The organism is Arachidicoccus sp. (genome assembly GCF_050436765.1).
GTDB lineage: Bacteria > Bacteroidota > Bacteroidia > Chitinophagales > Chitinophagaceae > Arachidicoccus.
Map to the genome: position 1 here is coordinate 1 of NZ_JBNQGD010000002.1, position 40478 is coordinate 40478.

A 40478-nucleotide genomic window follows, 5' to 3' on the forward strand; every position below is an offset into this window, starting at 1 on the left:
ATGCTTAGAAAAAGGAAGATTAGTGTTACTAATAATGCAATAATTATTATGCTGATAAGCTGCCCCATCAAGTTGGATATTTTCTTAACGGTGCGCAAACGAATCAATAAGATTCTGTCTTCAATATATTCTTGAATTTTCTCGCCATAGTCCGTAAAGAAGTTATTCGTATTTTCTTCCATTTCGATTAAATTAGGTTTTTCTGTTAGGAAAATATTTCTTCTAAATCATACATATCATCTTTACCTTTCCCTTTTAATTCATTGATAATACTGCGACCTCTATTTACCCATTTTTCTAATGTATCGTCCATATTCTCGATGCCGGTCTTTAAGTCGGCAGAAACATCCTTAATGCCGGCCTTTGCTTTACGAATAATTGATTGCCCTTTTTCTCCTTGCAGAAAAACAGTGACAATGGCCCCGGCTGTTACACCCAGTAAAAAACTAGGCAAAAAGTTTTGATTCTTTTTCATAAAAATTATATTTCTAATAAGTTTAAAATTTTATAGAGCAAGGTTCATACCAATTATAGATTTAAGCATATAATGTCGCATTCCCCAAACACAACTTAAAAATAGCACAATAAAGAACAGGGGATGCCTAATGGTATTTTATATTTTAATAATGTTAGGTTCTTTTAAGAATATTTTAAACTTTACTATCCATCAATAATCGCTCGCAGACAACTTTGCTCAAAATTTCAGATTCCTTTTTGCCATAACTCACCTCCATTGACCCATCGAATTGCTCAATAGATTTAACAGTTATTTTTATGCCCAATTTCAGGCAACGGCTGTTCAAAAATTTTAAAAATTCGGAGTTCGTATTTAATAATGCTGCCAGTTTTACTTTTTCGCCTACCTTACAGCTACTCAGTTTTCGATACGTCTTTTTTGCTATATTCCCGTTACTGTCAGGAATGGGGGATCCATGTGGGTCGATGGTTGGGCGGCCTAATAATTCATCCATCTTTTCAAAGAAAATAGAAGATTGAATATGCTCAATCTGTTCTGCAATATCATGAACCTGCTCCCAGCCAAACTGCATTTTATTAACCAAAAACATCTCGGTTAATCTGTGTTTACGAATAATTAGTCCAGCTTCTTTTTTGCCTCTTTCTGTTAGTTTTAGTGGTTTATATTTTTCATAATGCACGAGTCCCTTTTCTGCCAACTTTTTCATCATACTGGTGACAGTTGGCATTTTTATATGGAGGTTTTTGGAAAGCTCATTTACATTTACTTCTCCCGATTTATTTCTTAGATGAAACAATGCCTTCAAGTAATTTTCTTCCGCAAGAGAATTATTCATAATCTGCCTTTTTTATTTTCCGCATTATTATCAAAATTAATAAAATTAAAGGAGTTGGGGGCATTTTTGAGTATTATTTAAAACAATTTTGTTTTATTGATCTAACATTCTAATTTTGCCAGTATAAATTATTGCATTTATAAAATGAGTAATTCATCACGTTCATTAAGCGAAGTTCATTCCTCCATAGACACGGGAAAAAAAGGCTGGCGACAAATATTGGCTTTTTTGGGACCTGCCTATTTAGTAAGTGTAGGTTATATGGATCCGGGCAATTGGGCTACAGATATTGCCGGCGGCTCCGAATTTGGGTATCAATTAATTTGGATATTGCTTATGTCCAATTTGATTGCCATGCTTTTACAATCTTTAAGTGCGAGATTGGGTATTGTAAGGGGCTTGGATCTTGCACAGGCATCTAAAAATGCCTATCCCCGCTGGGCAAATATTCCGCTTTATATTTTGGCGGAAATAGCTATTGCTGCTTGTGATCTGGCGGAGATTGTAGGTATGTCCATTGGATTAAATCTGCTGTTTGGTCTGCCCTTGATTTGGGGAATTTGTTTAACGGCTTTAGATACTTTGTTGCTGCTTCTTTTGTTGCATAAAGGAATGCGTAAATTGGAGGCATTTATAATTGCTCTGGTGGCTATAATCGGGATTTCTTTTTTGGTAGAAATGTTTATAGTGGCACCGGTTTATACAGATGTACTAAAAGGATTTATTCCGACAAAGCTAAGTGGCGACGCATTGTACATATCTATGGGTATTATTGGGGCTACGGTAATGCCCCATAACTTATATCTGCATTCTTCTTTAGTACAAACGCGCAAAATTGATCGCAGTTCCAAAGGATTAAAAAAAGCTATTCGATTTAATTTTTTTGATACAGTAATAGCGCTTAACCTGGCCTTCCTTGTAAATCTGGCTATCCTAATTTTAGCTGCTGCGGCATTTTATGTAAATGGTTATTTTCATATTGCTGAAATACAGGATGCCTCTTTTTTATTAGAAAAACTGTTTGGTAAAACGGCGCCTGTTTTCTTTGGTATTGCACTTATAGCTGCCGGCCAGAGTTCAACGATCACAGGCACTTTAGCTGGACAAATAGTAATGGAGGGTCATTTGAATATAAGAATTCAGCCTTGGTTGAGAAGATTGATTACACGACTTTTGGCGATTATTCCCGCGCTGTTTACTATTTTATATTTTGGGAGTGGGGCGTTGGGGAAGTTGTTAGTGCTTAGCCAAGTAGTTTTAAGCCTGCAATTGGGCTTCGCTGTAATTCCGTTAATTCATTTCAATTCTGACAAGAAATTGATGAGGGAATTTTCTATTAAATTATGGGTGAGAATCCTTGCATGGGCGAGTGCGGCCGTTATTGTTTACTTGAATATACAGTTGGTTGTTCAGCAAATTCAAGAGTGGCTAAAGGATGCCGGAGACAATAAATTATTGATTCAGGTCACTGTTATTCCAATAGCGCTTGCTAGTTTGGGCTTGTTATTGTATATCTTTGTTCACCCTTTTATATCTTCCGCCAGTAAGGAAAGAAAACAATTGCCTCATGGTCATGCTGAATTGATTACTGAAGATTTCAGTATAGGGTATCATCATATTGGCATCGCGATAGATTTTTCCGGCAAGGATAAAAAGATTATACAAAGCGCCCTGAAGCAAGGCGGGAAAGAAGCGACGTATACATTTATTCATATTGTGGAGAGCGCTGCTGCTCGCTATTTAGGACAAAACGCATTAGATCATGAAACCCAACTTGATAGAAGCAACCTGATGCAATATCAGCAAAAGTTACAGGCTTTGGGTTATAAGGCGGACATGCAAATTGGATTTGGGAAACCGCCGGTGGAGATGGCTAAGATTATTATTGCGCAGCAAATCGACTTATTGGTGATGGGTGCACACGGTCATAAGGGGCTAAAAGACTTAATTTTTGGTAGTACCGTAGAATCTTTGCGACACAAAATAAAAACGCCTATTTTAATAATTAACTAGTATCTGGTTTTAGATTCGGCGCGTCAATCGCATAGGTCTTGTTTATTGACTTCCTTTTGAACTAATATTAAGCAAAAAAGAAGATTGATAGACCATGTCTATCAATCTTCCCAAGCAAGAACACAATTATTTGCCTACGCCCCATTGTTTATTGGGCTTGGCCCCCATTATGAAATCCAATGTACCGCCATTATCAATCTCGGTTTGGGTAATAAATGTTTTGTTGTAAGTTCTGCCATTTAATTTTACCGATTGAATATATACATTTTCCCCACCGGCATTTTTAGTATTTACCGTAAAGGTTTTTCCGTTTGCTAATTGAATACTGGCTTTTTTCAAAATAGGAGAGCCAATTTGATAAATGCCACTGGCAGGATTTACCGGATAAAATCCCATTGAACTGAAAATATACCAGGCAGACATTTGACCGCAATCCTCGTTTCCTGAGTAACCTGAAGAGGAATTATTATATAAAGTATTTAGGACTTTGGCCACATAAAATTGCGTTTTCCATGGCTGGCCCGCATAATTATATAAATAAGTGATGTGATGGCTAGGCTCATTGCCGTGTGCATATTGTCCTATAAACCCGGAGGCGTTGCCGTTGACATCTTTCGGTAAATTTTTGAGGGTGAAGAAGGTATCTAATTTATTAATAAATGCTTCTTTCCCGCCCATTAAATTGATAAGTTCAGATACGTTTTGTGGTACATACCAAAGGTACTGCCAAGCATTTCCTTCGGTATAAGGATTACCTCCATTGCCACCATAATCTAACGGATCAAATGGTGAGATCCATTGACCGTTTGAATCTTTTGCCCTGAAAAAACCGGTACTTTTATCAAACAAATTTTTGTAATTGTTAGACCTTTGCATAAACTCATTGTAGTCCGCCGTCTTTCCTAGTTTTTTGGCTAATTGTGCTACACACCAATCGTCAAAACTCATTTCTAAAGTGATGGAAACAGACTGTGATTGTAAGTTTTCCGGCATATAATGATACTTATTCCACAAGTCAAATGGAGAGCCTTGGTGGCTAACTGTTGAAGAAGCTTTGATAGCATTGTACGCTTCATTTATATCAAATCCTTTAATGCCTTTCAATGCTGCATCAACAATAACGGGAATAGCATGGTTGCCAATCATACAGTAATTTTCTTCACCCCACAATTGCCAGATAGGTAAATAGCCATATGTTTCGTATTGGCGCATCATACTGCGAATGAAACCTGCCGTTCTCTGTGGTTGAATGATGGTATAAAGAGGATTGGCTGCACGATAAGTGTCCCACAAAGAGAAAGTAGAGTAGTCGGTTTTGTCTGCTGCTTTGTGAAGTGAATAGTCTGCACCCATATAATCGCCATTGTCATCAGCTAAATTATTGGGCTGCGTGAAAGCGTGGTAAAGTCCTGTATAAAAAATTTGCTTTTGTTCTTGGGTTCCTTCTATTTTTATTTTGTCTAATTCTTTTTCCCATTTCGCCTGCGCCTGTTTTACCACCCCATCAAAATCCCAACCGGAGATTTCGGCGTTTAAATTTGCTTTTGCATTAGCAATACTGTTTTCAGATAGGCCCACTTTAATAAGTAAAGGAGTTGCGTCTTTGGTGTCAAAATTCAGGGCAGCACGCACATTAGTGCCGTTTATAATAGCATTGTTGTCATAGACATGGTTGCCACTAACCATTTCGTTAGAAATAATGGGTTTAGAAAACTCTGCGTAGAAGTATACTTTTCTTAATTGAGCCCAACCGGTAATAATACGAAAACCTTCGATAGTCCTATCGTTAAGCTGTCTTATCTGCGCGTCAATAATCCTACAAGCCCAGTAAGTTCTCTTTTTATTAAGGGAATGATTTAAATCGATGATGACATGCGCATCAGTTCCCTGTGGGAAAGTATAACGATGAAAACCTGCATGTTCCGTTGCTGTGAGTTCCGCATTAATATTATAGTCCGATAATTTTACCTGATAATAACCGGCCTTGGCTGATTCCTCGCTATGCGAAAATCTAGACCTGTAGCCAGTTCCCGGGTTCTTCGCATCGCCCGGTGTCGTATATATTTTACCGGTTGTTGGCATAAATAAAACATCAAATAAGTCTGAAACGCCTGTTCCACTTAGATGTGTGTGGCTAAATCCGACAATCGTTTTATCGTTATAATCATAGCCCGATGCTGGGTTGTCAGGATTCTCTTGGGTATCCGGGCTTAGCTGTACAAAACCAAAAGGCGTGGTAGCTCCGGGAAAATTGCTTCCAGAAAGGCTCGACGCATCTACTGCGCCGGTACCGATAAAAGGATTGATATACTGAATTAAATTCGGAGACGATTGTGCGTTTGCCCCCAAACAAAGTGCTAGTAAGCCGGCTACTAAGGGAGCTGCTTTCTTTGTCATAAATTATTATTTGCTTTGAAAAATAAGGTACAATTCTATTTAATTTATACTAATGATACTATTAATGAATGTTAAACAAATCGTTAATGGTAAAGCTATATAAAGTTGCGTTGCAGATTTTGCAAATAGTTACTCCTTTTTCACATTGAAAATGAAGCCTATGCCGTATACGTTGTCAATACTTACCAATTTTGACGTATGTAATAATTTCCTTAATCTCGAAATAAAAACATCTAAACTTCGACCCAGGAAGTAGTCATTTTCTCCCCAGAGCTGCACTAAAATTTCTTCACGTTTTAAAACGCGGTTTTGATTTTTACAAAGAAATTCTAACAGCTCGGCTTCTCTTAGGGTGAGTGAAATGGGGACTGCATTATTAATTGATAGTTTAAGTAATTCGTTGTGTAGCGTTATATCTCCTGCCTGAATATTTATTACAGATGATTCTCTGTCGGGTGCCATATGATAGCTGTTTCTTTTGATGATGTTTTTAATGCGTAATACTAGCTCATCAATGTCAAAGGGCTTAGTTATATAATCGTCTGCACCAATTTTTAGTCCGTGGAGCCGATCTTTTTTTTCATTTCTGGCGGTAAGGAAAAGAAAGGGGACTTCATCGTTTTCTTTGGCAATAAGTTCTGCTACTTCAAAACCATTCATTCCGGGTAATTGTATATCTATTATCAGCAAATCAAAACCGTCGGAATTCGCTGCAAACATTTTAAATGCTTTGGAGCCGTTGGTACACCAAGTTACATCGAAGCCGGAAATTTCTAAGTATTGTTTTACTACATTTCCAAGATCTTCTTGATCTTCAATAAATAATATTTTATTCTTCATGTTAGTTACCTATTTTTATTCAATTGTTCTTTCGGAATAATAATGATAAATGTTGAACCCTCTTTATCTTTACTTTCGACCTTTAGTTTCCAGCCGTGTGCCTGGATGCCCTGCCTGGTATAAAAAAGGCCAAGACCTAAACCATTAGCATCTTTCACTTGGTTTTTCGTGTCTCGGTAAAATTTGTCAAAAATATGTTTAATGACGCCGCTAGACATCCCAACACCGTTGTCTTGTATTTTAATTTCGAGCGTATCTTTGTTGTCTGATAAAGTAACCTCTATTTTCTTTACGGTGCTGTTATTATATTTAATGGCATTTTCAAAAATATTGAATAGCATGGTGGTAAACCAAAATCGGTCTAGCAGAAGTTTCTGGTTGTCATCCTTCTTATTAAATACAAATTCAATATTCGTGTCGGAAACCATCAGTCTATAATCCAATAAAATTTCCTCGAGTAAATCACCTAACACAAACACTTTTTTGTTTAGGGTAAATTTATTCATGGTCGTAATATCTAATACTCGGGCAAACAAAGTTTTTAATCTCAATGATTGCCTTTCAATAATTTTTGTAAGCGGTAGAATGCTTTCTTTGTGTGCATTTATTTTGTCGTTTTGCAAATTTTTATTGGCGATAATGATGGTAGCCAGCGGCGTATGAAACTCATGAGTGATACTATTGACGAAGTCTGAATGCATTTCGGTCAGCTTCTTTTGTTTAAGCCAGTTTCTAAAGGTGAAAAAGTAAATCAATACAACTAAAAGTATGGAGAATGTTGCCAACACAAGTACCGGCGTCATTTGCTTAAAAACTGCAATATACCTGCTGGGTGTATCCACAAAGAGCGCAAAACCAATTCTATAACTATGATCTCTTGGGGAACTTATAAACAAGGAAGTGACTAAATTTTGATTATCTCTATGAGTTAATTTTCCGTCAATGATAATTCCCGAAGAAGTTTCAATAGTTTTATTTAGATAGGGGTTTATGTCTCCTATTTTATAAATAGGGATGTAGTGATTAATGGTAAATGTTACACTTATATCTGTGACTACAAGGGAATATTTTAAATCCCGTTCCAATTTGTTTGCAGCAATGATTTTTGCAAACAAGCTATCCATATTACTTTTGTTGCGCAATTCCGTAAAAATGCTGTCGCATACTTTATTGCCCAAATCATTAAAAGCAGTGGATGATTTATTGTACAGGGTTTCAAGCGCTGACATATTATTGTAAATGAATGTGTCAATAATCTTTTGTCCACCTGGATAGACTTTATCATTACTTACACTGCGCGTGTAGGCGTCATTGATAATATCTCTTGCGGAAAAGAAATAGCGCTGGTCTTTTAGTTTATAAGTGTTATAGACTAAAAAAATTTGTACAAAAAGCAGTATTAAAAAGGTAATAATCGCTATTACTCTATAAACCACTATGGACTTCCAGTGTTTCAAAAGCATTGAATTTTGCATTGAAAGATACTTATCAATTTTAATCTATCACCAACCATTAAATATGTATTAACAACTTAATTGAGTTGAATTCTTAAAGTTTGATTTAGTTAAATTAATATTTCGACGAATCTAGTCTAAAAAAAATCCTGTAGTTTGTTTTAAGCGGCTGACATCCAAAGACGTTTAATAAATTATCTTATTGCCTGACTGGGCGGAAATATCCCCTCTGTTGAAGTAAATGATGGCGTGGACCTTATAGGATTGTTTGGTAACGCAGCATAGCAATACCTCATAAGGTTATACTCAAAGCGGCAATCATAGATTAAAATTACCCGGTTTCCTTTCCCCGTCATTATATTTCTTTTTTTTAAGAGATTTTTATGAGTCTTATTAAAGATTTCTAAACAGGCTTTGCACATCAAAAAAGCTGATTATAGATTTTAAATGAAATGTTAATATAATTAGGTCTAGAATTCCATTGAATTGATGAAGGGGTTTGCAGATTATTGATAATTTTCGCCTGTTTTTCTTTTAGTTATGTGCGATTGCATTTAATTTTAGCCCGCTGTATATTGATTAACAATAATATTAAATTTTAAATCATTTATTAAATATGTATTAACATTTCATTTTGTTTTCATTGACAAAAGATTGTTTAAAAGTTAAATAGTTTAGCATCCTGTTAAACATTTATAAATTAATTTTTAAAAAATTAACCAAATTTTTGAATAATCTAAAAATCTACAAACAATAATTAAATGGAAAATAAGACTCTTTTTGCGGTAGTGAAGCCACACATCGCTTTTCTGTTAGTATTGATGATGTTTTTTAATATTCCTCAATCCGACGCTCAAATTAAAGACTCCAGTGCAAAAACGATTTTTCAACAGATTAACATTACAGGTACCGTACATGATAACCTAAATGCTATTCTTTCTGGAGCCAGCGTAACAAACGTACGTACGGGCAAATCTACTCTTACAAATGGTTCTGGAAGATTTACAATTGAAGCGGCGAAAGGAGATTCTCTGAAGGCCTCATATATTGGCTACCAGGATTATTTATGGCAATTTAACAATAGCCTTAACTACGATATCGTTTTAAGCGCTACTGCGGGCAGTCTAAACGACGTGGTGGTTACGAGCTTTGGCCAAAGGCAAAAGCGTATGAGTATTGTAGGAGCTGTATCTACGGTGGATGTGCAGGAATTACAGCATCCTGTTGCTAACCTGTCAACGATGTTGGCGGGCCGTATTCCGGGTGTAATCGGGGTGCAGCGTTCCGGTTTGCCTGGTAGCAATTCTGCTGATATTTGGATACGTGGTATACAAAGTTTCGGAAACAGCCCGAGCGGTCCGTTAATTCTTGTAGATGGTGTACAAGGCAGGGATATTGACAGCTATGACCCGGAAGACATAGAATCTTTTACCGTTTTAAAAGATGCGGCGGCTACGGCCATGTATGGTTCTTTGGGCGCAAACGGTGTGATACTAATTACGACAAAAAAAGGTGCTGTAGGGAAAATCAATTTAATGGCTCAATATTTACAGGGTTTTACTCAGTTTACCAAGACGCCCAAAATGGCTGATGCTGGAGAGTATATGAACCTGAAAAATGAAGCACTGATCGCCTCTGGCCTGTTGCCCAGTTATACGCAGGATTATATTGATAGTACGCTTTCGCCTACTGCTAACCATTTTGTTTATCCCAATGTGGACTGGATTAAACAGGTTTTTAACAATCATTCTTATAACAGAAAATTCACCATAAGTGCCCGAGGAGGCTCTGAAAGTGTGAGATATTATGCAGCTTTGGATTACTATGATGAAAGTTCAATGATTAAAACAGACCCATCAGAAAAACTATATAACCCATCCACCCTTTACAAGAAATATAATTTTACTTCCAATGTAGATATGAATTGGACAAAAACAACGAAATTTTCTTTATACATTTCCGGGTACGTCAGCGACCTGAACCAACCAGATGGCACTGGCAGTAGAGCAGGGGTTGCCTTTGGCGAGACAATGGCTGCTAGTCCGGTACGTATTCCGCCATTTTATCCGGGTAATTTACAGTCTGGTTCACCAACAAATTGGCAAAGATATAATCCTTGGGGTCAGGCTACCCAAACCGGTTTTGCAGACAATTATACAGCACAGATTTCTAGTACTTTACATTTGAACCAAGACTTGAGTTTTTGGTTGAAAGGTTTGTCGTTCAATGCCCTTTATTCTTTTGATACACATAATATCAATTACCATTGGCGAAACAGAACAAGAAGTGTCTGGTACCTAAATCAGGCGCAACCATACAATCCTGATGGCTCCTTGAACCTGACTCAGATTTTCCAAGGAAGTGATAATATGTCCTTTGGTATTAGTAATGACGGCAATAGGCAAACCACTTTACAAGGCATTCTTAATTACAGCAGAACATTCGGCGACCATCAAGTTGCGGCTATGCTGGCATATAATCAATTGAGTGCAATGAGCCCCTTCGATGGCAATTATCTTAATAATTTTCCAAACCGTACACAAAACTACGCCGGGAAAGTGGACTACATTTATAAAGATAAATACATGCTGGAGTTCAATGTTGGTTACAATGGCTCCAAAGACTATGCCCCTGACAAGCGGTACGGATGGTTTCCTGTACCGGCTGTAGGTTGGATCGTTTCCGACGAAAAATTCTTCAAGCCATTGTCAGGTGTTTTTCAATATTTCAAAATTCGCTATTCTAACGGTATTACCGGTGCTCCAGGGACTGGCTCCGCATTTGGATATCTAACGTTTGTGACAACGGGTGGACGTGGATATACATTCGGCAAAACTGGCGCTGATAGAGGTTATTCTGGCGTTAATATTTCCCAATACGGTGCCAATGTACAATGGGCGGTAGCGCATACCCAAGATTTAGGAATAGATTTTCATACGGCAAATGATCATTTGCAGGTAGTATTTGATTACTGGTATTCTTATCGCACAAAAGTATTTCTAAACAGACAGGACTTTCCCGATTATGCCGGCTTGCAATACCAGCCAAATGGGAACTATGGCACAGTAAAAGCATCTGGTTTTGACGGCCAGATAACGCTTACCCCTCTGCAATTAGGTCATAATATGACCTTGGGTTTCAACGGAACAGTTACCTGTACGGCAGATAGGTTGATTAACGATGATGCACCGCAATATCCATTTCCTTATTACAATCACCGAGGACAGGAACTACTTGCGAATTTTGGTTATGTAGCCGAAGGGTTATTCCAAAGCCAGGCGGAAATAAATAACAGTGCAGACCAAAGCGCGTTAGGCAACCCTCGTCCGGGCGATATAAAATACAAGGATCTAAACGGCGACGGCGTTATCAATCAATTCGACCAAACCGTTATTTCCAAAAGAGGGGATGTGCCTGACTGGATATTGGGCTTTGGCCTTAATTATACCTGGGGAAACTTTTATGTCAGCGCTTTCTTTCAAGGCAATGAAGGCTCTTACAGAGAGCTGAGTGGGATTGCACAATTGCCCTTTAATAATGCAGATGATGGAAACTTATATGCAATTGCTTCCGACCATTGGACACCAGAAAATCCAAACTCCCATGCATTCTACCCACGCTTAGGTTATGGAGCTACTGCCAACCTGAACAATTCTGTACCGAGTACTTGGTGGGTAAAGAATATCGGCTTTATCCGATTCAAAACACTGGATATAGGGTATAATATTAAGAATACAAAATGGATGCAGAAGATGAGCATGAAGAATTTGCAAATATATTTTGACGGCATGAACTTGTGTTACTGGAGCCCATTTAAAATGTGGGATCCGGAAATGAACACTGGCGATGGGAGTACCTACCCGAATACAAGAGATCTTTCACTAGGAATCAGGATCAACTTCTGATGGACAGTTTTAAAGAAATTATTTATAATGATTAAAGATAAACAGATGAAAACGAGATATTATATTTTTTTTACGGTGGCATGCTTAGTTACTTTCGTGGGCATCAGCTCCTGCAACAAGTTTCTGGATGCTGTTCCTACCGGTGTGTTGAACAAAGACAGTATCTTCAGTTCTTTAGTAAATACGCAGGGATACTTGGCGCAAGTATATGCCAATCTTCCACAGGAATTTGACAATGAAAATATTAATGGAACTAACTATTCCTATTCGGGCTCATGGACAGGATCTTCCGACGAGGCCAATAATATCAATTATTCAAATGTCTTGTCAAACCTGCTTAACCAGAGCACCTGGAATATCAATATCGGTGGTACTATCTGGACCAATTTTTACAAACCCGTGCGTACTGCGACAGATTTTATCGCCAATGTAGACCGCGCTAACCCGGCTGAAGTTCCTGCTTATTTAAAAGTGCATTTTAAAGGAGAAGCTAGGGCATTGCGGGCTATATTTTATTATTTGATGTTGAGGATGTATGGTTCTATTGTGATTTTGCCGAATCAAATAGACGCCAACGCTTCTGGTAACGACATATACTATCCACGTACGCCGTTTGATAGTTGTATCAGTTATATTACCGGGCAGCTCGATTCGGCTTATAACGAAATACAATCTACAGACGATCCTACCCATCCGGCGGACCAGCCATTGTTGTGGGATGGTGTAGTACAATACGGCCGTGTTACTACCGGCGTATGTAAAGCCTACAAAGAACAGGCGCTCCTGTTAGCGGCAAGCCCTCTATTCAACGGTAATACTGATTATGCCGGGCTAAAAAATAAAGATGGCTCGACACTCATACCGCAGACTTATGACCCCAACAAATGGAAGCTGGCAGCGCAGGCGGCGAAAGATTTTATTGATGAATTTGTACCTGGTACCTACGACCTTTATACGGAAACAGGTTCTGACCCGTTTACCAACGCTTATAATTCCTGTAGGGACGTATTATTAAACGACTGGAATAAAGAATGGATATTTGGTCGTGCAGAAGACGGGTTTACCGGTACGTTCCAGAGCGATATTTCACCCTCTTTGATAGGATTCAGCAATGTTGGCGGTGGCAAGGGTATTCTCTCGGTAAATCAGTCTATGGTAGATGCTTATTTTATGAACAACGGAAGAACGATAAATGACCCACAATCGGGTTATCAGGGATCTGGGTTCTCTGATTTTAAATCCCCTTATGATGTGAAAGCAAGAAATACCTTCAACCAATGGGTAAATCGTGAGCCGAGGTTTTATGTAGGTGTTACCTATAATGGTAGCTATTGGATCAATCAAGGCAGTAGTAACACCGAAGTAATAGTAGATTATACTTATAGTGGAAATTCTGGGCGGCAGCAAAGCACTGTCGATGTATCTTCTACAGGCTATAATGTGCGAAAATTTTTGCGGAACGGAAGTGGTAACCTCGGTTATCCCTATATACGCCTTGCAATGATATATCTTGATTATGCCGAAGCGTTGAATGAATCCGATCCGGGCAACCCAGATATTTTAAAATACCTGAACTTGATTAGACAAAGAGCAGGTATTGCGACTTATGGCAGCGGAAGCAATCAGATTCCTGCTCCAGACAATCAATCCGATATGCGCCAGGTAATTCGACAAGAAAGGCAGGTGGAACTTGCTTTTGAAGGCGTACGGTATTTTGATATCCGCCGTTGGAAAATTGCGCCACAAACCATAGGACAAAACGTATATGGGATGAATATGATGGCAAACGGGAACGAGTTTTACCAAAAAACACTGGACGAAACACGACGTTTTCTGCAAAGAGATTACCTATGGCCGATTCCTTATAATGAAATTTTAAAAGATAATTTGTTAGTTCAAAATCCAGGATGGTAATAAACTTGTTTAAACCTTTTTAAGAAGAATAAAATATGATACCTCTTCCGATGAAATAGCCGTGTGGGCGTTCTTTTTATCAAAAAAATGATGAACAAAGGAATAAAGAACCTTAATCATCATTTCGACTGAGGGAAGAATGAGAAATATCAAAAGCCACTTTTTTAAAAGGTTGACAACTTTAATGTAAAAACAAAAAAATAAACATATGAAATATATAATCAAGCGTGCCGGAACATTGGCCGGTAAAAATAGGCTTTCGATATGGATAATTTTTGTAGGGTGTTGTCTTTATTTTTCTGCTTGTGTAAAAGATGCAAAGTTATATTCTAACGCGGAAGGCAGTATCTATATGACACAGGCATATTCAGATAGAGGTGCATTGACGGTGTACGTGATAGATTCGCCACAGACGTATAATTTCGGTATTGCCTATAGTGGTTTTAAAAGTGCACCATCCGACATCACAGGGACTTTCGAAGTGGACACCAGCCTGATTGCACAATACAATGTTGCAAATGCTTATCTCGGCAAGCAGTATGTTTCATTGCCGGATGCTGCTTATTCGATATCGAGCCTCTCCTCGGTACTTAAAGCGGGGACTACTAGCTCCATACCCTCAACCCTTTCGATAGATGCAAAAAGATTACAAAAAGGAGTCTATTACTTACTACCTATTAAACTTTCTGGATTATCAAGTGGGACGTTGGACACCGCTTTAAGCGTAACTTATTTCAGGATAGATTCTTTATATATCCGCACTAGGGATATAACATCTCATGGAACATTAACTGTAAGCAACGAAAACGGAGGCGGGTCAGACGCTAACGAAGGCTCTTCAAGGTTAGTAGATAATGATTACACAACTAAATTTTACACAGGTTGGGTATCCAATATGTGGATGATGTTGCATCTGGATTCGGCTTATGTATTAAATGCTTATACCTTAACCTCCGGAAACGACTCTCCCGACAGGGATCCTAGAGATTGGGACTTCCAGGGGTCAAACGACGGTATGAATTGGACAACACTGGATGCAAGAACTGGCAATCAGTTTGCAAAGCGGTTAACTACTTATACATTTGAGTTAAATCAACCCGATGGTAAAAGCTATTCCTATTACCGGTTGCTCGTCCATAACAATAATGGCAGTGGTGGTTTCCAATTATCGGAATGGCGGCTACAGCAGTATTATTAGTAAATAGTTTAGGATTGGGACAACTCAAAGCAAGCATAATGGTTCGCAAATGTAAATTGCGAACCATTACAGCATTGTATGAACTGGAGAACTTCATTCCTTGTTCTGTGGCCTTACCCTACATAGGCATGGATAAAAAAATAGGAAAATGCAGCGAAGAAATAGTGCATAAATTTATTTTAAATTAGTTTGTTACGGCTAATCTAGTACGGGTACATCGCAATTTCAAGATCAATTTTATTCACTTTCAAAAATTAAACAGACTAAGACAATATAGTTCGTTTACAAAGTAGTTTTAGGTGTTTTTCTTGTTTCGGATGAAATGAAAATTCGATAAAAAGTATACAGATGAAAAGCAAACTTATTATAAAGGCCCTTTTGCTAGGAAGCATTTGGGGTAGTTGTAGCAAAAGCAGTAATACTATGCCCAGTAGGAGTGCTACAATAAATCCTGTATCAGATTTACAAGTGGCTTATGACAGTGTGAAAAATGAAATAGATATAAACTGGACAAACCCGATTAATTCTTCTTTAGCAAAAGTAAAAATATCCTATTCGCCTGACGACCCCAATCCACAGGCGTCGGATAGCATATTGATTTTGGCGGCACAAAGTGGCACTAAAGCATCGGCAACATTGCATGTTTTTTCTCTCAAACAATATACCATCAACATTGTTGCCATTAATAGCGCAGGCGTCTTATCACAACCAATAAGTACGAAAATAAAAATAGGGTCAACACCCCTGTTCTTAAAACGTGCAGATACCCTAATGTCCTCTCTTTTCCGGTTGTATTTTAACGATGTGCAAAATGGTGTTGATATTTGGACAGACCAATACCCCAAAGGTAGCGGCTACTGGAACGACGCTGCTGTCATATGGGGGCAAGGCGCGGCATTCTCGGGATTCGCAGCTTTGAAAGAAGCATCGGAAAGTTTTGCTTCTTATAAGGCGAAGTATGCGAGCTATGACAATACACTGGCTAATTCTATCAACACGTTTCTTACAACGCAAGGACAAAAGCCTCAAAATACGGTAAGTGCTTATGCAGTTTATCCTCAAAATGGAAACGAACGGTTTTACGATGACAATATATGGATTGGTACAGATATGATTGATTTGTATATGCTCACAAAAAGTCCATTCTATCTTACGCATGCAAAGCTCGTGTGGAATTTTGTATTAAGTGGTACAGATGCCATGTTCGGCGGAGGTGTTCACTGGCAGGAGAATACAACAAGTAAAAACACCTGTTCCAATATGCCCGCTGTTGTTTTGGCTGCAAAACTTTACCAGGCTACAGGCCAAGAATCATACTTAGACAGTGCAAAAAGAATATACAGCTGGTGCAAAACCAATTTGCAAGATCCATCCGACTATTTGTATTGGGATAATGTCAATTATAACAATAACAACATTATTGTAGTGGATAAATCAAAATACACTTATAATTCCGGTCAGGCTATTGAAGCAGGTGCATTGCTATATAATATTACCAAAGACGGTAGCTATCTTAAAGATGCGCAAAACGTTGCCAGTTCTATATTTAAGCAATGGGGAACTCAATTTAACTCGGCTATTTTGAACAAAACCTTTACCGCAATTGATCCCGCGGGGCATGTGTGGTTCAGGGCAGTGATGCTGCGGGGTTTGATAGAATTATATAAAATAGATAAAAACAGGGAATATATTAATGCATATGAAGATTTACTAGATAATGCGTGGCTGTCCAATTGCCGACAACCCAACACTTATCTGCTGAATTACGATTTCCGTGGAGGAACAACTCAAAATAGTTGGGGGATATTGTATGAGGGTGCCTGCGTGGAAATGTTGGCGCGACTGGGGGCGCTGGAAAGTGAAGGCCTATAATCATTAGAATTGATCTTAGCATATTTTTTACAAGGCTGCTTAATTCTTCTGTTTTATATGCGGAAACAAAAAGGTTCCCTACTAACGGATATTGTGTTACCGGAGATTTTAAGGTTGCGTTGACTATCGGGCGCTTATCAAATCATTACAGTATATGCATACACGATCATGATCGCTGAACATTGCCAAGGTCACCCAACCGTATAAAATTCGTTCTTTTGCGAGTAGTCCGGAAAATATGCGTGTAGATAGAGTATTAATGAAATCTAGATTCTAAAAATGATCTAATAGAGGATTAGTGTCTTTTAGGTGACTTAAGGTAAAAAATTAACTTGAATATAATAATACGTATGCGAAGGAGTTATAAGCAAATTTTTATACTGAGTATATTATTTGGTTGTAGCTTCTCTGTTTTTGCGCAAAAAAAACTAAAAGATAAAACCTCTTTTCAAATTTCAGACTCCTGGAATGCCGCTTATGATATTCGCTCTGATATTGCTATGGTGTATGGTGTTAACGACGCAGGTGGTCATTTTAAACAGCGCGTGAAAGGTTGGCGAGATAAGGGTTACAACGTTCAGTTTATGACTGGCTCAGCTTGGGGACAATATAAAGATTATTTTCTGAGGAAATTTGATGGGAAAACGCATTTCGACGAAGGTCAACAAATGAAGAATGGCGAAACTATTTGGCATGGGGAAAATGTGCCTTATGTAGTACCGACAGAAAATTATTTAAAATATCTTAAGACACATATAAAAAGAGCAATTGATGCGGGGGGTACGGCTATTTATTTGGAAGAGCCGGAGTTTTGGGCTAGAAGTGGTTATAGCCCTGCATTTAAAAAAGAATGGAGAAGTTATTATGGTACCAATTGGCAACCGGAAGATGAGTCCGCTGAAGCAACTTATTTAGCTTCAAAGTTAAAATACCATTTGTATTATCATGCATTAAATGAGCTTTTTGCCTATGCTAAATCATATAGTAAGAGCAAAGGACACGAGGTAAAATGTTTTGTGCCTACACATTCACTCATTAATTATTCTTCCTGGCAAATAGTGAGCCCGGAAGCGAGTTTAGCTAGTCTAAAAGATATGGATGGTTACATTGCCCAAGTATGGACAGGTACAGCAAGAGAGCCGATATATTATAATGGTCTGAAGAAAGAACGTGTTTTTGAAAATGCTTTTCTGGAGTATGGTTCTATGGTTTCTATGACCGCCCCTACAAAAAGGAAATTATATTTTTTAACGGACCCGGTTGAAGACAGGGCGAGATCTTGGAACGATTATAAGCGCAATTATCAAGCTACATTTATTGCCGAATTAATGTACCCCTCTGTAGATAATTATGAAGTAATGCCCTGGCCTCAGCGCATTTATTTAGGTAGATTCAAAATGGATAATAATCCCGTGAAGCAACCTATTTCACCGGCTTATGCGACACAAATGCAGGTGATGATCAATGCTTTAAATTTTATGCCCTTGTCAGAAAATGAATTAAATGGCAGTCATGGTATTGGTGTGCTTATTGGTAATTCTATGATGTTTCAGCGCTTCCCGATACATGCTGGTTACAATGATCCCCAGCTGTCTAATTTTTATGGGATGGTAATGCCTTTGTTAAAAAGAGGGATTCCCCTAGAAACAGTGCATATGGAAAACCTGCGCTATGCCAATACGCTGAAGAATATAAAAGTGTTGGTCATGAGTTATGCCAATATGAAACCTATGTCAGAAGAGGTGCATATCGCACTGACGAAATGGGTGAATAGAGGAGGTGTGCTTATGTATTATGGACGCGATAAGGATCCTTTCCAAAATGTAAAAGAGTGGTGGAATACTGACGGGAAAAGCTATACCACCGCGTCACAAGATTTGTTTGCTAAGCTGCGCATTATTTATAATGCCGATAAAGAGCAATATAAGGTTGGCCGTGGAACTGTATTCATCATCCGGGAAGACCCTAAAGAAATAGCAATGAATAAGGCAGGGGATACGAGTTATTTTAAAACGGTTAAATACGGCTATGAGGGTGCTGCGAAAGCAGGAAGTCTGATGACAAAGAATAATCTCCTGATCCAAAGAGGGCCGTACATTATTGCTTCGGTTTTGGATGAATCTGTCAGTAAGACACCTTTGGTAATCCATAAAAATGTAATTGACCTATTTGACCCGGAATTACCTATTTTGCATAAAAAAATAATTCAGCCGGGTAATCAGGCTTTTTTATATGACTTGGAAAATATACAACATGGACAACCACAAGTTTTGGCAGCCGCATCAAGAGTTTATCGGGCGGAGATAAATAATAAGACACATTCTTATTCATTTATTACTAAAAGCCCTTCCAATACAATTGATGTAATGCGCATTGTGCTTCCATCGGAGCCTACCGAGGTTTCCACGAGTTTAAGTAATGGTGCTAAAATAACATTGGTAGAGAATGTATGGGATGAAACCTCACATACCGTTTTACTTAAATTTGAAAATTATAGTGAAGGCGTCAATGTAAATATTCGATGGTAATTGGGCCTTTTTGAATACTTGTTTGATATTTATTAACTATTAGAATATTTTCCATCATTTATCTTTATTCGTTCAAAAATGAAAATCTTTGGGGCTTTAAACAATTAACATAGTCAAATGAAAAGAATATTACTTTCTATTTTCTCAATGGTGTCTCTAAGCGTTTCGGCGCAAATTGTCAATGATGCTACTTCTCCGGTCGATTATGTAAACCCTTTAATGGGAACAATGTCGAAACCCGATATGTCCAACGGAAATACTTATCCCGCTATCGGCCTGCCTTGGGGCATGAATTTGTGGACGCCGCAAACCGGCAAGAATGGGGATGGATGGCAATATACATATACGGCCGATAAAATTAGGGGCTTTAAGCAAACGCATCAGCCCTCGCCTTGGATGAATGATTATGGAGAATTTTCTATTATGCCGGTTACCGGAACTGCTGTTTTTGATCAAGATAAAAGAGCCAGCTGGTTTTCACATAAATCGGAAATTTCCAAGCCCTATTATTACAGTGTTTATCTAGCAGATCAAGACGTAACTACTGAGATTACACCCACAGAAAGGGCCGCTATGTTTCGCTTTACCTTTCCAAAATCGGATAGTGATTTTGTCGTGGTTGATGCCTTTGATAAAGGGTCTTATGTGAAAATAATTCCGGAAAAAAATGAGATTATTGGTTACTCTACGCAATATAGCAGGGGCCATTTAATCAATTTTAAAAACTACTTTGTTATCCAGTTCAGCCGTCCGTTTAAAAGCGTTGCCACTTGTAGCGACAACGACATGCAAAGAGGTAGTTTGTCGGTAAAAGATAAACATGTAGGGGCCATCGTAGGTTTCGTAACTTCCGAAAGAGGCGAACAAATTACGGCAAGAGTGGCGTCTTCGTTTATTAGCCCGGAGCAGGCATTACTGAATTTAAAAGAATTAGGTAATGATAATTTTAATACGGTAGAAGCAAAAGGGAAGGCGATCTGGAATAAGACTTTGAGTCGTGTCCAGGTTTCCGGTGGTACGATTGATCAAATGCGTACTTTTTATTCTTGTTTGTACAGAATGGTTTTCTTTCCCAATAAATTATACGAAATAAATGCAGAAGGTAAACCCGTCCATTACAGCCCATATAATGGAAAGATAGAATCGGGTTATATGTTTGGAGGTACAGGTTTTTGGGATACTTTTAGAGCCTTATACCCATTTCTGAACTTGATGTATCCACATATTGTAAAAGAAATGCAAGAAGGTTTGGTAAATGATTACAAAGAAGGTGGCTGGCTGCCTGAGTGGAGTAGCCCGGGATATGCAGATATAATGGTGGGTAATAATTCTGCTTCTGTTGTTGCGGAAGCTTACATAAAAGGTTTACGAGGTTATGATATTGAAACGTTATTTAAGGCATTGGTACATGATGCCAATAACGAAGGTCCTATAAGTGCAGTTGGTCGCAAAGGTGTGAAATATTATAACAAATTGGGTTATGTACCCTACAATGTAGGAATTAATGAAAATGCTGCGCGCACATTGGAATATGCCTATGACGATTATTGTATTTACACTTTGGGTAAAGCCCTTGGAAAGCCAGAATCGGAAATAGCCATTTATAAGCAACGTGCGATGAATTATAAAAATCTTTTTGATAAATCGCGCTTGCTAATGCGTGGCAAAAATGAAGATGGAAGTTTTGAATCACCTTTCAATCCTTTTAAATGGGGTGACGCATTTACGGAAGGCAATAGCTGGCATTATACTTGGAGCGTGTTTCAAGATGTCAATGGTCTGAAGAAATTAATGGGCGGCGATAAACCGTTTATAAATATGTTAGACTCTATTTTTAAAATGCCGCCCATTTTTGATGATAGTTATTATGGGGGTGTTATTCATGAAATTCGTGAAATGCAAGTTGCTGATATGGGGCAATATGCCCATGGAAACCAGCCTATTCAGCACATGATTTATTTATATGATTATGCCGGAGCTCCTTGGAAAACACAGTATTGGGCGAGAGAAACTATGAACAGAATGTATCGTGCGACACCTGATGGTTACTGCGGTGATGAAGATAATGGACAAACTTCCGCCTGGTATGTTTTCTCGGCATTAGGATTTTATTCTGTTACACCGACGAGTACACAGTATGCAGCAGGTGCACCTTTGTTTAAACACACAGAATTGCATTTCGAAAATGGCAATACCTTACATATAGATGCACCAAATAACAGTGCCGATAATCGTTTTGTGCAATCAGAAACTTTTAATGGGAAAGAATATGAAAAAAACTATTTTGATCATTTTCAGTTGCATAAAGGGGGCTATTTGAATATCATAATGTCTGATAAGCCCAATAAAAACAGGGGAACAGCAGCTAAAGATTTTCCTTTCTCTATGTCTAATTAATAGTTAATGAGAAAATCTTTGTTCTTATCTGCTTTTTCACTTTTTTTGCTTTTTAGTTATGACAAGACAATTTAATACCGATAAGTCTGGAGGATTTTTTAAGGTATTTCGATGACCGTGGTCAGTTGTCGCCTGCGGACTCTGCGTCATTTAGCGTGTCGAGTATCGTTGCACAAATATATCAATATATGTAAAGGAGTCTTTGGGTTTTGCTCATAATTGTTTTGAAGATATACTAGAATAGCAAGAAGTGGGGATATTTTAGGAAACCTTTTATCGAAAACCAACCCTGCTGATTGCCATTTAATGACTACTTGTAAAATTAAATATAGACGAATGAAAAAAGGAGCTCTTTTAACGACAGTTGTTTCAATGATTACCATATTTAGCGTAACCGGACAGACAACAAAAAGCGATTTATTGCAATATGTGGATCCTTATATTGGTTCGGCAGCACACGGTCACGTATTTGTGGGTGCAAATGTGCCTTGGGGTGCAGTCCAGGTTGGCCCCACCAATATTACCGAGGGCTGGGATTGGTGTTCGGGCTATAATTATTCAGATAGTATAGTTCGGGGTTTTTCTATGTTGCATTTAAGTGGTACAGGTATTGGTGACTTAGGCGATGTATTAATGATGCCATATACGGGGAAGATCAGGACTAGTGAAGGTACGCAGCAAGATCCGGCTTCTGGCTATAGTTCCCATTACACCCACGCTAACGAGAAAGTCTCACCTGGTTTTTACAGTGTGAAATTAACTGATTATAATATTGGAGTCTCCCTTACAGCATCAGAAAGAGTAGGTTTTCAGCGATACATTTTCCCTCATACTGATTCCGCTAGGGTTATTATCGATTTATCTCAAGGGATTGGTTGGGATTCACCCGCGAAGACATTTATAGCCAAGCTAGATGACTCAACTTTAGTAGGTTACCGTTTTTCCCAAGGTTGGGCAAACGACCAACGTTTATGGTTTGCTATCAGAAGCTCGAAGCCTATGAACCAGTTCCGTGTCTATGATACCACTACACTCAAATCCTTTGATTCACTTACCGCCCAAAAAGTGAAGGGGGTGATCTCTTTTGGGAAAGATATCGGTACGGTAGCATTTAAAGTAGGTATCTCCCCCATCAGTAGTGAAAATGCATTAGCTAATATTGCAGCGGAAATACCCAACTGGAATTTTGATGCCATCGTTACCCAAGCACAAAACAAATGGCGTACAGCTATCTCCCGAATAAAAGTACAAAGTGATGACCTCGCCAAGAAGCGTGTGTTTTATACGGCCATGTATCATTCAATGATAGACCCTGTTTTGTTTAACGATCACGATAGTTCTTATAGAGGAACAGATAAGAAAATATATCCCCACGCCAAATTCAATAATTATTCAGTTTTCTCTTTATGGGATACTTATCGTGCCTTAAATCCTTTGATGACTGTGATGCATCCGGAACTGGTCAACGATTTTGTCAACAGTATGTTGGCTATTTACCAACAGCAGGGTAAATTACCTGTCTGGCATTTAATGGGCAATGAAACCAATTGTATGGTGGGTTATAGCGCGGTTCCTGTAATAGCCGATGCGATTATGAAAGGTTTTGACGGTTTTGATCAAAACCTTGCATTAGAAGCAATGAAAGCTAGCGCCAATACGGGGGAATATGGTTTAAAATATTTAACTAGCTTGGGCTATATCCCTGCGGACAAAGAAGTAGAATCTGTGTCCAAAGCATTGGAATATGCCGTAGATGACGGTTGTATCGCATTAGTGGCCAAAAAGCTACATAAACAGGCAGACTACCAGTTGTATAAAAAGCGTTCTGAATATTATAAAAAATACTTCGATTCGACGACACAATTTATGCGCGGCATTATGTCCGATGGCAAGTTTCGAGAACCCTTTAATCCATTTCAGTCTGTCCATCGTGAGAATGATTATACCGAGGGCAATGCATGGCAATATATTTGGCTGGTACCTCAAGATGTACCCGGGCTTATCGCTTTATTTGGCAGTGATCAATCCTTCACGAAGAAGCTGGATAGCTTGTTCGTTGTTACCGGCAACATGGGGGCACAGGCATCTCCGGATATCTCTGGGTTAATTGGCATGTATGCACAGGGTAACGAACCGGAACACCATGTAGCTTATATGTATCCTTATGCAGGTGAGGGATGGAAGACTGCCCAGAAAGTTCATCGCATAGAGACAGAATTTTATACCGATAGTACCAATGGCCTTTGTGGTAACGATGATTGCGGAGAAATGAGCGCTTGGTATGTCTTGTCCTCTTTGGGTTTTTATCAGGTAAATCCTGCAGGTGGTATCTTTGTTTTTGGAACACCCACTTTTGACAAAGCCAAGATAAAAGTGAATAACAACAAAGATTTTGTCATAACTGCGAAGAACTTATCAGACAAAAATATCTACATCCAATCCGTAAAACTAAACGGAGTGCCTTATTCTAAATCATTCATTACTTATAGAGATATTATGGATGGCGGCAAACTTGAATTTAAGATGGGGGGAGTACCTAATAAGGAGTTTGGCAAGGCATCAAAGGACAGGCCAAGGAATTAAAGCAACCCAGACCTATACCAAAAGCAAGAGGCAATCTACATGAAGGTTGCCTCTTGCTTTTGGTATTTAATACCTAAAAACTAATTCATCATCCCAGATATTCTAAATCCACAACCGCGTATTGTTCGCCCGAAACAAGGCTTTCCGATGCAGTAAGATGCGCCTTAAAACTATAAATCTTATCGTTTAAGAAAATGGACAGATTTTCACCGTCTTCAATATCATGTATGGTTTCATTTTCTATTCGCTCTATTATGGATTTTTTTACCAGATCGAATTGCTCAGGGTATAAATCCCAATAAGCATGTTGGTTAAACTGTACTAAGTATTTCATTGCTTAATTATTTTTGTGAATAGAAAATTACACTCCGATATCTGTTTAACTTAAACAATAATTATTCCACAAAAGTAGCTTTGCTAAAATGGATATCCAATAGCTATATTTAGGATGAGATTACTCTTGCGCCATTGGCTACTGCCAAAATCTATTTGATTAAAAACCCACCGTTGGCCTTCGGGTAGCCAGGGCTTACGGATAGGCATACCAAGATCTATTCTTAAAACTAAAACAGTTGCATCAATCCTAAGTCCCGCACCCATATCGGCTGCCAACTGATGGATAAAATGACTGCTAAACTGTGCTCCCGGTTGATCAGGATTACTATGGTATAACCATATATTGCCCGCATCGGCGAAGAGTGCACCTTGTACAATACTGAATAAATGTGGCCGATATTCTAAGTTGGCTTCCATTTTGATATCGCCGGATTCATCGGGGTAAAAATTGCCGTTCTCATTGGGGTCGCCCGCATAATAAATTCCGGGCCCAAGGGCCCTCGCACGGAAACCTCTTAAACTATTAGATCCTCCTATGAAAAATTGATCACTATAAGGTAATATGGTGGAATTACCATAAGGCAGACCTACCCCCAAAAATACTCTTCCTGCTAGTGAACTTTTGGGACCGATCTTATGATAGTACCTATATTCTGTTTGCAATTTTACGAATTGGTCAAAGGGTTGCCCAAATAGTTTTTTTATATTGCCCTGGTCTATATTAGCACCCGAAACAATACCATAAATATTAGCAGATAAATCTACTTTTCCATTAAAATAATATGTATTGCGCTTGTAACTTTTTGCCGTGTTGGTAACTGTATAACTATAACTTGGCCCAAAGGTAAATTGTTTGTCTATTACGTGGGCAAGTGTAGGGTTATCACTGGAGGCAATGCTATCTTTATAGAGTTGTGAGACATTTGCAGCGTCTACATAAGTAATATTTAATAAATTCAATTCGTGCGTTCTTTCTGCATTTTCGCGCCACTGATAACCAAAAGAGCCCGTGAAGGAATTTAGGGTATATAATTTTATTCTTTTATTGAATGAATACCCCAGTGTGAGATTGGTATGCGGAATGTAAGCATTATCGGCTTTAAATTTAAAAGGGCTGATAAACCTTGGCCATGAAATAGATGTTTGAATTCCTGCCTGATAAACATTGTAACCATTGTTTTGACCGCCAAACTGCACATCAGTGCTACCAAATAAAGTAACGGATAATGCTTCCGCTCCTTTGAATGCATTGCGATTGCGCCAATTAATATTTACTTGTGAGCCGGCATAATTGGCAGAAGTCGTTCTGCCCAAAACATCTAACTGCAATGACTTTGTTTTGTAGGGTGTAAGGAAATAATAGGCATCCAATTTTGCAGAATCTTTGTTTACTTCTTGGAAGGTATTTTTTACAAATTTATAAGGGCCTAAGTTGACAAATCGATTTAAAGAATTATTGTGTTTGATACGGCTATAGACATCGCCGGGATGCAATTGCACCGTATTTTCAAAAGCAATAGGTCGTATGCTTTTGGAAGAATCGACGACATAATACCATTTATAAAATTTGGCATCTTCCAGGTTTTTGGAAGTGTCCCTGAGTGAATAACGCGGATATACGTATATATTATTGATGTGATAAACCTTGGTTGCTTTTTCCGGTGTTGTGTTTTTTAAGGTAACATACATAGCCACTTGATGATTCCCCTTTGAACTATCAACACGCATTAAAATGTCGTCGGGGGAAAAATAGTAAAAGCCTTGATTTTTTAAACGAGCATCGATTCTGGTGCGTTCGTTTTTTATGATATCGAGATTGTATTTATTCCCTTTCTTTAAAAGTGTTCTTCTGGATGTTCTAGCGATCGCTGACAGCAAACTATCATTTCCTGGTCTTGGAAAAATTACACTATCAATGGTGTAACTATCCCCCGTTTGGATAGTATAGATGGCAGAACCGGTCTTCTTTTTTTGTATTGTGTCACTCACAATATTTGCATTGAAATAGCCTTCATTTTGTAACCTGTTTTGTAAAATCTCACTGTTTTTATTTACGTCCACTGAACTCAATAAAACGGGAGGTTCGCCGAACTTGTTGTTCAACCAATGTTGGATGCCTTTGGTTTTAGTCGTTTGGGTTTTGTTATAAATAAATAATTTTATTCTTAGCCCTAAAAAGGATGCATTGGGTTTAGGAAGCAGCAAGGCATTCATTTCTTCTTTTATAGATTTCTTTTCGTAAGAGGAAAGTGATTTGTTCTTTTCGATTTTTACCACGGCGCCGGTATACAATTTTTCCCCATCATGCAGGTATTTAGTATTACTACAAGCTGCAAAAAATATTGCCAATATTAAGATGTAAATAATCTTTTTATTCATTTAATGATTGAATTTTTTTTGATCTTTTGTTTCCCTTTTATATGCTTTCGTTCTTTTTGAAGAATTTCTTTAAATTTATTGTAGTCTACAGTCAAGGTAAAGCCCAATCCGGTTTCTATAATTTGCCCTTGTATAACAATAAATCTATCTCTGCGATACGCGCGTAACATATATCTTCCATCGCGACTAAGTTTGTAATTGACTGATACGTTGCCGGCGATATTAGTCGCTTTCTCTCCGGCTTGTGCCCCTTCCAAATTGAAATTATTTCCTATACTTACCGTTAATCTGTCGTTGAGGAATTTTTTTGAAACGCCTACGTTTAAATCTGTTCTGTTGGTTGCTGTGCCCGAAGTATAATCTTCACCCGAGGTTAAGCCAAAATCCAGGTCGACTCCTGTGACTAAATTATCGGCCAAACGATTTAGCTGATCGCTCAGTAAACTGCTTACACTATTTCTTATAGCGCCTTCTAACCCGCCGTTGCCGCCACTGCTTTGCAAAGGATTGTCGCCGATAAAATGTCCCAGAACCAATAAGCCCAAAACTTGTTTGTTCATTTCGTTGGGGTCCCTTCGTACTTGCACCAACCGGTTGTTTATTACGCCAATAGCGCTGGAAGCAAGTGTGTAAGTGCTATCGGGTAAAATAATATCAAAACTAATATCTGGTTTAAGTAATTCATTTTTCAACTTTAATTCTACATGAAAAGGTAATTTTTCTTTGTATTGGGTAGCATTTTCATTTGGACCTAATTGATTCTCCACCAGATCAATAGGTGGAACTTTCGCTATATATACGGCCGTAAAATTCAAATTAGCGGTAGTAGGGTCGCCTGTCCAGACAATGGTACTTCCTTTTTCAAAATTGAATTTTCTTTTTACCGTTGCATAGGACAGATCGTAAGACCCTTCATTTACTTCGTAAGTGCCCGTCAGGTTAGTTTTACCGCTTGCATCAATTCCGCCATTCAAATGGCCTTCACCTTTTAAATGGACGATATCACCATTACGTGGATCTACCACTATGGTGAATGCCGCATTTTTATTGATATTGATGGTTGCATTAATATCTAGACCTTTTACTTCCGAATTTTTTAAAGAATCTAATTGATGTTGCAAGAAAATAGAATCAAGCGGTGGTTTACTGTTTTTGTCAACAAACTCTACAACGCCTTTGCGGTCTTCTATTGAGGGATCGTTGGAGGGCAATACTACCGTTAAATCGGTTTTGTCATTAACCCCTAAAGTGCCGTTGATTTTCGGTTGATTTAGATCACCATTAATAGTCAAGTTGGCGTCGACAAATAATTTGCCATAATACAATGGGTTATCCGCGGCAGTAGAATTGATGACCCTGAAATCTCGGGCACGTAATCCTAAATCAAAGCCATATGTAGCATAATCCGTTGTTTTGATAATGCCATTGATAGTGGCTTTGTTGCCGGTAGAGTCGAGCAACTTTACCTTGTTGAAAATAACCCCCCGATTAGTAAAACCAATTGTTTCATCCGGCATACTGTAATAAGAATTGAGCATGGCTACATTGAATCCAACTTTGTTGAAATGTAGATTCCCAACGATAGAAGGTTGAGCGGTTGTTCCGGAAATTTTCAAATCACCGTTGATGTCACCGGAACTACGCCTAATATTGCCAAAAGTAAATCCTTCGATGCTCTTTACATTGAGTTTGGCGACGTTTAAGTCTAGATCAAATTTGCTTTCAGGAGCTAAATAATACAATCCTTTTAAATTGATCTGATTGCCGTTACCGGAAATATTTACATTGGTATTTAAGGCGTCCTTTGCGTCATTATTTACTTTAATGGCAATGTTGCCAATGGTGTCGGTTCGGAAATTGAAATTTGTTATTTTTAAATCGGTATTAAATTTATAATTCCCTGCAAGACTGTCGGCAACGATATTGCCGTTGATAGTGCCGCCTACCAGCAAAGAGTCTTGCTTCAACATTTTGGTCAATGTTTCGATTCTAAAATTGGATAAATTAACTGTAATGGGTGCGTTGATCTGCTGTGGTTCACTATTAATTGCCAAGCTTTGATTGCCATTAGAGATATTGAAATTATGTATCAAGATGCCATTTTTACCATACTGAATACGGTTGTCCTTTGCAACTTCCCAGCGTGCATAATCTAGCATTAAACTATCGGGTATCAAACTAAATTGGTACTTGCCGGAATCGATTTTGGTAAGTAAACCTATATGATAATATTTCTTTTTGTCCGCATCTCTTAGAATCAAACTGGTCCTTAAATTATTATTAAGCGCACTACCTGCAATGGCAGGATACAGCAACCGCAACGAAGACCCGATCTTGATTGCATCTGCATTTAACTGATAATAAAGAGCATCGCTGGTATATATATTTAATAATAGATGACGGATGGTATCCGTTCCATAAATAGCATGGGGCAACGATGCGTCAAGGCTGATGTTTTTGTTGGTAAGATTTCCTTTTAATTCCAGGGTATCCAGGCGCTTTAATTCCGGCAGTAGAGCACTAAGCAAAGGTGTTTTTGTGACCACTGCATAGAAATGCGCATCTACCAGATCTGTTGCAGAATCTTTGATAGCTTTTAAAGAATCGTCTGCTACCGGCCTTTTGCTAGAATCTACTAAGTCGGTATTGAAATATTTTTTGAGGCGCGTTGAAAGCAGTTCTGGGATTTTCGATAGTTTATATCTACCTGAAAACGTCGCATTTGCAATGGGACTATTCAATTGAATGAGCCCGGTATCTTTGACGTAATCAGACTTTAGCTGAATTGAATCTATAACAAAACGTTTGCTTTTATCCACAAAAAGTAAATGAGATGCCAATAGTGCTCCATTTAAAGAATCAACTGCGGCAACGGGAAAATTAGCTTCGATTTTTCCATGAAAGTATCTTGGGGCCTTTGATAGATGTAATGCCTGGAAATTGATGCTATCGATTACTATAGTCGTTTTTACGGATGGGTATTGTTTGCTTAAATCTGCATCACCATTGATTTGAAAATGCAGATTGCTATCTTCCATATTCGCATTTAATGTATAAGCTCCATTGGCTGCTGCTGCTGCTATATTTAAGTCGTGATAATTGTATCCATATATGTTTGCTTGCGCTACTTTTCCTTCTAATTTAAGGCTTGCTTTTTTGGGATTGAAAGAATTACCTTTTACATTCATGTGGAAGGAAACTTTGCCGAAGCTCTTCGGCTGTTGTAGGAGGTTCCCGACGTTTACATTGTGTGCCACTATATGGCCAGTGTATCTTTCTTTATCTTTTTGTTTTCGATCAATGGTTGCATTAACCGTCAAATTACCCTCGGTTGTTTTTAAAGAAAGCGCCGTGACAAACTGCGCTATAGTTCCCTTAAAGTTGCCGTTTGCGTGTATTGATTTTGGTATGGAAATATTGGAAGGAACCGATCCTCTTGGCGCCAATACTAGTAAGTCTTGTCTGGTGGTATTGAAATCTTTCAAATTAATATTTAAGTAGGCTTTGCTCGTATTGGGTAGCCCTTTTAGATACGCATCACCAGAAAAATTGGTATTACCGATACCGCTTATTTCGGTCGGTTGAATATGCAAATCGTTTACCTGACCATTGATCTTACTATTGATTTTGACGATGCTATTGGCGTAATAATTTATAGCCGGATATTTCGATAAAAACGGCGCAAATAGTAGTATATCTTTTACTGATAACTGGCAATCTTTTAAATTGACGTGTAAGCCCAGCAAGCCTATGTTTTTTGAAACTGCGTCTAAAGAGGGGTACGTAATTTCGAGAGATTGTTGGATGGTGCTATTGGGAGTTTTGAGACGTAGGTTTTTAAGAAAAGCACCATTTGGACCATAAAAAAAACTAGTTTTTAGCTCTTTTAAGGTTAAACCACTTTTCTCGGCAAAACTGAGTTGATCGATGTTCCCGGAAGTGGAATCAGTTTCGTAAACGAGATTATCCATGGCTAAATTAAAGTCGTTAATATTGATATGGTTATAATCGACTGCTTTTTCGATCGCTATGGCAGCTTTATTGTCAAATTGAAGCCTATTGTGGCTTATAGCAACTTTTTTAACTTTGATCGTCCAGGGCTTGCTTTGGGAAACTGAAACTAAAGTATCTATTTTCTTCGCATCTTTTATAATGATTTCTTTTGTTTTTTCAGGCTTTGCCAATACAATTTTTGCATCGGTACTATCTAAAGAAAAATTATTAATGGCGATTTTTTGATTGATAAAATCCAATTTGTCAAATGCCAGACGCAATTGGGTGAATCGTACGTTTGCCTTTATTTCAGGACTTGCATAAAGAACATATATTTTTGATAAGTCAATATTATCCAAACTTAGATGTAGGTTTAAGGGCTGACTAACCACTGTATCGGTTTTTATCGATCGATTCGCCGCTGTATTAAATTGAAGTAATTGCATATTGACATCAGACAGATTAATTTTTGGAACTGAAAAACGCATGGCATCTAAATCGAACTCTTTTACGCGGGTATCAAAATGACCGAGAAATAATTTTGCGTCAGTACCTGAAATAGAATCATTAAAACGGACTGATATTGTGTCAAGATTAATTTTATCTAAAGAGATTTTGAAGGAAGGGGAGCTGTGTTTAGATTGTTGAGGCTCATCGTTGTTCGCAAAAGCGTCAATGATATAATCAAAATTAAAAACACTATCACTGCCGCGGGAAATATGTGCGGTAATACCCTGCAGGTTGATGGCATTAATGTTCAGTTGCTTTTTGAAGAGTTTAAAAAAACTAAACCCGATTTTTAATTTTTCCCCATACAATAATGTGTCTTTTGACTGGTCCGCAAAAAAGACCTGATCAATTTCCAATGATTTAGGCAAATCCAGACTGATATGTCCAATGGAAACTCGCGTATGTATTTTTCTTTCTATATAAATGACGACTTTGTTCTTTGCAAAGTTTTGAACAGCAGGAATTTGAATCAAAACAGTAAGTAGTGCCACGAGCAAAATGATGCTCGCGATGATCCATAGTATTAGCTTAAATATTATACGTAGTGTTTTTTTCAAATATTTGTTTAAAGATAAATTTTTGTATTTGCTTCTACAAATCTTATGCTAATATAACATAAAGTTGTTTCAAGCTTTAGGAACCAGTTGACACTTTTGATAATTGTAAAGACTTTATTTCGCCTATAAGAAGAAGAAGAAGTGGGGGATAAATTTTAAAATCTATAAAGGCATATAAGCAAATTATTAACATTTTGCAAAAAGTATTACATAATATGATGCTGATATGTTAAACTCTTTTACCTTTATTCCTCATTCTTTTCAAAAAGCACGTGTTAGAGTATATCAAAAATAGTAATAGTGTGGTGTTTCAAGATTTTTTTAGTCTTTGGAATGAGCGGCTATATTTCTATTTTTTGAAAAAGACGAAAGACGGAGAAAATGCCCGGGAGCTCACGCAGCTTACTTTCATAAAATTTTGGGAATATCGCAGTTCATTATCTGATGAATACTCGTTGGAGACCCAACTATTCAGAAAAGCGAAGTTTGTTTTTATTGATTGGTTGAGAAAAGAAGCTATATTAAGAAAGAGAAAAGAAGCAGAAGCTGAATTTTATAATACTTCGCCCGAGGATACCATCCATTATTTTGAAGCGGAAAAATTACATAATGCTTTGGAGCAACTCCCCCCTATGCGCCGTAGAGTGATTGAACTCTCCCATCTTCGTGGTTATGCCTACAAAGAAATAGCAGAGAAATTAAACATCTCTGTAAAGACTGTGGATAACCATATTTACCAGGCTTTGAAGCAACTTAGAAAAATTATGTCCATATTTTTTCTCTAAAAAAAAATTGCCATAGGGAATTTTTATTTTTCAAACGTACTACTTAACAGATGGATAACAATATCACGCCCGAGATGATTGAACGGTTCCTCAACAATCAAAGTGATGAAGCGGAAGCAGAGCGAGTAGCAGCCTTTTTAAACAATGCCTCGCAAGACATTTTGAACCGCTATTTGCCTGATGATGAGTGGCAGGATGAGCCAGTAAGCCGGCACATGCCAGATGGCTTGCCTGAAGAGATGTGGCAATCTGTAGAGAAGGTGTCTTTGTTTAAGAATTATAGGGTAATTTATTTGAAACGGTTATTGGTTGCGGCCTGTAGTCTGGGAGTTCTTTTTATTGGCTACTATATTTATTCATCCAAAAATGACGTAACAGCAAGTAGTTCTAAACAACAGGTGGTGGCTGCGTCTATCAAAACTATCGTAAACAGGACCAATGCTGCTTTAAATACCGTTTTACCGGATGGCTCGAAACTGGTATTGGAGCCCCGCGCTTCTGTTCATTATTCCAGTTCTTTTAAAAGTAAGCGCGACATTTATTTATCCGGGACAGCATTTTTTAGTGTGACACATGACAGCGCACATCCGTTTGTGGTGCGTACCAATGGGATTGCCACTACCGATTTGGGAACGGAATTCTGGGTGGTAAATGGGGAAGCGGAGCACACCATAACCGTAAAGTTGATAGAAGGGAGCGTGATGGTAAGTTCTTTTGAAAAGTCTTTCGGGATGGATAATGTATACTTAAAGCCAGGCCAGAAAGTAGTCATCAATAAAGTAACGGGTACTGCTTATGTGAGTGAAAATGAAATAAAAAAAACGGTGACAAAACCACTTGCAATGCCTGAGAAACGAGTGGCTACGGGCAGTGCGGTATGGACCAATGCTGCTTATACATTTTCAAAATCGTCACTGGAAGATGTATTTAAGAAGTTGGAAATGCGTTATAACGTTATTATAAATGTAAAGCCAACAGATATTTCCGGATGTCAGTTTACTGGAAAAATCATGTACTCGGATTCGTTGGAGACATTGATACAGGCAATATGCGACATGAATAATCTTAAATATAGCAGACAAGGCAACACGATCGATATAAAAAAATAATTCATCAATAAAAGGTTTTAATTATTAATGACATCTCGCACTAAAGCAGGTGGTGTCTTTCTATTGTCAAAAAGCAACAAACTATGCAATCAAAAATTAGATTCTGTTTACTGGCATTTTTAATGCTGTGCGCACTCAGATCCGTTGCGCAAAATACGACTGAAATCAAGGGTTCTGTCCTTGCCGAAAATGGAACGCTGCTCAAAGGGGTTTCCATCAGAGTTGTAAACGCGCAAAACGATAAAGCTGTGTATACCGTTACCGATTCGTTGGGTGTATTTGCAGCCGATCTGCTGTATGGACAACCCTACAATTTTTATTTCTACTATGTAGGTTATTCTTCTGATTCTTTAATGAATTTTTCTATCAATAAAGGAGAACATAATTCTATTTTATTTCGTTTGAAAGAAGCAAAAACAACATTGGAAGATGTGGTGTTGATTGGTTATGGAACGGCTCGCCGGGGCGATGTTACCGGCTCCATTTCTTCTTACAAGCCGGGGGAAAATGAGGCTGCGACAAGTGTTTCTGTTGATCAGATGCTACAAGGAAAAGTTCCGGGATTACAAGTTACTAATTCTTACGCTGGGCCGGGTGCTGCTTCTTCTGTAGTTATCCGGGGTGCCAACTCTTTACGTGGAGACAACCAGCCATTGTATATAATTGATAATGTACCTCAACCTTCTACAGGTCAGTTTGGAGATAACGAATTAGGCGATAATCAAATTCCTGAAAATCCTTTAACAACGTTAAATCCTAGTGATATTGAAAGCGTGCAAGTTTTAAAAGACGCTTCGGCTACGGCTATTTATGGTTCACGTGGTGCGAATGGCGTTATTATCATTACCACAAAAAAAGGAGTCGTAGGCCGTGCTAAAATAAATTTCAACAGCAACGTCTCCAGTGCGTCGGCGGTGAGATTGCCAAAGATGCTGAATCTGGATGAATACGGTCAATTTTTGTTTGACAGAAGTGGTGTGCAAAGTTTTTACAATGTGGATGGGCAAACGCGTTATGTGTTTTCTGGTGGCTCTTACGATCCAAATAATGATAGCTCATATAATATTATTCAGGAAAAAGATTGGCAGAACGCAACATATAGAAACGCTGTTTCGCAGAATTATAATTTGTCCATTAACGGAGGAGCAGGGAAAACCACTTATTATTTATCTGGAAACTATAAGAATATTCAAGGCATTGTGAGAGGAACCTCTATGAAGATTGGCAACTTTCGCCTGAATCTGAATACTGATTTATCCAAGAAGTTGAAGCTGGCTACATCATTGAGTGGTGGTATCAGAGGAAATAATATGATGAATGGTGGAGATACGCGCGGTGGTGCCACTGGCTCCATCGTTAATGCAGCTTTGTATGCGGCTCCATTTGAATATCCTGCAGATGATCCTACATTAACCAGTAACCTGGATGCCCGTACGAATGCACTTTCCTGGATCAACGACTACGAAGATGTTACAAATGAAAAAACATTTAGAGCTTCTACGGAGTTAAATTGGAAGATTTCGAAGTTATTTTCTTATAGCTTGAGGTCAGGTATTAATGAAACGATACAAGACCGTTCAAGGTGGTTTGGGTTGCAATTGTTTCAAGGATATAATAATAATGGATATTTAAGCACGTCAACGCTTAATAGAAATAATTACACAGTAGAAAATCTTTTGCACTTTGATAAAAAAATTCAGGGTATTGTAAATATATCTGCCTTAGCCGGCGTAACCTATGATAAATACACTATGTTGAATAAGATAACTGTGGGTTCTAATTTTCAAAATTACCTGTTGACGGTAAATGGCATGAACTATGCGTCAGACGTAACTGTTTATCAGCCCGATCAGCAAGATTACCAATTATTATCATACCTGGGCCGTTTAAATCTTTCTTTTTTGAATGACAAGGTAATTGCTACTGCTAGTTTCCGTGCAGACGGATCGAGCAAGTTTACACCCGGAAATCGCTGGGGTTATTTCCCGTCAACGGCTATTGCATGGAGAATGGAAAAAGAAAGATTTATTCAAAATTTGAAATGGATCAACCAACTTAAATTACGTGTGGGGTACGGAAAAACCGGTAGCCAGTCTATAAGCCCCTACCAAACACTTTCGTTTTATTCTCAAAACTCCTATTACGCCGACAACAGTGGCGGTGTAGCACTGGGTATTAATGTAGGTGGTTTACCCAATAGAAGCCTTACCTGGGAAACTACTTCTTCTTATGATGCAGGCTTAGATTTCGCTGTCTTAAATTCAAGACTATCGGGCACGGTCGACGTTTATTCAAAAGAAACAAACAACTTGTTGATTAACAAAAATATTCCGCTATCTGTCGGCTTTGCTAGCGTTATTCTCAATCAAGGTTCATTAAGCAACAAGGGGGTTGAACTAAGCTTGAATGGAGACGTAATAAAAACCGAGAACTTTAGATTTTCACTTGGTGGAAATATAAGCTTTAATACATCCAAAATTCAAAAACTTGGATTGCCCGAAGGGCAATTTGGCGATACTTCTTATGTAGGTTATTTGGGTAATACGCTGGGCGATCATTATGGTGCTGCCAACATCTTTATTCAGTGAAAAGCGCCAGGATTATTTTGGGGCTATAAGACCAATGGCATTTATCAAACAGGGGATAATATTACCGTCACTAAAGATTTAAACAACTCCGTACCTACACCTGGTTCAATAAAATTTGTCGATCAAAATGGGGATAATATTATTGACAGTAAGGATTTGACCATCATCGGAAATCCAAATCCTAAATTTACTTATGGTTTCAATACTTCTTTTGAATATAAAAATTTCACATTAGATGCCAGTTTTAATGGTGTCTATGGCAACCAGATTTTAAATGCAAATCTCAGAGATCAGGCAACGCCCTCCATGCAGTCTGCCAATTTAAGAGAAAATGTATTTGAAAATATGTGGTCGTCCACTAACGCCAGTAACAAGTATCCCTCACCCTCAAAAAATATTCCTAACGTAGTAACGGATAGGTATATTGAAAACGGAAGCTTTCTGCGGTTGTCTAATTTGACGTTGGGCTATAAATTACCGGCAAGTGTTGTAAAGCGTCTGGGATTAAGCAGTATTAATATCTATGCTACAGGGCAGAATCTATTGCTAATTACCAAGTATTCTGGCTTTGATCCGGAAGTCAACTCCTTTGCATTTGATGGTTTAAGGCCGGGTATTGATCTCAATTCTTTTCCCAATGCACGTGTATATGTGTTAGGGTTAAATGTCAATTTTTAATTATTCTGTTTCATCCATAATATTTTATTTATGAAAAAATTACTCATAATATTGATTGTAGTTGTTGCGCTTGCCACATCCTGCAATAAACTTTTGAACGAATCACCGAAATATTCTGTCAATAATACCAATGTTTTCAATAGTGCAACTACTACGCAAACAGCGTTAAATGCATGTTATGGCTGGTTGATTAGTTGGAATGCTTATGGACAAGCTTATTTTGAATTGACGGTAGGGGCCTCAGGATTGTCTTGGGCGCAAACCAACGGAGGTGATCAGGACCAGCTGGCTTCGTTTAATACTTTAAATACCAACGGCACTCTGGGACAAGTATGGGCAGGGATGTATAAAACTATTGGCGAGTGTAATTCGTTTATAGAAAATGTTTATGGGGGATCGCTGAGCAATGCGCAAAAGAATTATTATGCTGCTCAGGCACGCTTTATTAGGGGATTGTGTTATTTCAATTTGGCCGGCATTTATGGTGATGTGCCTTTGCGTATTTCGGCTTCCAATGTAGATAGCGTAAATATGTCCCGCACACCTAAGGCCGAGGTATATAAACAGGTGGCTGCCGACTGGCAATTTGCCGCTCAATATTTGCCGACTTCCGATAATTCGACTGAAACTGCTGCTGCTGTACCTACACGCTATGCCGCCTATGCCTATTTGGCCAAATTATATTGGTTTTTAGGCAGCAATGATAATACACCAATGTCGCCCAATTGGGCGATTGCGAAAACTTATGGCGACTCCGTTTTGAGTGCAGGATCTTATGCTTTAGAGTCGAAATTTTCCAATTTGTTTATCGATGGAACTAACAATTCCAAAGAAATAATATTTAAACTCAATGTATCGACTGCATTGAATGGGCTGGGAAGTCGCATTAGCTGGGTATTTGCCCCATCTAAATCTACAACAGGTATTTCATGGGGAAGGTTTAAATTCTCAAAAGGTTTTTACGATTTATTCAAAGGTACTTATAATGATGACCCCCGATTGACAGCCTCTTGCGCGACTACATTTAAAAATGTAAGCAATGGAAGCATCAGTTACACCTATCCTTATATATCGTATAAAGTGGCAGGCCAAACGGTAGTAGACTCTCTGCACTATTCCCTATTGCAAACCCCTACCCCTCCTACAGTAGCCGAATTAAACAGTCAAAACCCTAAGCTGGTAAGCACGTTTACTGCTGCAACAGGTGCAAATGAAGGTTGGCCTTACTATAACAAATATACCGACCCTACTGCAACAGCGCAATTGGGTAAAAAACAGATTTTAGTTTACAGGTATGCCGATTTCCTTTTATTAATGGCTGATGTGAATAATGAATTGGGCAATTCTGCCACTGCAGTTTCATTATTAAACCAAGTGCTTACAAGAGCCAGAACATCGGTAACACCTGCAGCTACCTATCCGCAAAATGTGAATAATTCTTTATCGCAGGCTCAGCTAAGGGATAAAATCTTTTATGAAAGGTTATTTGAGCTCGCCGGTGAGCCGGATATGTTTTTCGATACCAGAAGGCGCGGTACCGAGTACTTAAAAAAAGTATTGAGTATATATAATAATGATTCTATCTCTTATGCTTTTGCGACCAATCCGGCTGTGAGCGGAAATAATTTTAAAGACCGTTTAGTCAATGGCGGTAATTTGTCAAGCGATTTTTTAAAGAAGAATCTACTACTTCCTATTCCCCAGTCAGAATTGAATACCAACACTTCAATAACACCCGCGGACCAGAATTTTGGATATTAGAGTTGGAGACAGCTGTCATTTTTAATAACAAATACTTTTTATGAAAAGAACAAGTACTTTGCTGCTAATACTATTTCTCTTCGGCTTTCTTCCAAGGTCGCATGCCAAGGGGCCTGAAGCAACTGGGGATAATGACATCGTATTGAGCAGAGAGGGTAATAAAACAGACAATACTTATCGAATAATTTATTTTCTTACCGAATCGAACAAGATATCCGTTGCTCAATTTTTAAAGGAAAGAGAACAACAGGCAAAAAAATTGACACACGTCATTTATTTTCCTTCGTCGATAGATATAGATATTGATGAAAATGAAGATATCGCATTATCATCTGCTGAAATGGCCGACTGGCAGGCTTTGAAGGATGCTGCTACAATAGATGGGTTTAAACCAATGTTTGGTTTTCATAAAAATATGGATATCATTCGTAGAACACTTCAGCATGAAAATTCGCGGACGCTACTAATTCAGCATATTATAGAGTTACAGCAAATGCTTAAGGGCGCCGGAATCGATTTTGATATAGAGTATCCGTCTTCAGCGAGTGATACAAAATTGCTTGGCGTTTTTTTCAATCAGTTAAGAAAAGCAATGAGTACTAATGTATTGCTGTCGGCAGATGTTGGCCCCAAAAGTTTTACGCTCAGCCCATTGGGTCATTTGGAAGGAAATGTAATAAACAATTCTTTGGACTGGATAAACTTAATGTCTTATGGAAAAGGCCAAAACAACGGTTTGCAGATGATGTATTCGATTGTAGCAGAATATGCCCGCAAGCATGTAGATGCCCGTAAAATGGTGATTGGGCTTCCTTTTTATGCAAAAGCATATTATACGGATGAGGCTGGTGAAAAAAAAGCATTTATACCCTCCTATGAATATCTGGTCCAACATATTGGCGCTGACGACATGTATTCTGATTCCCTAGCATTTGACAAGCCAGGTGCCGATCCAAATTATTTATTATTCAATAGCCCATCGATAATTGAAGAAAAAGCAAAGTTTGCTAGATCTTATGGCGGTGTGATGGCCTGGCATTGGCGAGATGATGTTGTCGGTGAGCACTCTTTAACCGGCGCAATAATAAGAGGTAAAAGGTGAATAGTTTTTTCGGAATTCAATCCCACAATGGAAACTTTGCGGATAGATTATTAAATTCTATTTTATTTTTTGCATTATTCTGCTTTTCTTTGTTTTTATGTATTACATATTTAAAAATAGGTTATCTATTGATTACTATTTTAAATAAATTATAATTGTTTTTTCGATATTTTATAATCCTAATGTTTTTTAAATGAAGAAAATTATTTTATGCGCTTTGATGGTTGTCACGGGTTTTATGGTCCGTGCGCAAAAACTCAGCATTA

General features: G+C 38.2%; 23 protein-coding genes. 14 read left to right on the top strand and 9 right to left on the bottom strand.

Annotated elements, in window-relative coordinates:
* From ACQR30_RS00055 to ACQR30_RS00065, 3 genes are all read right to left on the bottom strand, one after another.
* Nucleotides 1-182 (bottom strand): hypothetical protein (locus ACQR30_RS00055; RefSeq protein WP_429729476.1); only part of this gene is annotated, 182 nt, incomplete at its 3' end.
* 23 nt (nucleotides 183-205) lie between these two features.
* A complete protein-coding gene (locus tag ACQR30_RS00060) occupies nucleotides 206-475 on the bottom strand; it encodes a hypothetical protein (RefSeq protein ID WP_429729479.1) in 270 nt (89 codons plus the stop codon).
* A 175-nt stretch (nucleotides 476-650) separates the two neighbouring features.
* A complete protein-coding gene (locus ACQR30_RS00065; RefSeq protein WP_429729483.1) occupies nucleotides 651-1313 on the bottom strand; it encodes a metal-dependent transcriptional regulator in 663 nt (220 codons plus the stop codon).
* A 144-nt stretch (nucleotides 1314-1457) separates the two neighbouring features.
* Here ACQR30_RS00065 and ACQR30_RS00070 point away from each other — a divergent pair, with 144 nt between their 5' ends.
* On the top strand, nucleotides 1458-3326 hold the full coding sequence (locus ACQR30_RS00070; protein WP_429729486.1) for an Nramp family divalent metal transporter: 1869 nt from the start codon (nucleotides 1458-1460) through the stop codon (nucleotides 3324-3326).
* Nucleotides 3327-3452: 126 nt separating this feature from the next.
* Here ACQR30_RS00070 and ACQR30_RS00075 read toward each other — a convergent pair whose 3' ends face one another.
* The 3 genes from ACQR30_RS00075 to ACQR30_RS00085 all read right to left on the bottom strand — a co-directional run bounded on the left by ACQR30_RS00075 (nucleotide 3453) and on the right by ACQR30_RS00085 (nucleotide 8020).
* Nucleotides 3453-5723 carry a GH92 family glycosyl hydrolase gene (locus ACQR30_RS00075; RefSeq protein WP_429729489.1) on the bottom strand — a complete coding sequence of 757 codons (2271 nt, stop codon included), beginning with the start codon at nucleotides 5721-5723 and terminating at the stop codon, nucleotides 3453-3455.
* 129 nt (nucleotides 5724-5852) lie between these two features.
* Complete coding sequence (locus ACQR30_RS00080; RefSeq protein WP_429729492.1) at nucleotides 5853-6563, bottom strand: response regulator transcription factor; 711 nt, start codon at nucleotides 6561-6563, stop codon at nucleotides 5853-5855.
* A gap of 5 nt (nucleotides 6564-6568) precedes the next feature.
* Nucleotides 6569-8020, bottom strand: a complete 1452-nt coding sequence (locus ACQR30_RS00085; RefSeq protein ID WP_429729495.1) for a sensor histidine kinase — start codon at nucleotides 8018-8020, stop codon at nucleotides 6569-6571.
* 758 nt (nucleotides 8021-8778) lie between these two features.
* Between ACQR30_RS00085 and ACQR30_RS00090 the strand changes: the two genes are divergently transcribed.
* The 7 genes from ACQR30_RS00090 (at nucleotide 8779) to ACQR30_RS00120 (ending at nucleotide 24414) form a co-directional block, all read left to right on the top strand.
* Nucleotides 8779-11922, top strand: a complete 3144-nt coding sequence (locus ACQR30_RS00090; protein WP_429729498.1) for a SusC/RagA family TonB-linked outer membrane protein — start codon at nucleotides 8779-8781, stop codon at nucleotides 11920-11922.
* Nucleotides 11923-11967: 45 nt separating this feature from the next.
* A complete protein-coding gene (locus ACQR30_RS00095) occupies nucleotides 11968-13836 on the top strand; it encodes a RagB/SusD family nutrient uptake outer membrane protein (protein WP_429729501.1) in 1869 nt (622 codons plus the stop codon).
* 208 nt (nucleotides 13837-14044) lie between these two features.
* A complete protein-coding gene (locus tag ACQR30_RS00100) occupies nucleotides 14045-15034 on the top strand; it encodes a BT_3987 domain-containing protein (RefSeq protein ID WP_429729504.1) in 990 nt (329 codons plus the stop codon).
* 348 nt (nucleotides 15035-15382) lie between these two features.
* A complete protein-coding gene (locus ACQR30_RS00105) occupies nucleotides 15383-16906 on the top strand; it encodes a glycoside hydrolase family 76 protein (protein ID WP_429729507.1) in 1524 nt (507 codons plus the stop codon).
* Nucleotides 16907-17238: 332 nt separating this feature from the next.
* Nucleotides 17239-19434 carry a hypothetical protein gene (locus ACQR30_RS00110; protein WP_429729510.1) on the top strand — a complete coding sequence of 732 codons (2196 nt, stop codon included), beginning with the start codon at nucleotides 17239-17241 and terminating at the stop codon, nucleotides 19432-19434.
* A gap of 117 nt (nucleotides 19435-19551) precedes the next feature.
* Entirely contained in the window at nucleotides 19552-21831 is a 2280-nt protein-coding gene (locus ACQR30_RS00115; RefSeq protein WP_429729512.1) for a GH92 family glycosyl hydrolase, read from the top strand.
* Nucleotides 21832-22167: 336 nt separating this feature from the next.
* Nucleotides 22168-24414, top strand: a complete 2247-nt coding sequence (locus ACQR30_RS00120; RefSeq protein WP_429729515.1) for a GH92 family glycosyl hydrolase — start codon at nucleotides 22168-22170, stop codon at nucleotides 24412-24414.
* 88 nt (nucleotides 24415-24502) lie between these two features.
* Here ACQR30_RS00120 and ACQR30_RS00125 read toward each other — a convergent pair whose 3' ends face one another.
* From ACQR30_RS00125 to ACQR30_RS00135, 3 genes are all read right to left on the bottom strand, one after another.
* Entirely contained in the window at nucleotides 24503-24748 is a 246-nt protein-coding gene (locus ACQR30_RS00125; protein WP_429729518.1) for a hypothetical protein, read from the bottom strand.
* Nucleotides 24749-24831: 83 nt separating this feature from the next.
* Complete coding sequence (locus ACQR30_RS00130) at nucleotides 24832-27129, bottom strand: BamA/TamA family outer membrane protein (RefSeq protein ID WP_429729521.1); 2298 nt, start codon at nucleotides 27127-27129, stop codon at nucleotides 24832-24834.
* Entirely contained in the window at nucleotides 27126-32189 is a 5064-nt protein-coding gene (locus ACQR30_RS00135) for a translocation/assembly module TamB domain-containing protein (RefSeq protein WP_429729524.1), read from the bottom strand. The genes ACQR30_RS00130 and ACQR30_RS00135 overlap by 4 nt, the downstream gene beginning before the upstream one ends.
* A 305-nt stretch (nucleotides 32190-32494) precedes the next feature.
* Here ACQR30_RS00135 and ACQR30_RS00140 point away from each other — a divergent pair, with 305 nt between their 5' ends.
* From ACQR30_RS00140 to ACQR30_RS00165, 6 genes are all read left to right on the top strand, one after another.
* The gene (locus ACQR30_RS00140) at nucleotides 32495-32974 is read left to right on the top strand and encodes an RNA polymerase sigma factor (RefSeq protein WP_429729543.1); all 480 of its coding nucleotides are present in this window, start codon (nucleotides 32495-32497) and stop codon (nucleotides 32972-32974) included.
* Nucleotides 32975-33024: 50 nt separating this feature from the next.
* Nucleotides 33025-34083 (top strand): FecR family protein, encoded by a 1059-nt coding sequence (locus ACQR30_RS00145; protein WP_429729527.1) that lies wholly within the window; start codon nucleotides 33025-33027, stop codon nucleotides 34081-34083.
* Nucleotides 34084-34166: 83 nt separating this feature from the next.
* Entirely contained in the window at nucleotides 34167-36671 is a 2505-nt protein-coding gene (locus ACQR30_RS00150; RefSeq protein WP_429729530.1) for a SusC/RagA family TonB-linked outer membrane protein, read from the top strand.
* A 156-nt stretch (nucleotides 36672-36827) separates the two neighbouring features.
* Nucleotides 36828-37349 (top strand): hypothetical protein, encoded by a 522-nt coding sequence (locus ACQR30_RS00155; protein WP_429729533.1) that lies wholly within the window; start codon nucleotides 36828-36830, stop codon nucleotides 37347-37349.
* Nucleotides 37350-37379: 30 nt separating this feature from the next.
* Nucleotides 37380-39110, top strand: a complete 1731-nt coding sequence (locus tag ACQR30_RS00160) for a RagB/SusD family nutrient uptake outer membrane protein (RefSeq protein WP_429729536.1) — start codon at nucleotides 37380-37382, stop codon at nucleotides 39108-39110.
* Between the two features lie 40 nt (nucleotides 39111-39150).
* Entirely contained in the window at nucleotides 39151-40212 is a 1062-nt protein-coding gene (locus ACQR30_RS00165; protein ID WP_429729540.1) for a glycoside hydrolase family 18 protein, read from the top strand.
* Nucleotides 40213-40478 lie beyond the last annotated feature (266 nt).

Excerpts from the sequence above, each read along its gene's own strand:
- ACQR30_RS00060 (WP_429729479.1), bottom strand. The coding sequence starts at position 475 with ATGAAAAAGAATCAAAACTTTTTGCCTAGTTTTTTACTGGGTGTAACA.
- ACQR30_RS00065 (WP_429729483.1), bottom strand. The coding sequence starts at position 1,313 with ATGAATAATTCTCTTGCGGAAGAAAATTACTTGAAGGCATTGTTTCAT.
- ACQR30_RS00070 (WP_429729486.1), top strand. The coding sequence starts at position 1,458 with ATGAGTAATTCATCACGTTCATTAAGCGAAGTTCATTCCTCCATAGAC.
- ACQR30_RS00075 (WP_429729489.1), bottom strand. The coding sequence starts at position 5,723 with ATGACAAAGAAAGCAGCTCCCTTAGTAGCCGGCTTACTAGCACTTTGT.
- ACQR30_RS00080 (WP_429729492.1), bottom strand. The coding sequence starts at position 6,563 with ATGAAGAATAAAATATTATTTATTGAAGATCAAGAAGATCTTGGAAAT.
- ACQR30_RS00090 (WP_429729498.1), top strand. The coding sequence starts at position 8,779 with ATGGAAAATAAGACTCTTTTTGCGGTAGTGAAGCCACACATCGCTTTT.
- ACQR30_RS00095 (WP_429729501.1), top strand. The coding sequence starts at position 11,968 with ATGAAAACGAGATATTATATTTTTTTTACGGTGGCATGCTTAGTTACT.
- ACQR30_RS00100 (WP_429729504.1), top strand. The coding sequence starts at position 14,045 with ATGAAATATATAATCAAGCGTGCCGGAACATTGGCCGGTAAAAATAGG.
- ACQR30_RS00105 (WP_429729507.1), top strand. The coding sequence starts at position 15,383 with ATGAAAAGCAAACTTATTATAAAGGCCCTTTTGCTAGGAAGCATTTGG.
- ACQR30_RS00115 (WP_429729512.1), top strand. The coding sequence starts at position 19,552 with ATGAAAAGAATATTACTTTCTATTTTCTCAATGGTGTCTCTAAGCGTT.
- ACQR30_RS00120 (WP_429729515.1), top strand. The coding sequence starts at position 22,168 with ATGAAAAAAGGAGCTCTTTTAACGACAGTTGTTTCAATGATTACCATA.
- ACQR30_RS00125 (WP_429729518.1), bottom strand. The coding sequence starts at position 24,748 with ATGAAATACTTAGTACAGTTTAACCAACATGCTTATTGGGATTTATAC.
- ACQR30_RS00130 (WP_429729521.1), bottom strand. The coding sequence starts at position 27,129 with ATGAATAAAAAGATTATTTACATCTTAATATTGGCAATATTTTTTGCA.
- ACQR30_RS00145 (WP_429729527.1), top strand. The coding sequence starts at position 33,025 with ATGGATAACAATATCACGCCCGAGATGATTGAACGGTTCCTCAACAAT.
- ACQR30_RS00150 (WP_429729530.1), top strand. The coding sequence starts at position 34,167 with ATGCAATCAAAAATTAGATTCTGTTTACTGGCATTTTTAATGCTGTGC.
- ACQR30_RS00160 (WP_429729536.1), top strand. The coding sequence starts at position 37,380 with ATGAAAAAATTACTCATAATATTGATTGTAGTTGTTGCGCTTGCCACA.
- ACQR30_RS00165 (WP_429729540.1), top strand. The coding sequence starts at position 39,151 with ATGAAAAGAACAAGTACTTTGCTGCTAATACTATTTCTCTTCGGCTTT.